This is a genomic window from Streptococcus sp. GS001, from assembly GCF_021595565.1.
GTDB lineage: Bacteria > Bacillota > Bacilli > Lactobacillales > Streptococcaceae > Streptococcus > Streptococcus xiaochunlingii.
Genome location: NZ_JACSYJ010000004.1, coordinates 1 through 57,671, shown reverse-complemented (window position 1 = coordinate 57,671; position 57,671 = coordinate 1). Strand labels below are relative to the sequence as shown.

The following is a 57,671-nucleotide window of genomic DNA, read 5'->3' as shown; positions in this document are numbered from 1 at the left end:
AACCTCTTTTTTGCAAGATAAAGTCATCTAGCTATTTTTTATAAAAAATAGTTTGTCTATATTCTAAAAGGACTGAAACAGCTGTTTCAGTCCTTTTTGTGATTAATGCGCAAAGGTATCTAGTCCAAAGAGGAGCGAGAGAGAGCCCATGATGAGACCTGCTAGGACAACTCCCAGCATAACAGCAAGGACGCTCCGTTTGAAGTCCCAGTCTAGAATAGAGGCGGCGAGGGTTCCAGTCCAGGCTCCAGTTCCTGGTAAGGGAATACCGACGAATAGGAGTAGGGCCCAAAAGATTCCCTTATCCCCTGCAGCTTCTTCTAGTTTTTGTCCTCCACGATGGCCTTTGTTGAGACACCAGGTAAAGAAATTCCCGATAACAGGCTTATCTTTCCCCCATTCCAGGATATGGCGAGCGAAAAAGAAGATAATAGGGACAGGAAGCATGTTGCCAATGACCCCAATCAGGAGAGCTTGCCAAAGAGGAATTCCACTAGATATGGCGTAGGGAACGGCTCCACGAAGTTCTACCAGAGGAATCATGGCGATTAAAAAAGTAATAATGTAGTTCATGTGTTATCCTTTCAATTCATCCTTTCCATTCTACCTTATCTTATATAAATTCACAACTATTCAAGTTAAAAATCTAGTATTTCAGAATTAAAAAACGAAGAATATTATCTATTCTCTACAAATTATAGTTCTTTTTGATCAAACTAAAGACTGTCCATTACATCCCTTGTTTAACCTTTATTATTTGGTATAGTTATAATGTGAGATTCGGTACAATTTTCAAAAGTATTGAAAGCGCTTACTATATTAATTGTTTAAATGGAGGTTAAATATGGGAAAGTCTTTTTTTGAAAAGCGCAGTGTATTTAGTATTCGCAAGCTCGCGGTTGGAGCTTGTTCTGTATTAATCGGTGTATCTTTTTTTGGAGCTCCATCTGTCTTAGCTGAAGAAGAAGGAAGAGCTGTAACAGAAGAGGAGATGACAGCCACAAGGGAAGCGTCAGAGGTGACGAATGGAGAAGTTGGGACAAGTGATAAAGCTTCAACAACCTTAGAGGCACCTGCTGTGATTACTACTGAAAGAAATGAGAGCGAAATCGAAAAGCCACAGGTGGAACCTCAAACAAGTGAACGTTCTGCTGGGGCTACTGAAGAGGCTGCGAAGGATCAAAAACAAGTAGCGGAGGACATGGTGCAAGATCGCGAACGAGATTTTAACAAGGACTGGTATTTCAAGTTAAATGCAGCTCCTGGTGCAGAAGGTCGCCAGGTGGATGTCAAAAACTGGAAAAAATTAGATTTGCCACATGATTGGTCAATCTTCTTTGACTTCGATCACAATTCTCCGGCTCAAAATGAAGGGGGACAATTAAACGGTGGGGATGCTTGGTATCGCAAGACCTTCCGTTTGGATGACAAAGATCTAGATAAGAAAGTCCGCTTGGAATTTGGTGGAGTTTACATGGATTCGAAAGTCTATGTAAACGGACAATTCGTGGGTCATTATCCAAATGGCTACAATGCCTTTTCTTATGATATTACCCCTTATTTGAATGCGGATGGAAGTGAAAACACCATCGCGGTTCATGTGGTCAACCAACAGCCAAGTAGTCGTTGGTATTCTGGAAGTGGGATTTATCGTGATGTCAAACTCAGTGTGACGGATAAGGTCCATGTAGCTAAGTATGGGACCACCATCACGAGTCCAAAATTAGAAGAACAACAGAATGGGGCAGTCGATACTCTTGTGAAGAGTCGTATTGTCAACCAAGATGATCAAGCCCACAGTATTTATGCGGAATACGAAATCGTCGATCAAAATGGTCAAGTGGTCAGTGAAAAGGTGCGCAGTGAAGTGCAATCCGTTTTGGCTGGTCAAGAGATCAACCTTTCTCATACCCTTCATGTTGAAAAACCGACCCTCTGGGATGTCAAAACCAATAACCCAGCCCTTTATACTCTGTATACACGGGTCTATCGGGATTCGCAATTGGTCGATGTGCAAAAGGAACGCTTTGGTTATCGCTATCTCAACTGGACACCGGAAGGTGGCTTCTTCCTTAACGGAGTGGCTACGAAATTCCACGGTGTTTCCCTTCACCATGACCATGGGGCCCTCGGAGCTGAGGAAAATTACAAGGCTGAATACCGCCGTCTCAAACAGATGAAGGACATGGGGGTCAATGCCATCCGGACGACCCACAACCCAGCGAGTGAACAAACCCTGCAAATTGCGGCTGAGTTGGGCTTGATGGTCCAAGAAGAAGCCTTTGATACCTGGTATGGTGGCAAGAAGCAATACGATTACGGTCGATTCTTTGAAAAGGATGCAACGCATCCAGAAGCTCGAAAAGGGGATAAGTGGTCTGACTATGACCTTCGGACCATGGTAGAGCGAGGCAAGAACAATCCTTCTATTGTGATGTGGTCAATCGGTAATGAAGTCGGTGAAGCAGATGGATCTGATAAGTCTGTCGCAACCGTTCGTCGTCTGGTCAAGACCATCAAGGAAGTGGATGCAACTCGCTATGTCACCATGGGAGCTGATAAATTCCGCTTTGGTGATGGATCAGGAGGGCATGAAAAGGTAGCGGCAGAGCTCGATGCGGTTGGATTTAACTATTCAGAGGCCAACTATGAAAGTCTACGAGCTAAACATCCAAACTGGCTCATTTATGGTTCTGAAACCTCTTCTGCAACGCGGACACGGGGCTCTTACTATCATCCTGAAAGAGAATGGGTCGGAAGCAACCAAGAAGACCGCCACTATGAACAATCAGACTACGGCAATGACCGGGTTGGTTGGGGTCGGACAGCGACAGCCTCTTGGACCTTTGACCGCGATCATGCCGGCTATGCAGGTCAATTTATCTGGACAGGTACCGACTATATCGGTGAGCCAACACCATGGCACAACCAAAATGACACACCTGTGAAAAGTTCTTATTTCGGTATCGTGGATACTGCCGGCCTTCCAAAGAATGATTTTTACCTTTACCAAAGTCAATGGTTGTCAGCTGAGAAACATCCAATGGTCCATCTCTTACCACATTGGAACTGGGAAAATCCAGAATTGGCCAATCGTGTCATGGATGAAGAAGGTCGGATCCCTGTTCGTTCCTTCTCTAATGCCCACAGTGTGGAATTGATTGTCAATGGGGAATCACAAGGGGTCAAGACCTTTACCAAGAAGACCACAGCAGATGGCCGGACCTACCAAGAAGGGGCAAATCCGAATGAACTCTATCTAGAGTGGTTGGTTCCTTATGTACCAGGTAAAGTAGAAGCTATTGCGCGCAACGAAGCAGGCGAAGTAATCGCACGTGATCAGATCGAGACAGCTGGGAAGCCAGCCGGTGTTCGCCTGCTGAAAGAAGAACACGCCATTGCGGCAGACGGTAAAGATTTGACCTATATTACCTATGAAATCGTCGATGAAGCAGGTCGTGTCGTACCAACTGCCAATAATTTGGTGCATTTCCATTTGCATGGCCAAGGCCAAATTGTCGGTGTCGACAACGGGGAACAAGCTAGCCGGGAACGCTACAAAGCGCAGGAAGATGGCTCATGGCAACGTCGGGCCTTTAACGGCAAAGGGGTTGTCATTGTCAAATCGACTGAGCAAGCAGGTGCCTTTACCCTGTACGCAGACTCAGACCGCTTGCAGTCAGACCAAGTCAGCCTCTTTACAGGTAAGAAGGACCAAGCAGAACGCACTGTATTAGGTGTGGAACCTGTTCGACAAAGTGCTTATCTAGGAGAAAATCCAACCTTGCCAAGTAAGGTCAATGTAGTCTATAGTGATGGCAAGGCCCAAGAAGAAGCCGTTGAATGGGATGCAGCAGACTATAGTCGTGCTGGCCAAGTCCGTGTGACAGGTCATGTTCAAGGACGGACGGTCGAAGCTCTGGTCGATGTGATCGGTGTGGAGCAAGTCCTTCCAGTTATCAAACAAATCCCACAGGGAGCAGACCTAGCGATAGTGGATAAGACTGTGCAATTGGTCTTCACAGATGGCCGGACAGTTAGCTATGAAGTTGATCAATGGACCTTGGAAGCTGGTCAAGAAGATCAGTTGTCCACACCAGGTGCTCGCTTGAAAGCGACAGGACACCTAGGCAATGGGGAAACCGTCCAAGCGACTCTAGTGGTTGCAGGTGGAACAGTCAGCAAGGCTAAGAAACCAACCGTGCAACTAGATGGAGTAGCCCTTCCAAAATTTGGTAGTGGCAACCATACTATTTTCCGTTCCCTCGCTTATGGGCAAGAGCCAGGTCAAGTCACAGCAAGTGCAGAAAATGCTCAAGTGACGGTCCTACAAGCTAATCGTGAAAATGGTTTGAAGGCTCAAATCTATGTGACTGCTAAGGATACGGGAGCTGTACAGACCTATGTGGTCCAATTCCAAGAAGAAAGTCCACAGATCCAGCGCCTAGAATTGCGTCTGCCAGAAGGACAGGAACTCAAGGAAGACCAAACGGTACCACTTGAAGTCATTGCCCATTACCAAGATGGTAGCCAGGCAAGTCTCCAAGCAGATCAAATCGATGTGAAGACAAGAGCTGGTAGTCAAGGAAAAGCGGTCGCAAGCAAGAAAGGTTTGGAACTACGAGAAGCAGGATTGGTTCATTTACAAGCTAGCTTCCAAGGAAAAACAGGGGAATTAACCTTTACCATCACGCCAAATCCAGAAGAAAAGACAGTTGTCAAGGTGCGTCCTGTACGGATCAGCACCGATCGAAACGTTTTGCCAGCTCTTCCAGAGACCGTCTTGGTCGAGTATGACAAGGGATTCCCGAAAGAAAAACGTGTGACCTGGGATGCCGTGACAGCGGATCAAGTCAAGGATTATCATAGCTTTACAGTCACAGGTCATGTAGAGGGTGTGGAAAAAGAAGCCCAAGCTCAAGTCACCGTTGAAGGCATTATCGCTGTAGAAGAAGTCAGCACGACAACGCCAGTCGGTGAAAAACCAGCCCTTCCAGAAAGCGTACGGACCTATCACTCCAATGGCAAGACCTATGCTGCGAAAGTGGCCTGGGATGCGGTCGATCCGCAACTCTTGGCCCAAGAAGGAGAAGTTGTCCTCTCCGGTCGTGTAGAAGGAACAGATCTTCCAACCCGTCTTCATATTCGTGTTTCCGCAAACACAGTCAAGGGAGCCAATGTAGCAGAGCAATGGACAGGATCTGTCTTGCCACTCGCTTTTGCAAGTGACTCTAACGATGCGGATCCAGTTGCTAAGGTCAATGACAAGGTCATCTCCTTTACCGATGCTCCAGCTAACCGTTGGACCAACTGGGGCCGTGACAATGCGGAAGATTCGGTTGGAATCTTGTTTGGGGACTCTGGTATCTTGACCAAGCGTGCAGTGGACAACCTCCATGTTGGTTTCCATGAAGACCACGGCGTTGGGGCTCCAAGTGAATACGTGATTGAGTACTATACAGGGGAGCAAATCCCAACAGTTCCAAGCAATCCAAATCGCGTCAAAGACGAAACAGACCATCCATTTAACAATCCAGCCAACTGGAAAGAAGTCAGCAACCTAACCGTTGAAGAACCGGTAGCAGCTGGCAAGATGAATCATTTCAGTTTTGATAAAGTCGACACCTATGCTGTTCGTATCCGCATGAAGACACCAGAAGGCAAACGTGGAAGCTCTATTTCAGAGATTCAGGTATTTGCCAATAAGGTTGCGGCAGAAGAAAAGAGCCAGGTGACCATTCGTGTCAACGGTGAGGTTTTACCAGGAGTTAATCCAAGTGTGACCGATTACTACATCGATGCGCGTGATCGGGCTTATCCACAAGTGGAAGCGACAGCTAGCCATCACGGTCTTGCAACGGTTGTGCCAAGCGTCCATGAAGGTGAGCCAATCCGTGTCGTCCATAAAGCGGAAGATGGTACTATCTTACAAGAATACCGCCTCCATCTCACAAGTGATGCAGAAAAACTGAAACAAGCTACCCCAGTAGCAGTAGAAGCAGGCAGACGTTTTGTGAAAGTCGGTCAAGATCTGGTTCTAGCATCTACAGTAGGTGTCTACTTCAAAGGGGACACAGGTTACGAACGCAAGGAACTTACGGTGGACTGGCAGGCTATCCCAGCTGATGCACTTTCTCATGAAGGCATCTTTACGTTAGAAGGAAAGGTCCTCGGTTATGATCTGACAGCTCAGCTGACCGTCCGGGTGTCCGAAAAGACAGGAGAAATCCTGTCTGTGAACCGTGACTACAATGCAGAGGATACCAGAGCATTTGCTAGTGAAACCAACGATCTCGATCCAAATCAAATCGACTATATCGATTACATCAATGATGGTGGCTACAACGAGTACTACCGTTGGACCAACTGGAAGAGAGAGCCGGATCAAACCGAAGTGTTTGCTGGTCTCATCTTCAAGAAAAATGGTCAAGTAACAGAGCGCTTAGTCAATAAAGTAGCGGTCGACTTCTTTGCAGATCAGGAAACAGGTCTGCCAACGAAAACGGTTCTTGAACGCTATATTGGTCCAGACTTTGATGTTCCGGATGATTATGGCAATCTGAAGAATCTTCCAGATCATCCATTTAACCAAGCCTCAAACTGGGAAGAAATCCCGTATAGCTTGGATTATGCCTTTGAGCCTGGTTATATCTCTAACCTCAGCTTCAACGAAACCAGAACCAAAGCCATCCGTTTAAGAATGGTCCGTGATGAAAGTCTTAAAGGAATCGGAATCATTGAATTGAGCGCCTATGCTCCAACAGAAGATGCTCAGGCAACAACAGACGTCACCATCCAAGTGAATGGCAAAGACCTAGAAGGTTTTAAACCAGATGTGACAGATTATCATCTAGAGTATGAGGGAGAACGTCCAATCGTTTCAGCACAAGGCAAGAATGGAACAGCCGTTACGGTCGTGGATGCTAAAAGTGCCAATGCCCCGGTTCTTGTCAAGGTTGTCTCAGAAGATGGCAAGCTCGAAAAAGTATATCAACTTTCTCTATCCGCAAAAACACCTACAGGAACCGCTATTCCTGAAGATGGTGTGAAGAATTTGGTCCATATCAAACCAGAGTTGGTGATTGAGCCAGAAGAGATGGACTTTGAACGCTTAGAACGTCCAAATGCGGATCTTCCAAAAGGTGAGAAACGTGTGGTTCAAGAAGGTCAAAAAGGCCGCAAATTGAGCTTGGTGGAAGTCTCTCAAGAAAATGGTGTGGAAAGCCGGAAGCAACTAGATGCCTTTGTAGAGCTAGATCCAGTGGCAGAAATCACAGAGGTGGGCACGAAAGAAGTGCTTCCAGACACTCCACAACCAGAGCCACAGCCAGAACCGCTTCCGAACCCAGAACGTCCTCATGGCTCAGAAGGACCAGTAGCTACCCCAACTCCTCAAGCATCTCTTGAGGTCAAAGCAGTGCGTCAGGAAGGGACAGATGCAGCAGGGAAGGAAGTCGAGAAAACAGCTCAAACACCAGCAGTTTCAGTTGCTCCAGTTTCCGAAGGTACATTACCAAATACAGGAACGGAAGAAAGCGTCACAAGCCTCGTTGCTGGAATCCTAGCGGCAGGCCTTGCCGGTGCTGTACTGGATGATAAGAAAAAAAGAGCTGATAAGGCCAAGTAAGATAGCTGGATAGCCAGCAACTATACGGTGAAAAGTTCACAGGTAACAGGAAGAGGATGGGGAAAGTCTCCACCCTCTTTACCTGATGACATAAAGGAATGGAATATGGGAAAAAGATTAGTTGATAAGAGAAATCGATTTGGCATTCGCAAGCTCTCAGTAGGCGTCTGCTCTGTAGTCGTAGCGACTTGTTTTTTAGGAGTGACTACCAGTTACGCAGAGGAACAAGCTGAGAATAGTGGACCACGTGAAGAACGGGTTGAAACGAGCAATGCAGGGGATCAAGGAAAGGAGGAGAAAACTGTGAACGAGCACCAAGAAGAATCAGAACATTCCTCGCCCGTAACGAGTGAGAAAGAAAATCATGCAGTTAGCCAAGGGACAGAAGCAAGCCAACCAGCCCCTTCTCTAGATGAGGAGCCTGAGATTGCGGATTATGGACCACTTCCAAGCAAGGCTCAGATGCAATACCACCGCGAAGAACTAGCAGCTTTCATCCACTTTGGGATGAATACTTACTACGATCGTGAGTGGGGAGATGGGCAAGAAGACCCTTATTATTTCTATCCAGAGCATCTGGATACCGATCAGTGGATCAAAACCCTGAAAGACGCGGGCTTCAAACGAACCATCATGGTCGTCAAGCACCACGATGGCTTCCTCTTGTACCCATCCAAATACACGGACCATACCATTGCTAAAAGCGGTTGGAAGGAAGGTAAAGGCGATATCCTAGCCGAGGTTTCTGCTTCTGCTAGCAAGTATGACATGGATATGGGGGTCTACCTCTCGCCTTGGGATGCTCACAGCCCGCTCTACCATGTGGATACAGAGGACCAATACAACGAATACTATCTCAACCAGCTCAAAGAAATCCTTGAAGATCCAAAATATGGAAACAAGGGCAAGTTCGTAGAAGTCTGGATGGATGGAGCGCGTGGCGATGGGGCTCAAAAAGTCACCTATACCTTCGACAAGTGGTTTGATGCCATTCGTAAGGCCCAAGGGGATATTGCCATCTTCTCAGCTGAGCCCACCAATGTTCGTTGGATCGGAAATGAAAAGGGAATTGCTGGAGATCCAGTTTGGCATAAGGTCAATCCAGATAAGATCCGCAACAATCCATCCAATAGTTACCTCAATCACGGGGATCCAGAAGGGAAGCAATACTCAGTGGGAGAGGCGGATGTTTCCATTCGCTCCGGCTGGTTCTACCATGACAACCAAGAGCCTAAGTCCTTGCGTGAATTGATGGACATTTACTTCAAATCGGTCGGCCGTGGAACCCCGCTTTTGCTCAATATTCCACCCAATCAAGATGGAAAATTTGCGGATGCCGATGTAGCCCGCTTGAAAGAATTCCGCCAGACTTTGGACCAACTCTACAGTGTGGACTATGCAGCAGGAGCTTTGGTCGAAGCTGACTCGACACGGCGCAATGCTCATTATTCAGCCAACCATTTGACAGATGGGGATGAAAAGACCAGTTGGGCTCCTGCAGATGATGCCAAAACCGGCTCTTTTGTTCTCGATCTTGGAAAAGAGCAACACTTTGATGTAGTCGAGCTCAAAGAAACCATCGAGAAAGGCCAACGGATTTCTGGCTTCACCATTGATGTGGCAGTGAATGGGCAATGGGTTCCTTATGGAGCTGGCTCAACTGTGGGATACCGCCGATTAATCAAAGGGCAACCAGTTGATAGTCGCTATATCCGGGTGTCCATCACTGATGCCCAAGCCACTCCAATCTTGAACGGTGTCTCTGTCTATAAGACACCAGCCAGCATTGAAGAAACCGATGGCTATCCGCTTGGTTTGACTTATCATTCCGACCGGACAGCAGAGCGGGCCAATGGCCAGTGGAATGAAGAGGGAGAAGGCGTTCGAGGCACCTCTATGTGGACCAAAGAAAAGGGAGCTTCGGTGACCTATCAATTTGAAGGCACCAAGGCCTATGTGGTCGCAACTGTCGACCCTGGTCATGGGGAAATGGATGTCTATGTCGATGGCCAAAAGCTAGCGACCGTCAATACCCAAAGTCCAAGCCGCAAACGGAGCCAAAAGGTCTATGAAACACCGGACTTGGCAGCAGGATCTCATACCTTGACCTTGGTCAATAGCAAGGGAGATGCGATCGCAACGGAAGGGATTTATGCCCTCAATAACCAAGAAAAGGGGCTCTTTGAGTTTGCTCAGCCAACCCTAGCTGTTAAGAAAGGCGACCCAGCGCAAGTCGTCGTCAAGAGAAAAGGTGGCTCTAAAGGAAGTGCCAGTCTTAAATTAATCACAGAACCAGGAACAGGGGTTCATGGCAAGGTCTACAAAGATACCAACGTCACCCTTGAGTTCGCAGATGGCGAGACAGAAAAAACAGTCCAAGTTCCAACCCTTGATTTTGCAGGGAAAGCGACCGACGTCTATGACTTTAAGGTCAAATTGCTCCATCCGGATCAAGGAAGCTTGGTCGGCTTTATTCCGGAACTGACAGTCCAAGTGATGAACGAGGATCTGCTTCCAGAAAATCGCAAAGAAGTGGATGACCAAGATCCAAAACTGCATTACAGTGAGAGTTGGCACCATGAGACGGACAACAAAGACTTTTCAAATGGCACAGAATCTTGGTCGAGCTTTAACCAAGTGACCGATGAGGAAGGCAAGAAACACATTGAAGTGACCATTACCTTTAAGGGCACCGGCGTGGAGGTCCGAGGAGTGGTCGATCCAAGCCATGGTCTCTACAGCGTCACTCTAGACGGAAAAGAAATAGCCTTCGAAGAAGGTCGTGGCCATGATTATGAGATCGAAGGCGATCATTATTTCAGTGGCTACGGAGATCAACGCAAGCTCGACCAGAGTTTGGTCAATCTGCAAGGCCTAGCCAAAGGTTATCACCAGCTACGTCTGCATCTGGATCCGTCTCTCAATGACCCTCAATCATCCAGAGCCATCCAGGTAGACCGATTTATCCTATCAGGGAAAGATAGCCAGTTGCTCAGTCAAGAAGAGCTGCAACAGATCATCAGAGAAGGAGTAGAAAAGATCAAGGCTACTTCTCTCGATCGTTTGAAAGCAGACCTCAAACCGACGGTTCAAGGACAATTGACGGACTTGACTCAGTTGTTGGATCAAGAGCAACCAGATTTGGTTGCTGCAGCCAATCAAGTCGAAGCCCTTGAAACCATCTTAGGAGATGTTCACAATTATGAACCGCTGACGCAGACACGACCAGAAGAAGGTGTTCGGGATTTGATTCTTGAAAAACCAGAACTACTCATCGAAGCGGAGGAGATTCCATTTGAGAGTCAAACGCGTGAGAACAAGGACTTGGCCAAGGGCGAAAGCCGGATCCTTCAATCTGGGAAGGTCGGACGCCGATTGAAATTGATCGAGGTTCGACAAGAAGAAGGCAAAGAAACTCGGACAGAAGTCGATGCCTTTGTCGAAGTGGATGCCCAGGACCAGATTACGGAAGTCGGGACGAAGGAAGTAGAAGAAGCTCCTATGATTCCGGATGTGGCGCTACCAACAAAACAAAGTGAAGACTCACAAGAAACGAAACCGCTCCTTCCTCCAGAAGACAAAAAAGAAAGTGGAATTGCTCCAATTTTGAAACCAACGGCTTCGAAAGAGACTCCTCTTTCTCCTGTGGTAGAAGCCGTAACTCCGGACCCTGTGCAGTCCCAAGAAAAACTGCCGCAGACAGGATCAGAGAAGGCAAGTTTCTTAGCTTGGATCGGACTACTCGGCTTAGGCTTCCTAGGCGGAAGAGTGAAATACGCTCGTCGGAAATCCTAAAGTCCCTTCTACAAGAGGTTAGCAATAGCTAGCCTCTTTTTTGGCCTCCTTCTGGCTACCAACAAGGGCCCTCCGATTCCATCTCGACGTAGTCTTTGCTTTATTTACAGGCGTAAAAATTGTATAATAGTCAGATAAGGTCAAGAATAACATCATGGATGGTGAGACCATTTTTGATTCTCTGAAAAGCAGAGAGCTTATCTAGAATGAAAACGTCAGAAAGGAGCATCATGGCAAGTAAAAATACATCAGATAGCATTGAGGCCTATATCAAGTCGCTACTGGCCCAAGCAGGCATCGCAGAGCTCAAGAGAAGCGAATTAGCGGATGTCTTCCAAGTTGTTCCTAGTCAAATCAATTATGTGATCAAGACCCGCTTTACCGAAAGTCGAGGCTATATCGTAGAGAGCAAGCGTGGAGGTGGTGGTTACATCCGGATTGGCAAGGTCCAATTTTCAGATCAACACCAGATGCTAGAAGAGCTTGGCGCAAGCATCGGGGAACAAATCAGTCAGACTGTTTTTGGCGATATCCTTCAAATGCTATTTGAAGAAAAACTCCTTACAAAGAGAGAGGCAGAGCTCTTGTCAGTGACGACGACAGACGAGGTTCTGGGAAGTGAAGCCCATCGCTTACGAGCCAATATCCTACGAAAAATTATCCAACAAGTCGATAGAAAGGGAATGTAATCTCCTTATGAACTATTCAAAAGCCCTATTAGAAACGATTGAAGCCGCTCAAATCTTGGCGGGTCATTTTGAGTCCCAAACGCTAGATACCTGGCATATCCTAGTAGCCCTAGCCAATAATCCTTATAGTGTAGCTGGTTCCGTCTTAAGTGACTATCCTATGCAGATTGATGATTTTCAAGATGCGGCTGAGCACATTACGGGTCAAGTCTACCAACGGGATGGCCGCTATGAGGTATTTCCTTTTTCTTTCCGTGTCGAAGAAATCATGAAACGTTCCCAAGAGATTGCCCAGGCAGTCCATGCCAAAAGTCTTGGAACAGAGCATGTCCTCTTGGCGCTTCTTTTAGAACGGGGAACCTTGGCTTCTCAAGTATTGGAGTATGTCGGCTTCCGCTATGATGATCAGGAAGAGGGCATTAAAATCGTCGAGCTTCGTAAGAGCTTGGAACAACGAGCAGGTTGGGACAAGGAAGCTGTGAAAGCTATCCGTTCGCTCTATCGGGCCCAGCAACCCAATCGTCAAACCATGGGAAATATGATGGGCATGCCAGCCTCTACCAGCGGTGGTTTGGAAGACTACACCCGAGATCTGACAGAAATGGCTCGCAATGGCAGTTTGGAACCGGTGATTGGCCGGGGTCAAGAAATCTCGCGGATGATTCAGATTTTGAGCCGCAAAACGAAAAATAACCCAGTCCTGGTCGGGGATGCCGGTGTCGGAAAGACCGCTCTAGCCTTGGGCTTGGCTCAACGGATTGCCAGCGGAGATGTCCCGACGGAACTGGCTAAAATGCGGGTCCTAGAATTGGACTTGATGAATGTTGTCGCAGGGACGCGGTTCCGTGGAGATTTTGAAGAGCGGATGAACAACATCATCAATGATATCGAAGAAGATGGCCATGTCATCCTCTTCATTGATGAGCTCCATACCATTATGGGATCTGGCTCTGGGATTGACTCCACCTTGGATGCGGCCAATATCTTGAAGCCAGCCTTGGCTCGCGGGACCCTACGGACCGTAGGAGCCACTACGCAAGAAGAATACCAAAAACACATTGAAAAAGACGCTGCTCTGTCACGCCGCTTTGCTAAGGTCTTGATTGAGCAACCCTCTGTTGCAGATAGCATTGCGATTTTGCAAGGGCTCAAGAAGACCTATGAACGTCACCACCGTGTTCATATTACGGATGCGGCTATTGAGACAGCTGTTGTCTATGCCAATCGTTATTTGACCAGTCGCCTCTTGCCTGACTCCGCCATTGACCTCTTAGATGAGGCAGCAGCGACCGTGCAAAACAAGGGGCCTCAAGCCGGTCTTCAGTCCGACTTGACAGCTGCCGATCAAGCCTTACTCAAGGGGCAGTGGAAAAAAGTTGCTCAGTTGCTAAAAGAAGATGCCAGTCCAAAAGGCTACCAGTTGGAAGTCAAAGAAGAGGATATCCTGAAGATGCTCAGTCAATTGTCAGGCATTCCTGTGGAGAAACTAACCCAAACAGCAGCTAAGAAATACCTTGAATTAGAAGCAGAACTTCATAAGCGCGTGATCGGTCAGGATCAGGCTGTCTCAAGTATCAGCCGAGCGATTCGTCGCAATCAGTCGGGAATTCGGTCTCACAAACGGCCAATTGGCTCCTTCCTCTTCCTCGGTCCGACTGGGGTCGGAAAAACCGAGCTCGCGAAGGCGCTGGCTGAAGTCCTCTTTGATGATGAGTCTGCTTTGATCCGCTTTGACATGAGTGAATATATGGAGAAATTTGCGGCCAGTCGTCTCAACGGTGCCCCTCCAGGTTATGTCGGTTATGAAGAAGGGGGCGAGTTGACGGAAAAAGTCCGCAACAAACCTTATTCAGTCCTCTTGTTTGATGAGGTGGAAAAAGCCCATCCAGATATCTTTAACGTTCTCTTGCAAGTCTTGGATGACGGTGTCTTGACCGACAGCAAGGGACGCAAGGTAGATTTCTCCAATACCATTATTATCATGACCTCAAACTTGGGAGCTACCGCTTTACGAGATGATAAGACGGTTGGCTTTGGAGCTAAGGATATTCGCTTTGACCAAGCCAATATGGAGAAACGCATCTTTGAAGAGTTGAAGAAGACCTATCGACCAGAGTTTATCAACCGGATTGATGAAAAGGTTGTCTTCCATAGCTTGACCAGTGATCAAATGCATGAGATTGTCAAGATTATGGTGAAACCGCTGGTTCAATCTCTAGCAGAGAAAGGCATTACTCTGAAATTCCAAGCGTCTGCTCTTAAATGGCTGGCGACTCACGGATATGATCCAGAGATGGGAGCACGTCCTTTGCGCCGAACCATCCAGACCCAGGTGGAAGACTACTTGGCAGAGATCCTCTTGAGAGGAGAAGTGGCTGAAGGGCAAACCCTCAAGGTAGGTGTTAAGTCTGGTCGGCTTAACTTCACGATTGACTAGGAGGATATGCAGTGCCTCTCAAACGCTTGACCCGAATCACCCTCTTAGCAGCCCTCTGTGTGGTGCTGAGACAAGCCTTTGCCTTCTTGCCCAATGTCCAACCCATTAGTGCCATTTTCTTTTTACTGGTGCTATTTGAAGACTGGCAATTTGCCTGTTTGGTGATGGCGGTCACCATGTTTACCTCGGCTTTTCTCTTGGGGATGAGTCCAGTGGTGCTCGCTCAGATACTGGCCTTTGGCCTCCTCTTGACTCTTTGGCGGGGGCTTTACCGCCACTTGTCTTTGCAAGTCCAAACCCTGGTGGTCGGCATCTTATCCTTTCTCTACGGGGTGCTGATTGACAGTCTTTATGCGGTCCTCTACCACATGCCCTGGTGGACCTATGCCCTGGTGAATGGCTTTAGCTTTAACCTAGCTCACGCCCTTTCCACCGCCTGTTTTTACCCTCTACTTTATGTAGTATTTAGGAGATTGTATCATGAAAAAAACACTTTATAGTTTCTTTGCTGTCCTAGCAGCTCTTGTATTGGTCAGTTGCGGACAAAGCAAATCATCGACTACGGAAAGCTCAGCTTCTAGCTCACAAGTAGCGAAAGAAAAACAAATTACCATTACGGTCAGTATCGCCCCTGAAGGGCAAGAAGCTCAAAGCAAGACCTTGAAGGTTGCTGAAAATGCCAACCTGATGGAAGTCCTGAAAGCTAACTACAAGATTGAGGAAAAGAGTGGCCTCATCACCTCGATCGATGGCGTAGCCCAGGACGAAAGCAAGGGACTTTATTGGATGTACAAGATCAATGGAGAGATGGCACCAAAAGGGGCAGCAGAAACAACTGTCCAAGATGGAGATACTATCGAATTTTATCAAGAAGTTTATCAATAAGAAAGAGAGTGAATGATTGGAGTAGAGCTCCAGTCATTCACTCTTTATTTGAAACTAGTTTCTATTTTTTATAAGACTTGCAAATCCTCTTGACTTCCCTATAGATAAATGTTACAATTATATTACAAAATGTAACAAATGTTACAAAAGAGAGGTGTTGCCATGAAAACGAAAGGAACCTTCTTTAGTCTATCTACCCTTGCTCTAACACCTGCTCTTCTCTTAAGCGGATGTGGATCAGAAAAGAAAAAGGAAACCAGTCCATCTTCAACTAGTAAAATTGCGCAAGTGAAACAAAGCTCTACTAGTAAAAAAGAAGAGAAAAAGACCGCAAGCAAAACCACACAAAGCACAGAAGTTGCACAATCACCTGCCATCGCTTCGAGCGAAACACAAGCGAGCCAAGAAAATCCATCAACTCCAGTGACACCAAGAGTTCCAGAAGCCAGTCAAGGCCTGGTTCCAACTCCTTCCAAAGAAACAAAACCAGCAGTGAACTCAGCACCAGAAAAACAAAAACGTCCTAGCTTGGAAGAAGGTCGCACGACTGCCAAAGAACAAGCCTCTAAGACAGAGAATCCACGCTATAAAGGTGTCTTGAGTTATGCCTCAGGGGATTATTCAGGAGCAGCAGGTAGTTGGACCGACGGTCGCGATACAGGCGTAACGATCGGACAAGGTGGACAAGTAACCATTCAAACTCCTGGTGGCGATGCAGTGGGCTATACAATTGGAAGCTATGAATACAACTTGGATCAAGGCCATTACCATGCTAGCTTGATTTCCACCCAAGATGGATCTGCAGCTAGCCTGGATATAGTTGTCGGTCAAGATGGTCAAGTGGCAAGTGTTCAAGTGATAGAAAATGGCCATGTGCATGCCTTGGTTCGGGAATAATGGCTCGCCACTGAGAAAATTAAAAAATGATTGAAATCAGAGATTCAATTCTGTATAATAACATACAGAATTGAATCTTTTTAATTTTTGTTTTACAAAATTATATTTTTTTATAAAAAGGTATTGACAGATTGAAATTATAGTTTATAATAAAATCATAAGCAAAACATGTTTTGACATTATGATAAAGGAGCCAGTTAGATGAAAGAAAGAGTGGCAGTGGTATTTGGAACGTTTGCCCCCCTTCATCAAGGGCATATTGATTTAATTCAACGGGCAAAACGCCAATGTGACCGCGTTTGTGTGATTGTCTCTGGTTACAAAGGTGACCGAGGAGAAGAAGTTGGCCTTCCTTTGCAAAAACGTTTTCGCTATATTCGAGAAGGTTTTTCAAATGATGAACTCACTCAGATTTATAAACTCGATGAGACAGAACTTCCTCGCTATCCCTTGGGATGGGAACCTTGGTTGAAAACCGCCTTAGAAACGATTCAATATGATTCTAAGAGAGAAGATTTAGTCTTCTTTGTTGGAGAGAAGACTTACCAAGAAGAACTTGAAGCGCGAGGTTTTGAAGCTCGCCTGCAGGAACGTCAATTTGGCATTTCAGGGACCCTCATCAGAGAGAACCCGAGCAAGTATTGGAAATACATTGCCCAACCCTTCCGCCGTCAGTTCACCAAGAAAGTCCTCATTATGGGGAGTGCTAGCAACGGGAAGACGACCTTGGCAAAAGATTTGGCCCGCTTCTATGATGCACCAGTGAGCTTAGAATATGCTCGCGAGTACCAGATTAGAAACAATGTACGGGATGATGAGTTGACCCCCAAGGACTATTATTATCTCCTACTCGGACAATACGATCAAACCTCAAAATTAATCGATAGTAGTGCCAATCGAGGGCTAGTGATTGCGGATACGAATTCTCTGGTGACGAAGGGCTATTACGACTACTATATGGAAGTAGAAGGCCCAGAGACCAGTATGACGGATACTTTTGACAACCTCTTCGTCAGTATCCTAGCTAAGGAAAAATGGGATCTGATTTTATTTGTTCAACCCATTGGATCCTATGTCAATGATGGCTTCCGTGATATGACCATGGCAGATGATGAAATTCGCAACAGTTTTTCAAATCACCTGGATCACCTCCGCCACCAATACCTCTCGGATATCCCTACAGCTTATCTCGGGCAAGACTACTTGGGGAATTACGAAGAAGCGAAGCGTGTCATCGATACGATTTATCAAGCTGATTAAAGGAGAAGCAGCATGAAACGACTACAAGAAAAAATTCAAACATTTGGGGAGCATTTAAAAAATGTCCATCGAGAAGCTGGCAAACTTGGCTTCGTAGGGATTATGAAACTCCTTTGGAAAGACCTATTCGCTGGTCGCACTTTGACACAATGGCTCTATTTGCTTGCTTTATCTAGCGTGCCCTTTGTCCTAGAGTTTACCAATCAGGAAGCAAGTCACGATTGGTTAGGGCTCTTTGCCTCCTGGACAGGAATCGTTTGTGTTATACTAGTAGCAGAAGGTCGGGCTAGTAACTATCTCTTTGGAGCAGTAAACTCAGCAATTTACCTCATCCTAGCCTTGAACAAAAACTTTTATGGAGAAGTTTTGACGACCCTGTACTTCTTCGTGATGCAACCAATTGGTCTCTATGTCTGGTTGTCGAATCGGATCAATGATCAGGGGGATGCAGAAGAATCTCACTTTGAGGCCAAGAAATTAACGCTAATGGAATGGATCAAGTATTTGGTCCTAACAGCTCTGATTTGGATCGGGATGGGCTACGCCTATAAAAGCATCCACAGTGCTCGGCCTTTCCGTGATAGTGTGACAGATGCGACCAATGGAGTCGGTCAACTTCTCATGACTGGTCTTTATCGCGAACAGTGGATTTTCTGGATTGCGACCAACCTCTTCAGTATCTACCTCTGGTGGGGAGAAAGCATCCATATTCAGGGAATGTATTGGGTCTACACCCTCAATAGCTTGGTTGGTTGGTACCAATGGAGCAAAGCTGTGAAAAAGGAGGCTATTTAGATGGCAACAAGCAGCATTCCGGAAGGGATGAACGAAAAGGAATACTACGAGACGGTCGTCAGCGAGGAAGAATTCCTCCGTTGGTATAAGGAGCAAGATCATCCCACCTATGAAAATCCAAGTGTAACTACCGATATGGTGGCCTACTGCTTTGTGGAGGGGCGTTTGAAGCTCTTGGTGATTCGCCGAAAAACCCACCCTTGTCAGCATCGGGTTGCCTTGGTTGGAGGATTCTTGCAAAAGCACGAGGATGCTATCCAGGCTTGTATCCGCGAAGTTCAAGAAGAAGTTGGACTAGAGTTGACCCATCAAAAGGTCGAGCAGTTAATGACAGTTTCGACTCCTGGTCGGGACCCACGGGGCTGGGTCATCACCATCGCCCACCTGGTCTATTTGCCTGCGGAGGCCGTCAATCTGGTCCGAGCTGGAGATGATGCCAAAGAAGTTCTCTTCCTCGATGTGGACTTCAAACAAGGGGAATGTTCCCTAGATGGTCGTGTCTTGGCAGCTGAAGATTTTGCCTTTGACCACTATGAGATTGTGCAAGAATCCATCAAGCGGATCCAAGGGCGCTTAACTTGGAATCCGACTTTCCTCCATCTCTTAGAAGAGCCTTTTACTGTATACGAAGCAACCGAATTGGTGAACCTAATCCATCCAGATAAGGAAATTTTGACCAACAACTTCCTCGTGACCTATGGCTCTTACGTTGAAGAAGTAGGGGTTAAGCGGGTGCCTAAGAAAAAACCGCGCAAGACCTATCGCTGGAAAGAAAGTGAATCTCAAGCGGATCAATAAGATACAAAAGAGGCTGGGACAAAAGTCCTAGCCTCTCAATTGTTTTTGGATTGTCGAGCAAGACGCAGTGGTTGAGTGGGCTCTACTACGCTGATTTCATCAGCTTTTACAGCCCTACTCAACTGTGCGGAGGTGGGACGACGAAATCGAATTCTAACGAATGACCGATTTCTGTCCCACTCTCTTTTTGTCATTAAGCTTTTTCTAATTGTAAAAGTTCTTCAATCTCAGCTAGAGTGCTAGCTTGCGAGATGGCTCCGCGGAGTTTGGCTGCGCCAGATGTTCCACGAAGGTAGTGAGGGGCTAAGCCGCGGAATTCGCGAACGGCAATGTGCTCACCCTTGAGATTGATCAAGCGCTTCAAGTGCTCATAAGCAATCTTCATCTTGTCTTCGAAGGTCAAATCAGGCAGAATTTCTCCTGTTTCAAAGTAGTGATTGATTTGATTGAAGAGGTAAGGATTCCCCATAGCAGCACGGCCGATCATGACTGCATCTGCACCAACTTCTTCGATCCGTTGTTTGGCGTCTTGCACCGTCCGGATATCTCCGTTGGCGATGAATGGGATCTTGGTCAGAGCTTGTGCAACCTTATGAAGGGTCTCAAGGTCTGCATGACCAGTGTACATTTGCTCCCGGGTCCGTCCGTGCATAGCAAGGGCAGAAACACCTGCAGCTTCTGCAGCAAGGGCATTCTCAACTGCTAGAGAAGGGTCCGACCAACCTGTCCGCATTTTGACAGTGAGGGGGATATCAAGGACAGATTGGACCTTGTTGATAATAGAGTAGATCTTGTCTGGGTCCTTGAGCCACATCGCACCCGCTTCGTTTTTCACGATTTTATTGACGGGGCAGCCCATGTTGATATCCACGATATCAGTCTTGGTGTTTTCTTGGATGAATTCTGCCGCGCGTGCGAGGCTATCTTCGTCGCTCCCAAAGAGCTGGATTGATACTGGATTTTCTCCCTCATCGATATGGAGCATATGCAGGGTCTTTTCGTTGTTGTATTGGATCCCTTTATCAGAGACCATTTCCATGACCACAAGGCCAGCTCCGAGTTCTTTCGCAATGGTCCGGAAAGCTGAGTTGGTCACACCGGCCATGGGGGCTAGGACCGTCCGGTTTGGGATCTCGACGTTCCCAATCATAAAAGGTGTATTAAGATTTGTCACGAATGAGTTCCTCCAAGTCGTTTTCATCAAAGTGGTAAGTTGTCTGACAGAATTGGCAAGCGATTTCCGCGCCATGGTCTTCGTCCTTCATTTCTTGAAGGTCTTTGGCTGGTAAGCTTGCCAAGGCATTCATGAAGCGTTCCTTGCTACAGTCACACTGGAAGCGGATCTCTTCTTCTGAGAGACGCTTGTATGGTTCGTCACCATAGATGGCAGTAAGAAGGGCTTCAATATGGTCGTCAGAGGCTAAAAGGGTAGAAATGGCCGGCATTTCTTGGATCCGTTTTTCAAAGCTGGCAATTTCTTCTTCCTTGGCATTTGGCAAGACCTGCACCAAGAAACCACCGGCAATCTTGACCTTGTCTTCTTCATCAAGGAGGACATTGAGCCCAACCGCAGATGGCGTTTGTTGGCTTTCAGTCAAGTAATAAGCTAGGTCTTCACCGATTTCTCCAGTGACGAGAGGTGTCATGGAATGATAAGGATTGCCTGTGCCGTAGTCGGTAATCACTAGGAATTCCCCGTTTCCGACAAATGGTCCGACCACGACTTCACCGGTCGCTGTTTTCTTGATATCCACACCAGGATTTTGCACGTAGCCTTTGACGTTTCCTTGAGTATCTGCCACAGTGATGATAGCACCAAGTGAGCTAGTGCCCAGGATTTTCACTGTTATCTTGGTGTTTCCCTTTTCATTGGCTGCGAGAATTTGACTTGCGATCAGGGTCCGACCGAGGGCCACAGTTGAGCTTGCTTGTGTCTGATGGTATTCTTGGGCTGCTCGCACGGTCTCTGTACTGTCTAGTACAAAGGCACGGAAGGAGCCACTTTCTGAGATAGTTTTAATAATTTTGTCCATAGCTTCTATTTTAGCATAAAATAGAAAAACAAGCGCGGGCCTGCGCTTGTTTTTGGGGATTAGGAAGAATTTTAAGACCAAAAATAGTATAATAAAACAAAGGAGGCTAGCATGAACCAATCTTTGAAAACGGCAGTCTATGGTTTGGCGGTAGCTGATGCATTAGGGGTTCCGTATGAATTTTTAACCCGAGGCAGTTTTAAAGCGGTTGAGATGGTGGGCTATGGAAGCCAACAGTAACTGGCTGGAACTTGTTCAGATGATACTAGCCTTGTATTCGCGACCTATGATTCTTTTTAGGAAAAAGGGAAGATTTCCTCTGCTATATGCAGGAGAGGTTTGAAATTTGCTTGTTAGAGGATGATTTTACAGCAAATGACTTGCTATTTTAAACTTGTAGGAGGACCATGCTTAATCTTTTTAGGTTATCATCTAAAACTCTACCTCGGTTACAAAACAAAAACGCAGAGACATCTTCTGCGTTTTCTTACTTTATAGGTCCATTTCTGGGAAAAGTTTAGCTAGTATTTTCGGAGTAATGCTTTGTCCCGGCCCCTCAGCACAATAGGTGTGCATATACATAGAAGGATTGAAGTTGAGCTCGATGCAGGTACAGTTGGGATTTTCCTTTGTGGAAATAGCAGAGCTGTCAGGGATGATGAGATCAACGCCACAGGCCCAGGCTCCCATAGCCTTTGCCATGTCCGCAGCGAGTTCCCTATAAGATGGGTGCATGCTGTCTGTGACATCAATCGAGTCTCCGCCAGTAGAAATGTTGGAATTGCGCCGCAAGTCAACCTTGACTCCAGCAGGCAGGATATCATCTGCTCCATAGCCTTGCTGGTCCAGCATGAGCAGTTCAATGTCCCCCAGTTCAATGATTTCAAGCGGTGAACGATGATCTCGGCCCCGCAGAGGATTGTCATTTTTGATGGCAATCAATTCTCTCACGGTATGCTGACCGTCTCCGACGACATTGGCCGCCACTCGCAAGAGGACTGCTTGGCATTGTCCGTCTAAGACAAAGAAACGGTACTCCGTTCCAGCGATAAATTCCTCCACTAAGACGGCGACATCTTCTGAAAAAGCAATCTCCAGAGCCTTGTGATAAGCTTCCAGGCTAGCTGGCTCTTGGAAGATAGAGATGCCCAGTCCGAAGTTAGTTGACTTGGGTTTGACAACAATTTCTCGGTTCTTAATCAAAGGGTAGTAGGCCAGTCCCTCTTCTAGAGAAGAAAATTCTGCTCCAGCCGGAACGGGAAAGTCAGCTGCTGCCAAAATCTTTTTGGTGACTGTTTTATTGGCCATGGCCAAAGGGATGACATAGTTATCCTTGGAGGTCATATTGCCGTTCTTGACATATTCTACATGACTACCATGCCAAAGCTTGAGAAATTGGTCCTTTTCATCTAAAATTTCGACATTTAGCCCCTTTTGAATAGCATCAAAGAGTAGCATCTGGGTGGACAGTTCCATATTTTCGTAGCCTTTGAGGGCATAAGGAGCAGTCCAGGCATAGCGGTGGTATTCTTCTGCTTTTTCTAGACCAAAAGCTGTTAAGGAATCTTGCTGGATATGGGGCAGGAGCTGTCCTGACAGTGTCAGCTGAGGATGTAAGAGAGCCTCTCTCATCTGGTCCAGCAAAGTTTGATAGTAAGTTGGCAGTTCAAAATGCTGGATGAGCTCTTCCATGGCTTGGAGAAGGGCTGAGCTGTCTGCCTCATCTGGCAGGGCAGTCAGCGGGTGGCTACAAGCAATTTTCTGGTTCAAATCATGGGCAGCTTTTAATACTGCATCAACATTTTCTACATCATCTAGCCAGAGCAGGCCCAGTAAAAAGAGATGGACAGTATCTAAGGTCTCTTGGCTAATGCCCAAATGGTCAAAAGGATTGAGATCGAAGCAGCGGAATTCCAGATAGGTGATACCCTGCTCCAGATAGGCGCGATTGTGCTTCTGTCCACGGAAGCGAACGGCTGAGTAAAATTCTTTTTCAGCACTGAGCTCGCCAGACTGAACGTAGTTTTCAATATCGGTTACATATTGCTCCAAAGAAGTGTAGGACACCTGAATATTCTCGTCATTGACATAGCCATAGTCGCTGTTGCGAAAAGAGCGGATAGGCTGCGGGTATTCCTGACTGTAGAAGCCGGCTTCTGCCAGAGGAGCAGCACCGTAGAGATAGGTTAAGAGCCATCGGAAACGCAGAAAGTTTCGAGCCAGTTTGAGATAGAGGTCATTTTTAAAGTCCTTGAGTAAATGATAGGAGCTGACTTGAAAGAGAGCAGCGACCAGATCTTTCCCTAGCTCCATGTTGTAGTGGATGCCAGAGATGGCCTGTAGTTTTTTGCCATATTTTTTCGCTAAACCCTCTCGGTAGTGGCGTTCGTATTCGTTTTCCAGACGGGCGATGATAATATCTTCTTCAGTCAGCTGCGGTGGCATGGACAGAGGCCACAGGCATTCACTCTGGTCAATTGAGCGGCCTGCCACATCGCTGATAGCTCCCAGTAAGCGCCGCGCTTCCTTAGTAGAGTGAGCAATAGGTGTAATTAGTTCCAGTTGTTGTTCGCTGAAGTCTGTTTGGATGGTCGGGTGGAAATTGCGGGAACCAAGCTGACTCGGATGAGCAGTTTGAGCTAAGTGTCCATCAGTTGTCACTCGCAGATTTTCCCTCTCCAGACCAAAGGTCGCTTGGAGAATAGGGCTTGATGTATCCAGTTTCTGCAGTAATTGATTAATCGTCATCGTTTCACCGTCCTATGGTAGTTATTTTAGTCTATTACAAACGGAAAAAGAAAGCAAATTTCCGCTACGATTTTACAAAAATTCCGAACTTTTATTTTAAATTAAGTACTAAAATTCAGAAAATACATATTTTGTAAAAATGTAATTCGTCTACATAAGAGAAAAAACAAATGAAATGATGAACCCTCCTTGAAAAATTGTCAAATTTTTCATATAATGAGGTATAAAACATAATCGCAGGTGAGATTCCTGCCTGCTTTTCAAGAAAGGACGAGCTATATAGCTCAGACAAAGATATGACATCAGTAGTTGTTGTAGGAACCCAGTGGGGAGATGAAGGAAAAGGGAAGATTACAGACTTCCTATCAGCCAATGCAGAAGTCATTGCTCGCTACCAAGGTGGGGACAATGCCGGTCACACCATCGTGATTGATGGCAAAAAGTTCAAGTTGCACTTGATTCCTTCTGGTATCTTCTTCCCTGAAAAGATCTCTGTGATTGGAAATGGGGTGGTTGTCAACCCGAAATCATTGGTCAAAGAGTTGGCTTATCTCCATGAAGAAGGGGTATCAACAGACAGCCTTCGCATTTCTGACCGTGCCCATGTCATCCTTCCTTACCACATCGAATTGGACCGTCTCCAAGAAGAGTCAAAAGGGGACAACAAAATCGGAACGACCATCAAAGGGATTGGACCAGCTTACATGGACAAGGCTGCGCGTGTGGGAATCCGGATCGCGGATCTTTTGGACCGCGACGTCTTTGCAGAACGCCTGCGCATCAACTTGGAAGAAAAGAACCGTCAATTTACCAAACTCTATGAAGCAGAGGCTCTTTCCTTTGACGATATCTTCGAAGAATACTATGAATATGGTCAACAAATCAAACAATATGTAACCGATACTTCCGTCATCTTGAACGATGCTTTGGACAACGGCAAGCGCGTGCTCTTTGAAGGAGCCCAAGGGGTTATGTTGGATATCGACCAAGGGACCTATCCATTTGTAACCTCTTCAAACCCAGTCGCAGGTGGGGTGACCATCGGATCAGGTGTCGGCCCAAGCAAGATTGATAAGGTGGTCGGTGTATGTAAAGCCTATACCAGCCGTGTTGGTGATGGCCCATTCCCTACGGAGCTCTTCGATGAAGTAGGGGACCGGATCCGTGAAGTCGGCCATGAGTATGGTACAACAACAGGTCGGCCTCGTCGTGTTGGTTGGTTTGACTCAGTTGTCATGCGCCATAGCCGTCGTGTGTCAGGAATTACCAACCTTAGCTTGAACTCGATCGACGTATTGTCAGGCTTGGATACGGTGAAAATCTGTGTAGCCTACGACTTAGATGGGGAACGCATCGACTACTACCCAGCAAGCTTGGAGCAACTCAAACGTTGCAAACCGATCTATGAAGAGTTGCCAGGTTGGTCAGAAGACATCACAGGTGTCCGCCACTTGGATGAGCTTCCAGAAAATGCCCGCAACTATGTGCGCCGGATCGGTGAATTGGTTGGTGTGCGTATTTCAACCTTCTCGGTTGGACCAGATCGTGACCAAACCAATATCCTTGAAAGTGTCTGGTCAAGTAAATAATCAAATAAAAGTTGGGAGATTTCTCTCAACTTTTTTACTTCTTAAGATTACTTTAAGTCCTGTGGTTTATACTAAGAGCATAAACAAAGACCTCCCAACTTTGTTTAGCACTCTTAACTTTTTTTCATAATATCTCCCTATAAGAAGTCACCCATTGGTGGCTTTTTTTGTAGCTTCATCATATAATAGAACAAGAACATAAAAAGTAAGTGAGTGTACAAGTGAGAGACTATACCCTAGAAGAGAAAGAAGCTTTTATGCGAGAGGCTTTAAAAGAGGCAGAGATCGCCTTGGCCCATGAGGAAATTCCTATTGGCTGTGTCATTGTCAAAGACGGTGAGATCATTGGACGTGGGCACAACGCGCGAGAAGAATTGCAGCGAGCGGTCATGCATGCGGAGGTAATGGCGATCGAAGAAGCCAATCAGCAGGAAGAGAGCTGGCGTTTGCTGGATACCACCCTATTTGTGACCATTGAACCCTGTGTCATGTGCAGTGGCGCCATCGGGCTGGCCCGGATCCCTCAGGTAGTCTACGGTGCGACCAATCAGAAGTTTGGTGGAGCAGGGAGTCTCTACGACATTTTGACAGATGAACGTCTCAATCACCGGGTGGAAGTAGAAACAGGAATCTTGGAAGCAGAATGTGCAGCCATCATGCAGACCTTTTTCCGCCAAGGTCGGGAACGAAAAAAACAAGCCAAGCTCGCAGCCAAGGCCGAAACACAAGAATAAAACCCAGACCTTTGCAAAATCCACAAATTATGATATAATACCTATCGGAGCAACAGTTCTGCGTGAAGCGGGTCAGGGGAGGAATCCAGCAGCCCTAAGCGAAGTGAACTGTGTGCTCTTTTTCTATGTACCTTAGTGAATCAAGTCCAAGGGACGAAGATGAACTTAGGTGCATTGACGCAGTTCGAGCAAAGCGAGAACTACGTTCCGAAATATATAGAGTCAACTCCAAGGCGTAGATGAATCCTAGAGCAATGGATGCAGTTTTTCCCGTTAGGGAAAAAGCTGTAAACCGATGAAGTTTTTAGTGAATCAAGTCCAAGGGACGCAGATGAATTCTAGAGTAGTGGATGGGAGTGGAACAGAACGTTTGTTCGTAGTTCCACCCCCGCAAAGCTGATTATGTTTTCTTTTGAGCTTAAAAAGCGAAAGAAGAAACAAATCAGCTACTGCGTTAAATTGCTTAACTAAAATTTATTTGGGGATGAACGATTAGTCGCCGATAAAATACCCTAACGAAACAAGACTGCAAGTCTTATCCGCCACCTCAAAGCAGTGCTTTGAGAAAACAGCTGTTGCGTTAAACTGCTTAACTAAAATTCATTAGCGGATTCAAAGAATAATTGCGTGAAAATGGAGCTTCATCAGTAGCTTCTTTTTTTGTATATTCTGATCAAAATAAGGCGCCATATGCAAACGATTGCTATTGCGTCGTTGCTTGATTTGTGAAAATAAAAAAATTAGCAAATGAAAACGTTTTACAGGGTGGTTTCCCTTGATTAAATCCCGGTAAAGCGATATCATAGAGAAGAAGAAATTTTGGAGGAATACTATGTCACATATTAAATTTGATTATTCAAAAGTATTAGACAAATTTGTTGCACCACATGAAGTGGAATACATGCAAGCACAAGTTACAGCAGCAGACGAATTGATCCGCAAAGGAACTGGTGCTGGTAGCGACTTCTTGGGTTGGTTGGACCTTCCTGAAAACTATGACCGCGAAGAATTTGACCGCATCTTGAAAGCTGCTGAACAAATCAAAGCAGACAGCGATGTTTTGGTCGTTATCGGTATCGGTGGATCTTACCTTGGTGCTAAAGCTGCCATTGACTTCTTGAACCACCACTTTGCAAACTTGCAAACAAAAGAAGAACGTAAAGCACCACAAATCCTTTACGCTGGGAACTCAATCTCATCAACATACCTTGCTGACTTGGTAGAGTACGTAGCAGACAAAGACTTCTCAGTCAATGTGATTTCTAAATCAGGTACAACAACTGAGCCAGCCATCGCTTTCCGTGTCTTCAAAGAACTTTTGGTTAAGAAATACGGACAAGAAGAAGCCAACAAACGTATCTACGCAACAACTGATCGCCAAAAAGGTGCTGTTAAGGTTGAAGCAGACGCTAATGGTTGGGAAACATTTGTTGTTCCAGATGATATCGGTGGACGCTTCTCAGTATTGACAGCCGTTGGTTTGCTTCCAATCGCAGCATCAGGAGCTGACATCAAAGCTCTTATGGAAGGTGCGAATGCAGCTCGCAAAGACTACACTTCAGATAAAATCTCTGAAAACGAAGCTTACCAATATGCAGCTGTTCGTAACATCCTTTACCGTAAAGGCTATGCAACTGAAATCTTGGTAAACTACGAGCCATCTCTTCAATACTTCTCAGAATGGTGGAAACAATTGGCTGGTGAGTCAGAAGGTAAAGACCAAAAAGGTATTTACCCAACTTCAGCTAACTTCTCAACAGACTTGCACTCATTGGGTCAATTTATCCAAGAAGGAACTCGTATCATGTTTGAAACAGTTGTTCGTGTTGACAAACCACGTAAGAACGTGATTATCCCTACATTGGAAGAAGACCTTGACGGACTTGGATACCTCCAAGGAAAAGACGTTGACTTCGTTAACAAAAAAGCGACTGACGGTGTTCTTCTTGCCCACACTGACGGTGACGTGCCAAACATGTACGTGACTCTTCCTGAGCAAGATGCCTTCACTCTTGGATACACTATCTACTTCTTCGAATTGGCCATCGCCCTTTCAGGTTACTTGAACGCTATCAACCCATTTGACCAACCAGGTGTTGAAGCTTACAAACGTAACATGTTTGCCCTTCTTGGTAAACCAGGATTTGAAGAATTGAGCAAAGAACTCAACGCTCGTCTATAATAGACAGACAAAACGATCTCGAAAGAGGTCGTTTTTTAATCGCTTTCCATATCTCAGAATGAGGTGGAAAAATAGACTGTTTTATGATATAGTAGAACTACTATATTTATACTTTGCACGTCAAACTATGATCACAAAAAAGTAGAAAGAACGATAAGCGAAGGTTGTTAGTAAAGGAGAGATTATGACAACAGAAGACAAGACATCTTTTGGAACACAAGAGGGACAAACTGTTCAAGAGCCTTTTGGAACACAAGAGGGACAAACTGTTCAAGAGCCTTTTGGAGCACAAAACGAACAAACTGTTCAACCACCTCTTGAAGCCCAAACGGGTCAAACCGTCCAAGACCCTTTTGGAGCACAAGGGGGGCAGGCTGCTCAAGAACCTCTTGAAGATTCAATGGGCCAAAACTTCCAAGACCCTTTTGGAGTACAAAATGGCCAAACAGCTTATGAGCCATTTGGTGCACCAGGAGCGCAAGGCTTCCAACAGTCTTCTCCAGTAGAAGGACCACAAACTGGAGGACAGGAACAATTTTTCCAAAATCAAGCGCCACAGGTAGAAAACAATCCTTTCTACCAACAAGGGAACCCTCAAGCCTTTCAATCACAATGGAATGTTCAGCCAAAACCGAAGAGTGGACGGACTAACTTTATCGTCTTTTCTATTCTTGCCCTCTTTCTTGGTGGCTTGATCGGTGGTGGAGCTGGCTATTTCTGGGGACATTCATCTAAGCCTCAAGCAGATGCCAAACGTACCAAACGATTAGACCGTGCTAGTGAAGAAGCTAAGAAAACAAAGACAGGCTTTATTACAGAAAAGGATGAGGTTATCTTTACTTGGACCCTAAAAGACCTTGCTGCATTAAGTTATAGCAACAAGGACGGTTATGGCTTGACTGCTGATCAGATTGTTGAAACTTATGGATTGGCTACCAGTGTCGATTATGAAAAGAAAGGCATGACTCTTACTTGGGATCGTGCAAAGAACGCCTCTCACCAGAATGTTTATTTCAAATTTGAAAAAGTGGATGGCAACTATTATTTGAAATCTGTAGAAGCCTTTAACTTGGAAGAAGTCTATGCGAGTGAAGACGACGAAGATGAAGATACTTCTACAGATCGTGAGATGAGCACGAAAGAATTCAAAGATCTGAAAAAAGGAGATAAGAAAACTGGTAAAGGTGGAACCTCCTTATTGGAAGTTTTGAAGAAACATAAACAAAATGTTCAAATAGGTACAGAGACAAAAATCACTGCTGATGGAGAAGAGTATGACTCTACTCGAGTGGTTGCAAAGATCAACCTTAAAGTGGGAGACGATTATAAGACATTACGCTTCTTAGCACAACCAGATGGGGACTTCTTATACATTGGTCCAGAACGTTTTTAATATAGAGGAGATAGATGAAAGATGAATACGAATCAATCACAGGCACCATTTGGTGTGCCAGAAACTGGTGATCAAAAGAAGCCAGGGAAAGGTCTGTTAATTGCTTGTATTAGTGGCTTTGCGGTCTTAGGAGTCATTATCGGTCTCTTCGTCGGCCATTCTATGGGTGCAGCAAATAGTGCTAAAAGTTCCTATCCTGCCCTTCATCCGAAAGCTGATGCAGGGGAATCAAAACGCGATCAGTCTGGAAAGTATATTGATCCAGAAGATACTGATTTTACATGGAACATTACTGATTTGGCTGACCTCGAGCTTGGTACTTACTCAACTTCAAATTTGGGAACATCCATTGAAGATGTTGTGGATAAGCACGGAAAAGCTTTACAAGGTTCATTTAGAAGAGATCTCATTGATTTAGAGTGGGGCGAGTTAAAAGAAGATCAGGATGATACCTATTCTCAATACCATACCGTTCGTGATATGAGATTGACCTTTAAGAAAGAGGGGGATACCTATTATTTACAGGACCTCTATTATTCAGGGGATTATAACGAAGCTGAGGACAATTTCATGACCTCTTCTTACTATGACAAGCTTAAAGTCGGGGATTCCAAAACTGGTAAGGATGGCGTTTCTTACAAGGAAGTGTTGAAAGATAATACCATTTATTCTCTCTCCTTGTCTGCAGATGAAGACTACAAAACTAATGATATTGTGACTACCATGACAATCCGTTTTAAATCTTCAACTTCAGACCAATATAAGTTAACGTTTGTGAAACAATCAGACGGCGATTTCCTTCTTGCTAAAAAAGGTGACGACTAAGATTGGTCACTTTCCTGCCTCACAATGGTAGGGAAAAGAAAGGAAGAAACTCAACTTTCCTAAAGCTAGAAAAAGAGGCTGGGACAAAAGTCCTAGCCTCTCAATTATTTTTGGATTGTCGAGCAAGACGCAGTGGTTGAATGGGCTCTACTACGCTGATTTCATCAGCTTTTACAGCCCTACTCAACTGTGCGGAGGTGGGACGACGAAATCGAATTCTAACGAATTACCGATTTCTGTCCCACTCTCTTCTCTATTCTAGCTAGGACTGGCTATTTATGGTATAGTAGGATATGTTGCTAAAGGAAATAGGCGTGAACAGTTGGACGGAAAGGGATACAGATTCGATCACAGAATGGATAATGTAAAGGAAACAATAAGAAAACATCTGAAGGCCCTCCTGGTTTTCATCCAAAAAAGAGGGATTGTTTTAGGAATCCTCGCAATGCTGGGAGTAGGCTATGAGCTTGCTGCTTCTGGGAGGCCACAAGAACAGCTGAATACAGACCAGCAAGTGACCTTTCATCAGGAAGAAGCTTATCTGCAGGACTTCCTGGCGAAATCAGATCACCCAGAAGTTGGGGTGAATTTGGAGGAGTTGCTGGAGTTTAAAATAGGAGATGCGACTGGTGGTCCAAGCACCAAGGGGACGACACCAGAGGCTCTGGTTAAAAAATTAGGGGGAGCCAAGCAAGCTCGACTCGAGTCAAAAGCTACAACGCAGCTCCTTCGTCTAAGCTATGGAACGACACAAGATGGACGAGATAGATACCAATTTGAATTTACCCATATGAAGGATGGCTACTATCTAACGGCTATTCAGGGCTATCAGCCAACTTCTAAGGATCATCTGGAAAGTAAACAGCTGAAAAAGGTAGCCTTTACCAATCTTGCTAGTGGGAAAGAGAAAACCGGCATGAAGCTTGAAGACATTTTACAAAAGATAGGCTTGCCACAATCATTGCTTTTGAATCATAAGGATGGCAAAACGGCTTTAGTCCTGACCTACCGTGCACAAGAGGGGCTCGTCTTTCTCACTTTGCAAGCCCAAAATGATGCTCGCTATCATCTAGTCAAGGTCGAATAAGGAGGAGTAAATGGATACAGTCATCAAGAAGTTAACAATTCCTAGTCTCCTGCTGCTAGCGCTCCTCCTAGGGATGGGGTTAGAGGTCCTTAGTCATCCACCGAAAAGTTCTACAGCGATAAGCGAAATAAGGAACTTGTCAACTTTTAAAGCGAAAGAATTTCAAGGGGAGCGACTCTTAAAAGAAACGAATGAAAAAAAGGATTCGTCATGGACCTTGGAACAGATCGAGCACATTCCTCTATCGATAAAGAACCAAAACGGTAGCCTGAAGCAGACTGGAAGTCGCCTGGAGACCCTTCTGAAGGAGATGGGCCACCCCCAAGAGAAAGTCCTCTTTCAATCTACAGCAAGCAAGCAACCCAGTCTCTCTCTTCTCTATCGATGGGACGACAGAGGAAAGGGAGCCTCCATCCGTTTGCTTTTTAGCAAGGGGGCAGATGGGAGCTATCTGCTAGAAGAGATTGACGCGAGTCTGGCCAATCTAAATCGGGAGGGGAAAAAAGCTTTTTCAGAAAAGGTTTATCAAGGTTTGGAGCCTGGGGAAAAGATAGATCTTAAGGCATTGTTAGCCAACTATCAGGGCCTACAATCCTTCGTCCGACGCCAGATCGGGCCTGAACAGGAAGGTTTTCAATTATCCTATCAGGATGAGAAGGGAAAAACTTATTTATTGGAGCTGGAACATGTAGACGGTTCCTATTCCTTGTTGCGCAAGAGTCAACTAGATCCTAAGAAACAAAGTTAAGTAAAAAGAAGGGAAAATGGAATGGAAAAAGGTAGACAGATTCAAAGAGAATGGACTAGGTTCCCAAGTAGGAATCGGGAAGTGTCTGAGGTCTTTTCGGATCGTGGGCCTGAAGGAGAAGCTTTTGAAAGTCCCAGTCTTCGGAGCTATCAAAAAGGGGTAAAGAGAAGTGTCCGTGAGGATGCTTTTCGAGGAGCGGGCTTGCCCCGTTTTGGTTCTCTTTTTGCAGTTGCTGTGGGGATGGTTATCGTCTTTAGTCTCTCCATTATAGCGCTTGGTTATGTAAGCAGTTTTCTCAATAAGACAGAGCAGGATAGCCCAGTAAGTAAAAAACAGGACCGTCATTCTTTCAGTTCAACATCCTCTAAACAATCATCTGCCTCCTCTAGCCAACCATCAGAATCTTCTAGCCAAACAAAGGAAGAGAAGAGTGAGTCAGAAAAGAAATCGAAGCAGCTGACATCCGAAAATTCTCCCTATGTGGATGAAAACAATGGCGTTCACTCTTTTAGTTTGGACGAGTTGCTGAACTTGATCCATCATAAGAAATTAGAGTTTGTAACGCCGGAGGAAACGGTTGAACACTTTGGGAAAGCTTGGAATGGTAATTATTCCTATTTTAGCCCAGAACAACAAGGCACACATTTAACCTATAAACAGCCAGATCAATTTGGTTTTGTTTATATTAGTTTTAAGAAGATTGATGATACAGAAAAGATAACTAGTTTAAGTGTAGGTAACAATAAAAGTAAGCTAGGTGAACCTACCAAAACCACAGATGAATTTCAAGCTCTGATGCCTCAGGATGGGCAAGAAGGGATGGAGATCCGAGAAGCAGCTTCTCAATTGGGAAATCCAGATTCCATGATTTTTATTATTCTCAATCCTGGAGAAGTGGATACCATCGCTCTAGTCTATTCAACTACAGATAGCAAACGAGTCTATTTGTATTTTAACGAAAATTCGGATCAATACCGATTGAAAAAAATAGTGGTCCAATAGGAACCAAAATGACAGGAACTAACTGTAACCATTTGACTAGGTCGCGATTTAGTGTGTCCATTAAATTATGCTATAATAGTAAAATCAAAGAGTTCAAAAGGAGCCTATCTTCCTAGAGGACTGACTACATAGAACAAGAGGTATCGCCATGACTGCACAAAAAATGACTGCACAAGAAATTATCGCCTTTATCGGCAATGCAGAAAAGAAAACCAACGTAAAAGTGACCTTTGAAGGGGAATTGGCAGGAGAGCTTCCAGCATCCGTTGTAAAGCTAGGCAATGTCCTATTTGGAGACTGGAAAGAGATAGAGCCCCTTCTTGCCAACTTAACAGAAAACAAAGACTATATCGTAGAGCAAGATGGTCGCAATTCAGCGGTACCTTTGCTGGACAAGCGTTATTTGAATGCCCGGATTGAACCGGGTGCGATCATTCGAGATCAGGTGACCATTGAAGACAATGCGGTAATCATGATGGGAGCCGTCATCAATATCGGGGCTGAAATTGGTGCGGGGACCATGATCGATATGGGGGCTATTCTTGGTGGCCGTGCAACGGTTGGTAAAAATAGCCATATCGGAGCAGGAGCAGTCCTTGCAGGTGTCATTGAGCCAGCCTCTGCAGAACCAGTTCGTATCGGGGACAACGTTTTGGTGGGAGCCAACGCCGTCGTCATAGAAGGGGTTCAAGTTGGTAATGGCTCCGTCGTAGCTGCGGGTGCGATTGTTACCCAAGATGTGCCTGAAAATGTAGTAGTAGCAGGTGTGCCTGCGCGCGTGATCAAGACGATTGACGAACAGACGCAACAAAAAACAGCACTTGAGGATGCCTTGCGTAACCTTTAATAGAGGAATAAGAAAAGGAAGCTGGGGGATACCTCGGCTTCTTCTCAAAAGAGGAAGATGGATATGACACTTGATTTAGTAAAAATTCGACGGGATCTGCATCAAATCCCAGAAATTGGACTAGAAGAATTCAAAACACAAGCCTATCTCTTGGAGCGTATCGCTGAAATTACCGAAGGAAAAGAGTTCGTCGAGCAGCGGACCTGGCGGACAGGAATCTTAGTCTTTTTGAAGGGCTCCAATCCAGAAAAGACCATTGGCTGGCGGACCGATATCGATGGCCTGCCCATTATCGAGCAAACTGGCCTTGACTTTGCCTCCCGCCACGAAGGTCGGATGCATGCCTGTGGCCATGATGTTCACATGACCCTAGCCTTGGGCTTGTTGGAGCAACTGGTCCAAGTACAACCGAAGAACAATCTCTTGTTTCTCTTTCAACCAGCCGAGGAAAATGAAGCTGGAGGCATGCTCATGTATGAGGATGGGGCCTTTGGAGACTGGTTGCCCGATCAATTCTACGGCCTCCATGTCCGTCCAGACTTAAAGGTAGGCGAGATCGCGACCAATCGGGGGACGCTCTTTGCGGGGACCTGTGAAGTGAAGCTGACCTTTAAAGGAAAAGGAGGACACGCCGCCTTTCCCCATGAAGCCAAGGATGCCCTGGTCGCTGCCAGCTATTTTGTCACCCAGGTCCAAACCATTGTTAGCCGGAATGTTGATCCTATCGAGGGGGCAGTTGTGACCTTCGGTTCCATGCATGCGGGGACGACCAATAACGTCATTGCAGAGACGGCCTTTCTGCATGGGACCATCCGGACCCTGACCATGGAAATGAACCTCTTGACCCAGAAACGACTCGAGACGATTGCGAGAGGGATTGCAGATGCTTTTGATATGGACCTAGAGTTGGAACTCAAGCAAGGGGGCTATTTGCCGGTGGAAAACAATCCAGACTTGGCAGATGAACTGATGACCTTCTTTGATCAAGCAGAAGATGTGACCTTGATTGATATCCTACCCGCCATGACTGGAGAGGATTTTGGATATCTCTTGTCAAAAGTGGATGGAGTCATGTTCTGGTTGGGAGTGGACAGTCCTTATGCCCTTCATCACCCTCAGATGAGTCCTAAGGAAGAAGCCCTGCACTTTGGTGTCAAGGCTATTAGTCCTTTCTTAAAAATGAAAGCCAACCAATAAAGAGAGATGTAAATGAAAGCAAGTATTCGAAAAAGTGTATTGAAGAAGATGAAAGGCTTGGAGCCGGAGAACAAGCGAAAGGCTGATCAAGCCTTGATCCAGCGGTTACGCTCTTTGTCAGCTTACCAAGAAGCAAGCGTGATTGCGACCTATTTGTCCTTCCCGCATGAGGTGGATACAAGTTTTCTCATTGATGCAGCTCAAGAAGATGGCAAACAGGTCGTCATCCCAAAGACCTATCCCAAAGGGCGCATGGAATTTGCAACCTACGATCCGCAGAAATTGAAACCAACCGCCTTTGGCCTCTTGGAACCAGAGGATGGGGCTCAAGCGGTAGATCAGTCGAAGATTGACCTGATCCATGTTCCTGGAGTGGCCTTTCAAAAGGATGGCTACCGTCTGGGCTATGGAGGAGGCTATTACGATCGCTATTTGGCAGATTTCGACGGAGCGACTGTCAGCACCATCTATGCCTGCCAGGAAGTAGACTTTGCACCTGCCCCTCATGATATTCCAGTACAGGAGGTTCTTGTGGATGAATCAACTATTTGATAAGAAATACCCAGTGACCAGTAGCTTGCTTCTGTTAACAACCGGCGTTTTTCTATCCATGTTATTGCTTCGTGGCTTTGATTATGAATCGGTCCAAGCTGTCTATGATTTTGGAGGTGTATTAGGAGATGAAATCCAGGTGGATCCGAGCCAGAGCTGGCGTTTGCTTGCTGCCATGTTTGTTCATGTTGGCTTGCAGCACTTTGTTTTGAACATGGTTACCCTTTATTTTATCGGTAGAATCGCAGAAGATCTATTTGGCTCGAAGGCCTTCTTAGCCCTTTACCTCTTATCTGGCTTGATGGGCAATCTTTTTGTCTTGGTCTTTTCTCCAGAAGTCGTCGCAGCAGGTGCTTCTACAGCCCTAGCTGGACTCTTTGCTGCCATTGTCAGTTTACGCTTCATCGCTCGAAGTCCCTATATTCGCTATCTGGGCCAACGTTACACTGCCTTGATTTTGATCAATATCCTCTTTAGTTTCATGCCGGGGATCAGTCTAGCCGGTCATCTAGGAGGCCTGGTGGGAGGAGGGATTCTAGCTTTTGTCTTTCCCATCTATGGTGAGCGAGATAGCGTGAAGAAAAGCTGGCGCTGGGGAGCCCTGATCCTTTATACAGTTGGGGCTATCCTTCTTTGTGCTTGGCCTTTTATCTTTCATCCCTTTTTTTGATTTGTAGCACATTTGTAAATTATCTGAAAACTGAGTGAAGTCTCAGTTTTTTTGTATATATTTCTCAAAAACGGTAGAGAAAGCAAAAAATATTACCAATAAATGAATAAAAACGTAAAAAGAAAGCGCTTGCAATGTTGATTCAAAAGGAGTAGACTGGTGGTATATAAAACCTTCTTGTGTCCAAAAACCGTTTGAGGACATAAAATAAGCAAAAAGGAGATTTGCAATGAAGAAATGGTTGTTTAAACTAGCTTTGGTAGCGATGACGTTCTTACTCCTACCAATTCAAGCCGTTCAGGCCTGTTGTGGATTTATCATTGGCCGCCAGTTGACCAAGGATGGTACCACCCTTTTTGGTCGGACTGAGGACTATCCTTATTATCCAAATGGTGGAAAACACAACAAAAACTATGTTGTTGTCGATGCCAAGACCTATAATGAGGGAGATCAAATCGAGGATGAATCCAATGGATTTACCTACCCGCATGCTGCCAACGAAATGAAATACACAGCTACTTATGATTCTGCTCGTGGTGACGGTAGTAATGGTGCTTTCGGGGAACACGGTTTTAATGAGGCCGGTGTATCCATGACTGCGACAGTAACAGCTATTCCAAATAAGAAGGTCTTGACAACGGATCCTTTGAAAGCGGATGGACTTCCAGAAGCTGCTATGCTGGATGTCATCTTGCCACGTGTTAAAACTGCCCGCGAAGGGGTTGAATTACTGGCTAAAGTCATTGAAGAAAAAGGTTCAGCTGAAGGGAACGTGGTCGTTTTTGCAGACCAAAATGAAACTTGGTATATGGAAATTCTATCTGGTCACCAATATGTAGCGGTGAAGGTGCCAGAAGATAAATACGCAGTCTTTGCAAATACCTACTACCTAGGTCATGTTGATTTGAATGACACTGAAAATGTCATTGCCTCTAAAGATGTAGAAAAAGTAGCCAAGGAATCTGGCAACTACAAGACCGATAAAGATGGAAACTTCCATATTGCTAAATCTTATGGACCAGAAAAATATGCTGAAGGAGACCGCTCACGGACCTATGCAGGTATTACCTTGCTAGATCCAGACTCTAAAGTCACCTATGAGGATGATGAGTATGAGCTCTTCCGTTCACCAACCGATCCAAACAAAAAATACACTTTAGAAGATGCTTTTGCCTTGCAACGGAACCGTTTTGAACACTTGAATGGACGCTTTGTACCAGATGATCAAATTGGCGTGAAGAAACAAGGTGACGATGGTAGCAACGATACTGTTCGTAAAGACCAATACAAATATGCTTTAGGAAACGAAAATGTAATCGATGCCCATGTCTATCAAATCAATCCAAATCTTCCAAAATCATTTGGTGGAACTGTATGGATAGGTATGGGACCTTCACGGAATACCCCTTATGTTCCATTCTATGGAAATGTAAAGGATACTTACGAAGCTTTTAAACCTCAAACAGCTACTTATGATCCAAATTCATGGTATTGGACAGTTTGGCACATTGACCAAATGGCCATCAATAACCAAGATCTCTTTGGAAAATCTATCCAAAATCATTGGAAAGCACTAGAAGAACAGCTCATTATTGAACAAAAAGTGAGTGATGCAAAATACGCTGCCTTGAAAGCTGATGAAGCAGCTGCAAAAGGGGCGGAGGATCAAGTAACTGCTGAAGCAATTGCGCGTTCTGAACGTCTTTTCAAACAATTTAAACAATATGAAGCTGAGCTTTCAGCAACCTTGAAAGAAGCGGGTAGAACAGATGATCCGTATCGGGCATCTCTCCCAGATGATTACAAGGAACCAACGGACGCGACCACAACAACAGCTCCAAGTACTGAGCCAAGCACGGATGCAACCACGACGACTGAGCCAAGTGTCGAGCCAAGCACTGACGCAACCACAACAACTGAGCCAAGTGTCGAGCCAAGCACTGACGCAACTACAACAACTGAGCCAAGTGTCGAGCCAAGCACGGATGCAACCACAACAACTGAGCCAAGTGTCGATCCAAGTACGGACGTAACTACGACGACAGATGCAAGTGTCGAGCCAAGTACGGACGTAACTACGACAACAGAGGCAAGTGCCGAGCCAAGCACTGACGCAACTACGACAACAGAGGCAAGTGTCGAGTCAAGCACGGATGCTACCACGACAAATGAGCCAAGTACGGACGCAACCACAACAACAGTTCCAAGTACTGAGCCAAGCAAGAACGAAACCAAGCCAACTCAACCAAGTACTGAGCCAAACAAGGATGTAAACACATCAACTAAGATTGTCCCTGCTCCAACTACAAACAATCGTCCAGTTCTTCCGACGAATTCTTACATTTTAGTAGATCCTCTTACTGGAATCACCCTACAAAACCCAGATTTTGCCCAAGGTGGCTTTAATTTGGCAGTTTCTGTTTTGAAGGACGTCCAAGCTTTGAAAGGTAAAGATTATAAGATTTATGACATTCAGTTGTCAAATCAAAATGGAGCCGTTCATCAATTCAGCCCAACTGTGGTGACTATGCCAGTTGATCCTACGAAAGAAGTAGAATCTGTTGTAGGCATTGGAGAAGATGGCAAGGTTGAAACCTACCAGTTCAGTTTGAATGAAGACAAGAGCAAGGTAACCTTCACAACCAATCACTTCTCATCTTATGGAGTTGTCTACAAAACAGCAGCTAAGGTAGAAGAAAAAACAGAAAGCAAGAAATTGCCATCTACTGGACAAACCATTTCAATGGTTGGTATCATCGGCGGTGTCTTGATTAGTGCCCTTGGATTTGCCTTCTATGTAGAAAAACGCAAACAGAACAAAGCTTAAAATATAATTTTTTAAGAAACGAAAAGAGGCCGGACATTTAGTCCGGTCTCTTTGCTTTATAATCGAAAGTCGGGGTGAGGATCTTTTACTCCTCGGTACCTTTTCCTGTTTCTTCTAATTGTTTTCCAAGGTTGATGATGTATTGTTTGAGATCATCTTTAACCTGTGGGTGTTTCAAGGCATAATCAATAGATGTTTTCATGAAACCAAACTTGTCCCCTACATCGTAGCGTCTGCCCTTAAATTCGCGGGCAAATACTCGTTGGGTCTTGTTCAAGGTATCAATGGCATCAGTCAATTGGATTTCATTTCCAGCGCCTGGTTTTTGGTTTTCCAAGATTTGGAAGATCTCTGGAGTCAGCAAGTAACGACCGATAATGGCAAGGTCACTCGGTGCCTCTTCAGGTGCCGGTTTTTCGACAAAGGTTTCGACGCTATACAGTCCGTTGATGCCTTCCCCTTGAGGAGCAATGACTCCGTAGGCAGAAACCTCTTCATGGGGAACTTTCATGACGGCAATGGTTGAAGCATGTGTCTCGTCATAGTCATTCATCAATTGCTTGGTGAGAGTAGTAGCTGTATCATCTGTGATATCCATGAGGTCATCACCCAGCATTACAACGAAAGGCTCATTCCCAACGAAGGCCTTGGCCTGAAGGACAGCATCTCCAAGGCCACGCGGATGTTTTTGACGAATGAAGTGGAGGCGCATCCTGGTAGTTTCATCGACCAGTTTCAACAGATCATTTTTTCCTTTTTCCTTGAGGTTATACTCAAGTTCAAAGTTTGAGTCGAAGTGGTCTTCGATCGAACGTTTGGACTTACCAGTGACAACGAGAATGTCCTCGATGCCAGCCTTAAGGGCTTCCTCAACGATGAATTGGATGGTTGGCTTATCCACGATTGGCAACATTTCTTTGGCCAAGGCTTTGGTTGCAGGTAGGAAACGCGTTCCAAGTCCGGCCGCAGGAATGACTGCTTTTCTAACTTTTGTCATAATAATTCCTTTCTAACTAAAGAATAATTGGTTGTTAATCTAATTGGTAAGGAACGATCCCTTAGTTCCACTCATTTTCTTCTTTAAATTCATTGTTCATCATGAAGTTAATAGCTTCACGAATGTCTTGCCCTTCATAAATCACTTGGTAGATGGCTTGTGTGATCGGCATATAGACGTCAAGCTCTTGGGCCAGTTCGTAGGCAGCCTTAGTGGTGGAAATCCCCTCGATGATCATGCCCATGTTGGCTTCGATATCTTCTAGTTTTTCACCGCGACCAAGGGCATCCCCAGCTCGCCAGTTCCGAGAGTGGATCGAAGTTCCTGTCACGATCAGGTCTCCAACTCCCGATAGTCCACTATAGGTCAATGGGCTAGCCCCAAGTTTCACTCCTAGACGGGTAATTTCAGCTAGTCCGCGCGTGATGATGGCAGCCTTGGCATTGTCTCCGAATCCGAGTCCGTGGAGGGCTCCAGCTCCGACTGCGATAATGTTTTTCAAGGCTCCAGCCGTTTCTACCCCAATTACATCTGTATTGGTATAGAGGCGGAAGTAATGGTTGCTGAAGAGCTCTTGAACGTAACGAGCTGTTTCTAAATCCTTAGAAGCTGCTGTGATCAGAGTGATATCGCGAACAATTGTTTCTTCAGCGTGACTTGGACCAGACACGACCACAATCTCGCTACGTAGAGAAGCAGGAATTTCCTCTTCTAAGATTTGAGAAATCCGTTTGTGACTGTTTGGTTCTAATCCTTTGGATGCGTGCATGACCTTAACAGGATGGTCCAAGAGTTCAGCTACTTGCTTGGCAACGAGTCGGGTCACCTTGGTTGGGACGACAAAGAGGACAGCATCTGCTCCAGAAAGGGCTTCATCCAAGTTGTGGTAAGCCTTGATCCCTGGATCTAGCAGGACATCCTTAAAGTAGCGTTTGTTGGTATGTTCTTGATTGATTTCGTCGATTTGTTCTGAGACGTTTCCCCAGATCCGCACTTCATGGCCATTATCGTGGAGGACTTGAGAAAGGGCAGTTCCCCAAGAACCAGGACCGATGACCGCAACGGTTTGTTTATCCATAGTATTCTCCTTCGTGAAGATTTCATTTCTATTTTACCATACTAAAAGGAAAAAAACTCACTTGACATAGGAAGATTTTAAGGGAAAACAATTATGATTTCGGTGATAAAAAAATTTTATCAGGCCCTTAAAAAATACATATTAGACGCTCTAAGGGCGGGATGATAAAATAGGGAATAGAAATATCAAAGGAGGGAAGGCCATGTGTAGAACGATTGTTGGAGTCTCTGCCAATCTATGCGCAGTGGATCCAGATGGGAAAAATATCCATTCGTCTGTATCTTGTAAGTTTGCGGAAACCATTAAGCAAGTAGGTGGCCTTCCTATGGTCATTCCTGTGGGAGACCCGTCTTTTGCCAAAGATTATATCGAGACAGTGGACAAGCTTATCCTCAGTGGGGGGCAAAATGTCCATCCTAGCTTTTATGGAGAAGAGATCGCCATCGAGAGTGATGACTACAATCTCGAGCGCGATCAGTTTGAGTTGGCCTTGTTGAAAGAAGCAGTCCGTCAAAACAAGCCGGTCCTAGCTATCTGCCGAGGAGTTCAGCTCGTCAATGTTGCCTTCGGTGGGACTCTCCATCAAGAAGTGGAAGGACACTGGCAAGGGCTTCCTTTTGGTACTTCTCATTCCATTGAGACCAAAAAAGGCAGCGTGGTGGAGCGTCTCTTTGGACAAGCTAGCCAGATCAATTCTGTGCATCGCCAAAGCATCAAGGACTTGGCGCCTAACTTTCGAGTGACAGCCATTGACCCACGCGACCAGACCATTGAAGCTATCGAAGCAGTGGATGGTCATCGCATCATCGGTTTGCAGTGGCATCCAGAGTTCCTAGTCAAAGAAGAAAAAGGCAATCTCGAACTCTTTCGTTATCTTTTACAAGAATTGTAAACTCTTTAGGATTTTTTAAGGAGAAAGAGGTAAACTAGTCTCATCAACAAAGACCTCCTAACTTTGTTTGATACAGTTTACTTTTTTCATATAATCTCCTGCAAAAGTCTCCTCGTTTGAGGGGGCTTTTGTGTGTTTGTCAGAAAAAATACGAATAGTAGTAGAGGGGAGACGCTAGGGCGAAGTGATGGTATAATAGAAGAGATGGAAACTATTTAGAATGAAAGAGGAATCATGATGACAAAAATTCGTGGATTTGAACTTGTATCAAGCTATACCAATCAGGACTTGTTGCCAAAACGGGAGACAGCACACGCAGCTGGTTACGACTTAAAGGTGGCAGAGCGCACAGTGATTGCACCAGGAGAGATCGTCCTCGTCCCAACTGGGGTCAAGGCCTATATGCAACCGACTGAGGTGCTCTATCTCTATGACCGCTCGTCTAATCCTCGCAAGAAGGGATTGGTCTTGATCAACTCTGTTGGGGTTATCGATGGAGACTACTACGGCAATCCAGGAAATGAAGGCCATATCTTTGCTCAGATGAAAAATATTACGGACCAAGAAGTCATCCTTGAAGTCGGTGAACGTGTGGTTCAGGCTGTCTTTGCTCCATTCTTGATTGCAGATGGGGATGAAGCAGACGGCGTGCGGACCGGTGGATTTGGGTCAACAGGGAAATAGAGGAATAAAATGGCAGACTATTTATTAGTTGTAGACATGCAGTCAGATTATGTTGCTGTAGGAAAAGCATATCATGAAGAACTGACTGCAGCTGTAAATGACAAAATTGCTACCTATCCTAGCGACCGAGTTATCTATATTCTCAATCGTTTTTTCTGGGAGAGAAAAGATAGAAAGAAGAAATTTGCGACCGGCTTGCTGGTTGTATCTTCTCGTATTTTTGAGAAGCGTCGGGCTTCTTGCTTTACTAATCCAGATTTAAAAGATTTTTTAGAGGGAAACGGTGCTAAAAGCATAGAGTTTATAGGGGTAGATGGCAATGGATGTGTCAAGGCTTCCATTTTGGCAGCTGTTAAGGAGAATTATCAGGTTTCTGTCGATTTGTCTGCTGTCGGAGTTGCCAACCAGAAGAAATTCTCTAAAACACTGAAGCAGTGGCAAGATTGCGGAATCAAGATTGGATAGTTTTATGGGGATCTTAATATGAAAATTATTTTTATCCGTCACGGGGAGCCAAATTACCGTGAGTTAGAGGAGCGTTCCTATACTGGATTCGGGATAGATTTGGCACCCTTATCTGAGAAAGGAAGACAACAAGCTCAGGAACTTTGCAAAAATCCTTTGTTTGGCTCAGCTGATATCCTGGTGTCTTCTGCAGTGACGCGAGCTTTAGAAACGGCTTTTTATGTATCCTGTGCTACTGGCCTTCCTTTGAGGGTAGAGCCATTATTGCATGAATGGCAGGTTTATGAAACAGGTATAGAGAACTTTGAAACAGCTAGATGTCTGTTTTTAGAAAACAAGGGGGAGTTGCTCCCAAATTCTCCTGTTCAATATGAGACAGCTGTAAAGATGAAGTCTCGTTTTCTAGAATGCATGGCTAAGTATCGGGAATATCAAACGGTGGTAGTTGTAACCCATCGCATGCTCATGCGCCAGTTTGTACCAAATGAGAAGATTGATTTTTGCCAAGTGATTGAGTGTGAGCTAGAGATTTAGAAAGAGGTTTATCATAGCTAAGAAAAAAACGACTTTTATTTGTCAAAATTGTGCCTACAATTCACCCAAGTATCTAGGGCGCTGTCCTAACTGTGGGTCTTGGTCTTCTTTTGTCGAGGAAGTTGAGGTCACCGAGATTAAGAATGCGCGTGTGTCCTTAACGGGTGAAAAGACCAAACCCATGAAACTGGCGGATGTGACCTCCATCAATGTCCATCGGACCAAGACGGAGATGGAGGAATTCAACCGCGTCCTTGGAGGCGGTGTCGTCCCAGGAAGTCTGGTCCTCATCGGGGGAGATCCAGGGATTGGGAAATCGACCCTGCTCCTTCAAGTATCGACCCAGCTGTCTCAAGTGGGAACGGTTCTCTACGTCAGTGGCGAGGAATCGGCCCAGCAGATCAAACTTCGGGCAGAGCGCTTGGGGGATATCGACAGTGAGTTTTACCTCTATGCTGAGACCAATATGCAGAGCGTGCGAGCAGAAGTGGAACGCATCCAGCCTAACTTCCTTATCATCGACTCTATCCAGACCATTATGTCTCCTGAAATTTCAGGGGTGCAGGGATCGGTTTCTCAGGTGCGGGAAGTAACAGCTGAGCTCATGCAACTGGCCAAAACCAATAACATCGCTATCTTCATCGTCGGCCATGTGACCAAGGAAGGGACTTTGGCAGGGCCTCGGATGTTGGAGCACATGGTGGATACGGTGCTCTATTTTGAGGGCGAGCGCCACCACACCTTCCGGATCCTGAGAGCGGTCAAGAACCGCTTTGGCTCCACCAATGAGATTGGGATTTTCGAGATGCAGTCAGGCGGGCTGGTTGAGGTCCTCAACCCGAGTCAGGTCTTTCTAGAAGAACGTTTGGATGGGGCAACTGGCTCTGCCATTGTCGTCACCATGGAAGGAAGCAGACCAATCTTGGCGGAAGTTCAGGCCTTGGTGACACCGACTGTATTTGGAAATGCCAAGCGGACAACAACGGGTCTTGATTTTAACCGGGTTAGCCTCATTATGGCTGTTTTAGAGAAACGTTGTGGACTTCTTCTCCAAAATCAGGATGCCTATCTCAAGTCAGCTGGTGGTGTCAAACTGGACGAACCAGCCATTGACTTAGCCGTAGCGGTGGCCATTGCTTCTAGCTACAAGGAGCTTCCAACCAATCCTCAAGAGGCCTTTATCGGTGAGATTGGCTTGACTGGTGAGATTCGTCGCGTGACTCGGATTGAGCAGCGGATTAACGAAGCGGCCAAACTTGGTTTCACTAAGATTTACGCGCCAAAAAATTCTCTCCAAGGGATCGCGATACCAGATGGTATTCAAGTGATAGCGGTCTCCACTGTAGGAGAGGTTCTTAAAAGAGTCTTTTCTTAACAGAATTTGGAATCGTTTGCGAAAAGGTTTTTCCTGTGCTATACTTTGTCTATACTTACTTAAAGATAGGGGTTAATTATCATGCAATTTTTTACAGATAACAATGTGCAGTTCCCTTTGGTCGAGCTATCTCTCAATCAAGGTGAGACTGTCTATATTCAGCGGGGGAGTATGGTCTACCATACACCTAATGTAACCCTTAACACCAAATTAAACGCGAGTGGCTCTGGTGTGGGACGATTTGTGAAAGCAGTTGGACGGTCAATGGTTTCTGGTGAAAGCACCTTTATTACTCAGGTATTTGCCCAGTCTAATAATGCTTATCTAGCATTGGCACCCGACTCACCAGGTCAGGTTGTACCTCTCTACTTGGGCGAAAAGCAGTATCGATTGAACGATGGTGCCTTCCTTGCACTTGATGGTACAGCTTACTATACAATGGAAACCCAATCGATCGGTAAGGCTCTCTTTGGTGGTCAGGGCGGCTTCTTTGTCATGACGACCCAAGGGCAAGGGACCCTCTTGGTGAATGCCTACGGCTCTATTAAAAAAATCGAGTTAAACAATCAAGAAATCACCATCGATAACGCCCATGTCGTTGCTTGGAGCCAGTCTTTGGATTATAATATTCATTTGGAGAATGGTTTCTGGCAGTCCATCGGAACGGGTGAAGGAGTCGTCAATACCTTTAGAGGGACTGGTGAGATCTATGTTCAAAGTCTCAACCTTCAAACTTTTGCTGGCTTGTTGAATCGCTATTTACCAAAACGGTCTTAATGCATAAAAGAGAGTGGGACAGAAATCGGTAATTCGTTAGAATTCGATTTCGTCGTCCCACCTCCGCACAGTTGAGTAGGGCTGTAAAAGCTGATCAAATCAGCGTAGTAGAGCCCACTCAACCACTGCGTCTTGCTCGACAATCCAAAGACAATTGAGAGACTAGGACTTTTGTCCCAGCCTCTTTTTCATGTAGGCTGACAACTGACAATCTGGGAAAAAGATGGTAAGATAGAGTGTAAATAATTTGGTGTTCAAACTATTTATTGACCAGAAAGGAAGTTCCTAATGTCCTATTTTGAGAATTTTTTAAAAGCCAATCAAGCCTATGTTGAATTGCACGGAGACCTTCATCTCCCCATCAAACCGAAAACGCAAGTAGCCATTGTGACCTGTATGGACTCTCGCCTTCACGTCGCACCAGCACTAGGGCTTGCTCTGGGGGATGCCCATATTTTGCGGAATGCAGGAGGGCGCGTGACAGAGGACATGATTCGTTCCTTGGTCATTTCCCAGCAACAGATGGGGACTCGAGAAATCGTGGTCTTGCACCACACAGACTGTGGAGCACAAACCTTTGAGAATGAAGGCTTCCGTCAGCATCTGAAGAAGGAACTGGGAGTTGATGTTGGAGACCAAGACTTCCTACCCTTTCAAGATATCTACGAGAGCGTCCGGGAGGATGTCGCTCTCTTAAAAGCATCGCCGCTGATTCCAGACGATGTCATTATCTCAGGAGCTGTCTATGATGTCGATACAGGATTGATCACTGAGGTGACCTAAGAAATTTTATCTGTTTATGGGAACTTATTTCGTGAGAAATAAGTTTTTTTATTAACCAATTCAAAAGAGAAAGCCGCAGTCAAAAATTATCTCCTTTATTTATCTTTAAATAGGCAAGCTCTTCAGTTTATGGTAAAATATTTTATAATTACGGGAGGTTTAAATGAAAAAAATTAAGAATCTAGCCAACATGAACTATTTATGGTTACTGTTAGGATCCTACTTTATTGTCGTTTTGTTTAATTTGCTTAGATTTTCGACTGAAGCGCTCTTTCTAAAATTAGGAGAAGTAGGAATTGTTGGGACAATTATCGGGGTTGTCATCATTTACCCATTTCTTTGGTTTATTGGTGAGTATAAGAAACTCATTGATATTGGTGTTCTCAATACTTTTTTGATAGCTTTGATTCTATTTGTAGCAATTCTTAAAAGTCCAACCTTATTCTTATCTCTGGGCTTGATTATGATTTCAGTTGCTCTATTCTTATTTTTCTATCTAGACAATATAAGGTTTGCAATTGTCTTTCCAGTATTAGTGGTGCTATCTTTTCCCAAGCTTCTCCTTCAAGCAAGTGGGAAATTTCAAGATGAAGCCCTAAAAATTCACTCTTTTAATATCGCTGAATCAAAATTTACTTCTTTAATTTGGCCAATTTTGACTTCAGTTGTTATTGCATTATTAATCGGACTAATTATTAGTAGGTTGGCTGTAGACAAAATCAGTAAAGTATGGGTTAAACGACTTACCTTGATGACTTTAATTATTGGAGTTTGTTATGTCCTTTACTTATCTGTTGTAGTGTATTATAAAGTCAAGGCAAATTCAGGTTCGACATTTGATATTGGGATTTTCTCTCAAATGTTTGAGAGGATGAAGACAGACTTCACACAGATAACAACGCTTGAGAGAGATAAGGCTTTATCGCACTTTGCTGTCCATATTTCTCCAATCTTTTATGCGATTCTTCCATTCTACATGTTGTTTCCTTATGTAGAAACATTAGAAATTTTACAAATTCTTATTGTATTTTCTGCTATAATCCCCCTCGGGCTGGTATTGAAGAAATTACAATTGCCAAAACTGTTAAATCCTCTAGTCATTGCACTATTTTTTGCTACTCCAGCAATGACAACCAGTGGCAGTTACCACATTCATGAGAACTGTTTTTTACCCCCTCTAATTCTATGGCTCTTTTACGCCATCATCTCTCAATGGCGTTTGCGAACTATCTTGTTTGCTCTCCTCATCCTTTTTGTAAAAGAGGATTCCTTTATTTACGTACTATCGCTAGGACTCTATTTTGTCTTTCAGAATCGTTTTTCTATATCTCCGAGATTCAAAAAGTGGTTATATGCTAGTACATTTGTCTTGCCGGTAATTTACTTTGGATTTGCTATGTTTCTATTGACAAAATATGGTGAAGGTGCAATGGTTTCTCGATATAGTCATTTGTTAATGTCTGGGGAGAATGGATTGTTAATGGTGATGAAAAACACTATCTTAAATCCGCTTTATGTTCTGGGTAGTCTGTTTACGGCTAAGAAACTTGGCTATATCTTTTTAGTTCTGTTTCCTCTAGGCTTTTTGCCACTTGTCCAACGACGCCTATCAACTTATTTCCTTATGCTTCCTCTGCTAGCGATTAATTTACTAACAGATTGGCTTTATCAATATGATATTAATTTCCAATATAGCTATGGATCAGTTACTCTTTTATTCATTATGGGAATATTGGCATTGGATCAATTGAGTAATTATAAAGTAGTAGGGGAGAAGGCCCTTGTTGCTCTCGTTGCTTCGTCTTTAGTGATTTCAGGAGGGATCCTCTATAGCTACACTCATAAATGGAACTTTGAAATTAAATATTACCACAATCGAAAGGATTATTTTGAAGGGATACAATCAGTATTAAAAGATTTGCCAATTGAGTCTTCAGTAGTAACGACGGGGAGTTATACTCCAAGCCTTCGACAGCATGAAAAACTATATGATATCTACTATCATAATGATAAAAAAGTTGACTTAAATATTGATTATGTTGTTGTACCGAGAGAAACAAGGCAAGAAGGCAAAGGATTTTTTGAGGCGGATATCTTGAAGGCATATGAAGCTTCTGGCTATAAAGAAAGCTTTTTCTCTACAGAAGACGTTCTTGTGTTAGAGAAGTAATCTGAAGAATCTTTTCTTAACTTTAGAGCAAAATACAAGTGTCTTGAATGCTGTTACATCACTAATGACATTTGAATAAAGCTGTCGGTTATATACGGCAGCTTTTTATTATTTAATAGTGGGTTGATACAAGGTAAATAGTGAACTTTCTTCCATTTTATAGAGGATAAAAGGAAAATAGAAAGGGAATTCTTTTGGGTAAAAATTTATAGAATAAAATAGTTGACTTTCTATCAAACAATAAGTATCATTAAAGTAAAATCCATTTCTATCCACCTTATAAAATAAATAATTGAATCTTTGTTAAAAGGTTGGTTTAGTTGAAACGTATAGACTGAGAAAAGTGGGAAGAATTAAATGAAAGAGGAGGATTCATGAATATTAAAAAAACAACCAAGTACTCTTTGTTAGCAATTGGGGTGTTAACAACATTTCAATTAGGCCAGGTAAAAGCCAGTGCGGATTCTTTTGAAAATTCAAATGAAAGTCTTATTAAGAATCAGGATGAAAACCAGCCTGCATTGAATACGCCAGTTTCTATTCCAGAATCTGAAACTAGAGCAGTTACAGAGCCAAATTCAGAAGAAAAGCCGGCAGTTGATCAGGGAGATAAGAAATATCCAGCTCCAGCTTTAACGGAAAAGGAAACAAAAGGCTCTGAGGAGGATGCTAAGAATACTTCGACGGAAGCCTCTTCTTCTGATAAAGATAGTAAAGCCGAAACTTCTCTTAATAAAGACAGTGAAGCCGAAGCAAGTCTTAATAAAGATAGTAAAACTGATCCAACTCTTAATAGTGCAGAAAAGAAGGAAGATCCAACTCCTGCTCCTGCTACACTTTCCGATACAAGTACAAATGAAGCTGAAACGGCTACAACTCCAATTCCTAAAGTTCGTCGTAGAAGAGCTGCAGCTAGCAATACAAAAGTATACGATGATGCGGATTACGGTAAATATGTAAAAGCAACGGATTTTGGTCTTGATACGACAGGAAAAGTTGAAGCGAGTGAAGCAATCAAAAAGGCGCTCTCTGCGGCCAACGAGGTTGAGGGTGGCGCTTCTGTTATGCTATCAGGGACAGTCCTGCTGAAGAATACCTTGGTTATTGATGAAAACTATGCCAATGTAAAAGGTTTGATTGGTAGTGGTCCAAGTCGTAACAACACAAAAATCTTATTTAATAAGAAGCAAGACGGAGAACATGATCCTGAAACAAACTTGACGGATAACCGTTACGAGTCTGCGGTCCTCATTCAAAATCAGAATAACTTTACTGTGGGTCGCTTAACTGTTGAGCATGCCTATGATTCATCAGACTACACTAAGGATAATGAATTTTACCGTAAAGGGAAATCTTACTTTGGACGTTCAAATGGTATCTATGTAAACGATTCTTCAAATGTTACGATCAATGATGTTCGTGCTATGAAATTCAACAGAGCCGGTGTCTTCTTTAGTTCAAGTAAGGCAACGGCTCAAGAGTATGATAGCAATGGAAGACCAATCCGTTATAGCAGTATTTCTGAAAAGGTTTCAAACGAAGTCAAGTCTATCGGAGATCCAGATGTTCCAATCATGGACGGTAACAAGGTAACCAATTCTTTCCTTCATAACAACCGTGTTGCGGGTGTTATGTTTGGTTACCAACGTAATTTTGTTGTAGACAACAATATCTTGTCATATAACGGTCATGTATTGGATGGTGGTACTGGATATGGTGCGGCCTCAATGGCAGGGTCTTATAACGATGGCATTACCTATACTGGTAACTACACCAACTACAACTACCGTAAAGGCTTGGATATTCACGACGGGAATAAGATCCTCATCGAAAACAACGTTTCGCTCGGAGACCGTTTGAATGGTATCGAGGTTTATAACCGTGCTAACCCTATGACAGATGTCATTATTCGTAACAACAAGGTAACACAAGATCCAAACTCTAAGTTGGAAAACGATGATGATGATCCAGCTCGTTACCGTGGTTACACAGCCATCTCTATCCTGACAAATGAGAAAAACCATAAATGGACCAAACCTCTTGATAAAGGTCGTTACGTCATTTCAAATAACACCATTGAAGGTTTGACAAAACCATTTGAAAATGGACAACTAGGAACCTTTGGTATTCTCTTTAGAAATAATGAAAGTTCAAATGATTATAGCCTGAATATCGAAGGTAATACCATCACTGGTGATTCAACAGACTATATCATCTCTGTTAACAACAACACAGCCCAAGCATCTAGAGGTGTTGAGGGTGGTGGTTCAGGTGACATCACTATTTCAAGAAACAAGATTGAAGTAGATGACATCAAGCAGTTACCGATTTACATCAACGATGATACGACTTATGTAGCAAGTGTTATTGACCGTACAACTGGTAAACGTGTCAACAAGGTTACAAAAGTACCATTTACCAAGACTAGAGGAAGCATCAACATTGACAACAATGAGTTGACCGTTTCTAAGATTAAGTCTAGATGGAAAAATGCAGTTGCTATTGAAAGTACTAACGCATCTACTATTGATGTTAATAGCAATACCTTCAAGTATAAAGACAATGAGCCATGGCAACGTTACGATGTCACTCGTAGATCAGATGGAGCAGTTATCAAAGACATAATGCAAGCTTTCTTTGGTATCAACCGTCTCAACGATACTGTTAAAGTAACAGCTACAGATAACAAATTCATCGCAGACACACCAAACAAAAATGGTTTCTTTAGACTATACAATGGTGAGTGGGTGAACTTGAATGCCAAGAGTAATAATGTCTTCCTCGGACGTAACACTCTAGATGGCAAGCCATTAGCTCCAGTAGATATCGTTGGTGATAAAACGGTTGAAACACTTCGTACAACAACAACGACAGAGTACATCATCGAAACTCGTGAGACAGATGAACTTCCTATCGGATTTAAAGAAACCGTTCAAAAAGGTGTTCCTGGTAAGAAAGTTAATGTTTATAAGATTACCAAAGTTGGTGATACAATTGTAGGTCGTCAGATTGAATCTGAGGAAGTAATTCAAGAGCCTACGAGAGAAATCGTTTTGATTGGTACAGCGACAGAAACATTTGAAACTGTTACTGAGAAAGAAACTGTTGAATACGAAACTGAGATCAGAACGGACCCAACAAAACCTAAGACTTATCAATTTGAAAATCAAGCTGGTAAGAATGGTTCTGTTGAAAAGACTTACCAAATCAGAAAATTGAATGGTAAGGAAGTTGGTAAGACGTTGACGTCTGAAACAGTGATTGACCAACCAGTCAAACGCATTATCACAGTTGGTAGTGCAGTAGAAAAAGTAGAATACACTACTGATGTCAAGGATGTAGACTTTGAAACTGTAATCGAATACGACTACACGAAACCAAAAGGCTACGAAGAAGTCCGTCAGGAAGGTGAAAAAGGTCGTATTGAAAGTCAATACAAACTTACTTACCTCAATGATGAACTCGTTGACCGTACCTTGGTCAATGAAAATGTCCTTAAAGAGAAGAAGGACAAGATCGTTGTTAAAGGTCTAGGGGTGGTTGTGTCAATCAGATCCGTAGTTGTTGTCGAAGAAAAAGACTTCAACAAGGTTATTGAAAAAGATGAAACCCAACCAGAAGGCTACAGCAAGATTACTCAAGTTGGATCTCCTGGTACCATCACAACAACTTATGAAGTTACCTATGAGGACGATGTCGAAGTTGCTCGTAAAGAAATCTCAAAAGTTGAGGATCCAAAAGCTGTAGACGAAATCACAGTAATCGGTACTTCTAAGATGACAGAACGTACAGTGGATGAGCAAGTTGATGTTCCATTCAAGACGGTTTATGTCTCAGACAATACACTTCCAGCAGGAGAAAGTGTCGTCGATGAAGAAGGAACTCCAGGACAAATTATCCGTACTTTCTTGGTAAGCTATCGAAATGGTAAAGAAATCAGCCGTACCATCGTTTCTGAACATAAGATTACAGATGCAGTCAACCGTGTCGTTCGTGTCGGAAATGCGACACCTATCGTGGAAACAACTGAGCTTGTAGATGAGACAGAGTCAATCGATTACAATACTCTCAAAGAGTTTTCAGACCAACTTCCTGCAGGGACAACTAAGGTTATCCAGGCAGGTAAGAAAGGCCAGAAAACAAATCGTTACTCTGTAACGAAAGTGAATGGAGAAGAGACATCTCGTACATTTGTAGAATCTAACATCACTACAGATCCAGTAGATGAGATCATCCAAGTTGGAACTCGTATCAAAGAAATTAGAGAAGCAAGCGAGACAAGTCCAATTCCATTTACCATTAAGGTTCGCAAAGACACTACGAAGCCAATTGGCTACCGAGTGACTGAGGTAGAAGGTCAAGACGGTGAGAAGTCAGACCTCTATAAAGTAACCTACATCAATGGCACTGAAACAAAACGTGAACACCTCAAGACAACAGTCGTTAAAGAAGCTGTTGACAAGGTGATTGTCGAAGGTGCCGGAGTAGAACGTGCCCTCTTTGAAATTCAAGAAGATAAGATTACAAGCACAACTGAGTATCGAAATGATGACACTCTTCCAGAAGGTGAAACGAAGATTTCTCAAGTTGGTGAGGAAGGACTCCTTCGTAAGACGATTGAAAAACGATACTTCAATGACGAATTGCGTTCTACGAAATTAGTAGACAGCAAACTAATCAAAGAAGCAACGCCAACGATCATCTTAGTAGGTACAAAACATGTACCAACTATCAAGGTAGAACAGGATACTCAAACTGAGAAGATTGCTTATAAGACTCAAAATATCGAAGATCCAGATCTACCAAAAGGTGAGACTAAGGTGGTCCAAGTAGGCCGAACTGGTCTTATTGAAAAAATCTACCAACTAACCTACAAAGACGGCGTCTTGATTAAGACAGACTTGATCAGTAGCAAGGAAATTCAGAAAGTCCAAGACGAGATTATCCATATTGGTACTCAAGTCACTGAAACTAAAGAAATCAACACGACAAGTCCAATTCCTTACAATGTCATTATTCGTAAGGACAAGACCAAGCCAGTTGGTTACAGCCTTGTTGAAGTAGAGGGCCAAGAAGGAATTCAAACAGACTACTATCAAGTAACTTACGTCAATGGTAAGGAAACAAAACGTGAACACCTCAGAACGGTCATTACAGTTCAGCCTGTTAATAAAGTCTTAGTTGAAGGTTCTGGAATCGAGCGTATCATGTTTGAAATTCAGGAAGAGCGAATCACAAGTCCAACGGAATTCCGTAATGACGACACTCTTCCAGAAGGTGAAACAAAGATTATCCAAGAAGGTCAGGATGGATTGATCCGTAAGACGATCGAGAAACAATACTTCAATGACGAAGAACGTTCTTCAAAACTGATCGAAAGTAAAACTGTCAGAGAAGCAGTACCGACCATCATTTTAGTAGGGACAAAACATGTTCCAAATATTAAAGTGAAGCAGGAAACGCGAACTGAAGAGACTAACTTTAGAACAGTTACCGTTATTGATGAAAACATTCCAAAGGGTGAACGTAAGCTTGTTCAAGAAGGTCGTGCGGGCTTAGTAGAAAAAATTTATCAGCTAACTTATAAAGATGGTGTCTTAGTCAAGACGGACTTGATTAGCGTCAAAGAGTTGCGTCCAGCAATCGAACAGATTATCCATATCGGTTCTCAAGTTACTGAAACCAAGGAGATCAGCTTCACAAGTGGAATCCCATACAACACCATCGTTCGGGAAGATAAGTCTAAACCTGTGACCTATCGTTTGGTCGAAGTAGAAGGCCAAGAAGGAAGTCAAACTGACTACTACCAAGTAACCTATGTCAATGGTAAAGAAACTCAACGTGAGCATCTAAGAACTGTCATCACGACTCACCCTGTTAACAAAGTCGTTGTAGTGGGTACTGGAGTTGAGCGTACAGTCTTGGTGACTGAGGATGAGGTCATTACTTATCAGACAGAATATCGCAATGACGAAAGCTTAGCAGAAGGTGAAACTAGAGTCTTCCAAGAAGGCCAAGATGGACTGATCCATAAGACTTTTGAAAAATACTACTTCAATGATGAAGAACGCTCTTCTACCTTGGTAGATACCAAGGTTATCAGAAAGGCAGTTACTCGTGTTATTTTGGTAGGGACAAAACGAATTCCTACGATTACAACAGAGGAGCTAATTGAGATAGAAGATGTCGCCTTTGACAAGACTATTGTCGAGAATCCTAATAAAGCAGAAGGGACAGTCGCCCTCTTGCAGGAAGGAAAAACAGGTAAGCGTCAATACAAATACCGCTTGACTATTCAAGAAGGTCGTGTCATCAAGAAAGAATTAATCCAAGTGACATTGATCGAAGAACCTGTTCCTGAAATTACTGAACTTGGTACAAAAGTAGTGAAGAAGAGCGAGAAAAATGACCAACCTCAAAATCAACTTGGTAATAAAGTTGAGGAGCTCAATCATGTTTCAACAAATCCAAAAGTGGAAACCAAAGTTGAGTCTATAATAAATAGCCAAAAAGATAGTGGGGAAATTCAAGAAAATCGCTTGCCAAATACAGGTACAGAAGAGAGCTGGATCCTTTCTATCCTAGGCTTCATCTTATCAATTATCACTTTTCGTTTCTTTAATCGACAAAAAAACGAACGATAAGTGAAAAAAGATAAAAATTACTTTGCAAAGTGAAACAATTATGTTACAATGATAAAAAATTAATAATAAGGAGTTTATTATGCAAACCACAAAAACGAGCATTAAGCGAGTTTTAGCGTTTTTTAGTGTACTAGTTTTGGCTTTGACAGTCGTAACAACGATTTTTGCTGACGAAGTTACAAACTATACCAACAACACGACTATTACCCTCGATGGTAAAGCCATTACTGCTGATACAAAAGTAGGCAGAGGTCAAGCCATGGAAGCTACAAACAATATTACCTTCCCAGATTCTCAAGCTATCAATGCAGGTGATACACTTGTTCTTGACTTGCCAAAAGAATTGAACTGGCCAGTTAAGTCAGAATTCCCAATCAAAAACGGATCTGAAATCGTTGGTAATGCAGTTGCTGACCCAGCTACTGGTAAAACAACAGTAACGTTCACTGACTATTTCTCTAAAAATCCTAACAATAAGAGAATGTCATTGAAATACGATGTGGTTGTAAATGCTAGTACTGTAACTGAGTCTGGTAAAAAGACATTTAAGTATGGTGAGCAAACTTATAATTTGACATATGATCCAGATTCTACTGCAATTGGTCAATACGAGTACAAGTATGGATACCAAGACCCACAAAATCCAAAACGTATCAAGTGGAAAGTTATCTTGAACGCTGGTCAAGATAAATTGAACAAGATGGTTATCACAGATGAGCTTGCAGACGGACAAGTATTGGTAAAAGGAAGCCTTCGTGCTGTACGTTACGCAACTCAACCTAAAGCTATCGAAAGCGAAGAACAACTTACAAAACTTGACCCAACTGACAACTTCACTAAGAAAGCTGAGTATACTACGAACGCTGCAGGTCAAATCACTGGTTTCACTATCAACTTTGGTGACAACTGGAACTGGCCAATGTACTTGGAGTACACTACTGAGTTGACTGAAACTAAGAAAAAAGGTGATGTAGTTAACAATGTCATCAAGTGGAAAGCTGAAAACTTCCCTAACGAACGTAGCTACCCTGCTAAAACACTTATCTACACTGCGTCTGGTGAAGGTGAAGGGGAAACTACAACCACAACTACAACCACAACTACAACCACAACAACTACTACAACAACTACAACAACTACAACTCCGGAACCAACAACTACCACAACTACAACTCCGGAACCAACAACTACCACAACTACAACTCCGGAACCAACAACTACAACAACTACAACTCCGGAACCAACAACTACCACAACTACAACTCCGGAACCAACAACTACAACCACCACAACTCCAGAACCAACTACAACAACGACTACAACTCCAGAACCGACAACTACAACCACCACAACTCCGGAACCAACAACTACCACAACTACAACTCCGGAACCAACAACTACAACGACTACAACTCCGGAACCAACAACTACAACCACCACAACTCCGGAACCAACAACTACAACCACCACAACTCCGGAACCAACAACTACAACCACCACAACTCCGGAACCAACAACTACAACCACCACAACTCCAGAGTCAACAACTCCAGAGTCAACAACTCCAGAGTCAACAACTCCAGAGTCAACAACTCCAGAGTCAACAACTCCAGAGTCAACAACTCCAGAGTCAACAACTCCAGAGTCAACAACTC

Annotated in this window: 40 protein-coding genes and 1 other RNA gene; 35 read left to right on the top strand and 6 right to left on the bottom strand. The window is 44.2% G+C overall.

The window, feature by feature from the left end:
- Window positions 1-102: 102 nt before the first annotated feature.
- Entirely contained in the window at window positions 103-573 is a 471-nt protein-coding gene (locus H8S88_RS08005; protein WP_125335073.1) for a COG2426 family protein, read from the bottom strand.
- Window positions 574-844: 271 nt separating this feature from the next.
- Here H8S88_RS08005 and H8S88_RS08000 point away from each other — a divergent pair, with 271 nt between their 5' ends.
- The 10 genes from H8S88_RS08000 (at window position 845) to H8S88_RS07955 (ending at window position 19,183) form a co-directional block, all read left to right on the top strand.
- Window positions 845-7,627 (top strand): Ig-like domain-containing protein, encoded by a 6,783-nt coding sequence (locus tag H8S88_RS08000; RefSeq protein WP_236128234.1) that lies wholly within the window; start codon window positions 845-847, stop codon window positions 7,625-7,627.
- Window positions 7,628-7,732: 105 nt separating this feature from the next.
- Window positions 7,733-11,422 carry an alpha-L-fucosidase gene (locus tag H8S88_RS07995; protein ID WP_125335069.1) on the top strand — a complete coding sequence of 1,230 codons (3,690 nt, stop codon included), beginning with the start codon at window positions 7,733-7,735 and terminating at the stop codon, window positions 11,420-11,422.
- Between the two features lie 230 nt (window positions 11,423-11,652).
- Complete coding sequence (locus H8S88_RS07990) at window positions 11,653-12,111, top strand: CtsR family transcriptional regulator (protein ID WP_125335067.1); 459 nt, start codon at window positions 11,653-11,655, stop codon at window positions 12,109-12,111.
- 7 nt (window positions 12,112-12,118) lie between these two features.
- Window positions 12,119-14,548 (top strand): ATP-dependent Clp protease ATP-binding subunit, encoded by a 2,430-nt coding sequence (locus H8S88_RS07985; protein ID WP_125335065.1) that lies wholly within the window; start codon window positions 12,119-12,121, stop codon window positions 14,546-14,548.
- Between the two features lie 11 nt (window positions 14,549-14,559).
- Entirely contained in the window at window positions 14,560-15,048 is a 489-nt protein-coding gene (locus H8S88_RS07980) for an ECF transporter S component (protein WP_125335063.1), read from the top strand.
- On the top strand, window positions 15,029-15,433 hold the full coding sequence (locus tag H8S88_RS07975) for a DUF4430 domain-containing protein (protein ID WP_125335061.1): 405 nt from the start codon (window positions 15,029-15,031) through the stop codon (window positions 15,431-15,433). Before H8S88_RS07980 ends, H8S88_RS07975 begins: the two co-directional genes overlap by 20 nt.
- Before the next feature lie 162 nt (window positions 15,434-15,595).
- The gene (locus tag H8S88_RS07970; protein WP_236128233.1) at window positions 15,596-16,330 is read left to right on the top strand and encodes a hypothetical protein; all 735 of its coding nucleotides are present in this window, start codon (window positions 15,596-15,598) and stop codon (window positions 16,328-16,330) included.
- 201 nt (window positions 16,331-16,531) lie between these two features.
- Window positions 16,532-17,590 (top strand): AAA family ATPase, encoded by a 1,059-nt coding sequence (locus tag H8S88_RS07965; RefSeq protein WP_125335057.1) that lies wholly within the window; start codon window positions 16,532-16,534, stop codon window positions 17,588-17,590.
- A gap of 12 nt (window positions 17,591-17,602) precedes the next feature.
- A complete protein-coding gene (gene pnuC / locus H8S88_RS07960; protein ID WP_125335055.1) occupies window positions 17,603-18,385 on the top strand; it encodes a nicotinamide riboside transporter PnuC in 783 nt (260 codons plus the stop codon).
- Window positions 18,386-19,183, top strand: a complete 798-nt coding sequence (locus tag H8S88_RS07955; RefSeq protein WP_125335053.1) for an NUDIX domain-containing protein — start codon at window positions 18,386-18,388, stop codon at window positions 19,181-19,183. It begins immediately after the preceding gene.
- A gap of 193 nt (window positions 19,184-19,376) precedes the next feature.
- On the opposite strand, the gene dusB is transcribed toward H8S88_RS07955, so the two are convergent.
- Window positions 19,377-20,357: a tRNA dihydrouridine synthase DusB gene (gene dusB / locus H8S88_RS07950; RefSeq protein WP_006595451.1), complete on the bottom strand. Its 981-nt coding sequence runs from the start codon at window positions 20,355-20,357 to the stop codon at window positions 19,377-19,379.
- The gene (gene hslO, locus H8S88_RS07945) at window positions 20,344-21,216 is read right to left on the bottom strand and encodes an Hsp33 family molecular chaperone HslO (protein WP_238656822.1); all 873 of its coding nucleotides are present in this window, start codon (window positions 21,214-21,216) and stop codon (window positions 20,344-20,346) included. Before hslO ends, dusB begins: the two co-directional genes overlap by 14 nt.
- 111 nt (window positions 21,217-21,327) lie before the next feature.
- Between hslO and H8S88_RS07940 the strand changes: the two genes are divergently transcribed.
- Window positions 21,328-21,456, top strand: a complete 129-nt coding sequence (locus H8S88_RS07940; protein WP_006595453.1) for a hypothetical protein — start codon at window positions 21,328-21,330, stop codon at window positions 21,454-21,456.
- Window positions 21,457-21,708: 252 nt separating this feature from the next.
- On the opposite strand, the gene gshAB is transcribed toward H8S88_RS07940, so the two are convergent.
- Window positions 21,709-23,964, bottom strand: coding sequence for a bifunctional glutamate--cysteine ligase GshA/glutathione synthetase GshB (gene gshAB, locus H8S88_RS07935; RefSeq protein WP_006595454.1), 2,256 nt, complete (start codon window positions 23,962-23,964; stop codon window positions 21,709-21,711).
- Window positions 23,965-24,260: 296 nt separating this feature from the next.
- On the opposite strand from gshAB, the gene H8S88_RS07930 reads away from it, so the two are divergent.
- From H8S88_RS07930 to H8S88_RS09905, 14 genes are all read left to right on the top strand, one after another.
- Window positions 24,261-25,553, top strand: a complete 1,293-nt coding sequence (locus H8S88_RS07930) for an adenylosuccinate synthase (RefSeq protein WP_048690732.1) — start codon at window positions 24,261-24,263, stop codon at window positions 25,551-25,553.
- A 221-nt stretch (window positions 25,554-25,774) separates the two neighbouring features.
- A complete protein-coding gene (gene tadA, locus H8S88_RS07925) occupies window positions 25,775-26,287 on the top strand; it encodes a tRNA adenosine(34) deaminase TadA (protein ID WP_125335043.1) in 513 nt (170 codons plus the stop codon).
- A gap of 41 nt (window positions 26,288-26,328) precedes the next feature.
- An RNA gene (gene ffs / locus H8S88_RS07920) (signal recognition particle sRNA small type) lies at window positions 26,329-26,414 on the top strand.
- Window positions 26,415-27,119: 705 nt separating this feature from the next.
- On the top strand, window positions 27,120-28,469 hold the full coding sequence (locus H8S88_RS07915; RefSeq protein ID WP_006155372.1) for a glucose-6-phosphate isomerase: 1,350 nt from the start codon (window positions 27,120-27,122) through the stop codon (window positions 28,467-28,469).
- Between the two features lie 184 nt (window positions 28,470-28,653).
- Complete coding sequence (locus H8S88_RS07910; protein WP_125335041.1) at window positions 28,654-29,862, top strand: hypothetical protein; 1,209 nt, start codon at window positions 28,654-28,656, stop codon at window positions 29,860-29,862.
- Window positions 29,863-29,883: 21 nt separating this feature from the next.
- A complete protein-coding gene (locus H8S88_RS07905; protein ID WP_125335039.1) occupies window positions 29,884-30,687 on the top strand; it encodes a hypothetical protein in 804 nt (267 codons plus the stop codon).
- Between the two features lie 445 nt (window positions 30,688-31,132).
- Window positions 31,133-31,774 (top strand): hypothetical protein, encoded by a 642-nt coding sequence (locus H8S88_RS07900; protein WP_236128231.1) that lies wholly within the window; start codon window positions 31,133-31,135, stop codon window positions 31,772-31,774.
- A 10-nt stretch (window positions 31,775-31,784) separates the two neighbouring features.
- Complete coding sequence (locus H8S88_RS07895; RefSeq protein ID WP_125335037.1) at window positions 31,785-32,522, top strand: hypothetical protein; 738 nt, start codon at window positions 31,785-31,787, stop codon at window positions 32,520-32,522.
- Between the two features lie 21 nt (window positions 32,523-32,543).
- On the top strand, window positions 32,544-33,524 hold the full coding sequence (locus H8S88_RS07890; RefSeq protein ID WP_125335035.1) for a hypothetical protein: 981 nt from the start codon (window positions 32,544-32,546) through the stop codon (window positions 33,522-33,524).
- Between the two features lie 148 nt (window positions 33,525-33,672).
- Window positions 33,673-34,371, top strand: coding sequence for a 2,3,4,5-tetrahydropyridine-2,6-dicarboxylate N-acetyltransferase (gene dapD, locus H8S88_RS07885; protein WP_006595464.1), 699 nt, complete (start codon window positions 33,673-33,675; stop codon window positions 34,369-34,371).
- 63 nt (window positions 34,372-34,434) lie between these two features.
- Window positions 34,435-35,568 carry an N-acetyldiaminopimelate deacetylase gene (locus H8S88_RS07880; protein ID WP_061564815.1) on the top strand — a complete coding sequence of 378 codons (1,134 nt, stop codon included), beginning with the start codon at window positions 34,435-34,437 and terminating at the stop codon, window positions 35,566-35,568.
- Window positions 35,569-35,580: 12 nt separating this feature from the next.
- Complete coding sequence (locus H8S88_RS07875; protein WP_061564452.1) at window positions 35,581-36,120, top strand: 5-formyltetrahydrofolate cyclo-ligase; 540 nt, start codon at window positions 35,581-35,583, stop codon at window positions 36,118-36,120.
- On the top strand, window positions 36,104-36,790 hold the full coding sequence (locus H8S88_RS07870; protein WP_061564451.1) for a rhomboid family intramembrane serine protease: 687 nt from the start codon (window positions 36,104-36,106) through the stop codon (window positions 36,788-36,790). Before H8S88_RS07875 ends, H8S88_RS07870 begins: the two co-directional genes overlap by 17 nt.
- A gap of 229 nt (window positions 36,791-37,019) precedes the next feature.
- A complete protein-coding gene (locus H8S88_RS09905) occupies window positions 37,020-39,617 on the top strand; it encodes a C69 family dipeptidase (RefSeq protein ID WP_329605527.1) in 2,598 nt (865 codons plus the stop codon).
- Window positions 39,618-39,702: 85 nt separating this feature from the next.
- Here H8S88_RS09905 and galU read toward each other — a convergent pair whose 3' ends face one another.
- Window positions 39,703-40,614, bottom strand: a complete 912-nt coding sequence (gene galU / locus H8S88_RS07855; protein ID WP_048691427.1) for a UTP--glucose-1-phosphate uridylyltransferase GalU — start codon at window positions 40,612-40,614, stop codon at window positions 39,703-39,705.
- A 61-nt stretch (window positions 40,615-40,675) separates the two neighbouring features.
- On the bottom strand, window positions 40,676-41,692 hold the full coding sequence (locus H8S88_RS07850; RefSeq protein WP_048691428.1) for an NAD(P)H-dependent glycerol-3-phosphate dehydrogenase: 1,017 nt from the start codon (window positions 41,690-41,692) through the stop codon (window positions 40,676-40,678).
- A gap of 202 nt (window positions 41,693-41,894) precedes the next feature.
- Here H8S88_RS07850 and H8S88_RS07845 point away from each other — a divergent pair, with 202 nt between their 5' ends.
- The 10 genes from H8S88_RS07845 to H8S88_RS07800 all read left to right on the top strand — a co-directional run.
- Entirely contained in the window at window positions 41,895-42,584 is a 690-nt protein-coding gene (locus H8S88_RS07845) for a gamma-glutamyl-gamma-aminobutyrate hydrolase family protein (protein ID WP_048716619.1), read from the top strand.
- Window positions 42,585-42,821: 237 nt separating this feature from the next.
- Complete coding sequence (locus H8S88_RS07840; RefSeq protein ID WP_048716720.1) at window positions 42,822-43,268, top strand: dUTP diphosphatase; 447 nt, start codon at window positions 42,822-42,824, stop codon at window positions 43,266-43,268.
- 9 nt (window positions 43,269-43,277) lie between these two features.
- Window positions 43,278-43,733 (top strand): isochorismatase family protein, encoded by a 456-nt coding sequence (locus tag H8S88_RS07835; RefSeq protein WP_048716617.1) that lies wholly within the window; start codon window positions 43,278-43,280, stop codon window positions 43,731-43,733.
- Between the two features lie 18 nt (window positions 43,734-43,751).
- Window positions 43,752-44,267, top strand: coding sequence for a histidine phosphatase family protein (locus tag H8S88_RS07830; protein ID WP_048789245.1), 516 nt, complete (start codon window positions 43,752-43,754; stop codon window positions 44,265-44,267).
- A gap of 13 nt (window positions 44,268-44,280) precedes the next feature.
- Window positions 44,281-45,642 (top strand): DNA repair protein RadA, encoded by a 1,362-nt coding sequence (gene radA, locus H8S88_RS07825; RefSeq protein WP_082162652.1) that lies wholly within the window; start codon window positions 44,281-44,283, stop codon window positions 45,640-45,642.
- Between the two features lie 81 nt (window positions 45,643-45,723).
- The gene (locus H8S88_RS07820; RefSeq protein ID WP_006595479.1) at window positions 45,724-46,419 is read left to right on the top strand and encodes a TIGR00266 family protein; all 696 of its coding nucleotides are present in this window, start codon (window positions 45,724-45,726) and stop codon (window positions 46,417-46,419) included.
- A gap of 288 nt (window positions 46,420-46,707) precedes the next feature.
- Window positions 46,708-47,202: a beta-class carbonic anhydrase gene (locus H8S88_RS07815; protein WP_048789247.1), complete on the top strand. Its 495-nt coding sequence runs from the start codon at window positions 46,708-46,710 to the stop codon at window positions 47,200-47,202.
- 163 nt (window positions 47,203-47,365) lie between these two features.
- The gene (locus H8S88_RS07810) at window positions 47,366-49,372 is read left to right on the top strand and encodes a DUF2079 domain-containing protein (protein WP_048691447.1); all 2,007 of its coding nucleotides are present in this window, start codon (window positions 47,366-47,368) and stop codon (window positions 49,370-49,372) included.
- 374 nt (window positions 49,373-49,746) lie between these two features.
- Complete coding sequence (locus tag H8S88_RS07805) at window positions 49,747-56,016, top strand: G5 domain-containing protein (RefSeq protein WP_236128230.1); 6,270 nt, start codon at window positions 49,747-49,749, stop codon at window positions 56,014-56,016.
- Between the two features lie 79 nt (window positions 56,017-56,095).
- Window positions 56,096-57,671, top strand: a 1,576-nt coding sequence (locus H8S88_RS07800; RefSeq protein WP_236128229.1) for an Ig-like domain-containing protein, incomplete at its 3' end; no start/stop codon positions are given.

Bases quoted from the DNA above. Each gene is read 5' to 3' on its own strand.
- H8S88_RS07815 (WP_048789247.1), top strand. From the start codon at position 46,708: ATGTCCTATTTTGAGAATTTTTTAAAAGCCAATCAAGCCTATGTTGAA.
- H8S88_RS07930 (WP_048690732.1), top strand. From the start codon at position 24,261: ATGACATCAGTAGTTGTTGTAGGAACCCAGTGGGGAGATGAAGGAAAA.
- H8S88_RS07870 (WP_061564451.1), top strand. From the start codon at position 36,104: ATGAATCAACTATTTGATAAGAAATACCCAGTGACCAGTAGCTTGCTT.
- pnuC (WP_125335055.1), top strand. From the start codon at position 17,603: ATGAAACGACTACAAGAAAAAATTCAAACATTTGGGGAGCATTTAAAA.
- H8S88_RS07895 (WP_125335037.1), top strand. From the start codon at position 31,785: ATGGATACAGTCATCAAGAAGTTAACAATTCCTAGTCTCCTGCTGCTA.
- gshAB (WP_006595454.1), bottom strand. From the start codon at position 23,964: ATGACGATTAATCAATTACTGCAGAAACTGGATACATCAAGCCCTATT.
- H8S88_RS07810 (WP_048691447.1), top strand. From the start codon at position 47,366: ATGAAAAAAATTAAGAATCTAGCCAACATGAACTATTTATGGTTACTG.
- H8S88_RS07955 (WP_125335053.1), top strand. From the start codon at position 18,386: ATGGCAACAAGCAGCATTCCGGAAGGGATGAACGAAAAGGAATACTAC.
- H8S88_RS08005 (WP_125335073.1), bottom strand. From the start codon at position 573: ATGAACTACATTATTACTTTTTTAATCGCCATGATTCCTCTGGTAGAA.
- H8S88_RS09905 (WP_329605527.1), top strand. From the start codon at position 37,020: ATGAAGAAATGGTTGTTTAAACTAGCTTTGGTAGCGATGACGTTCTTA.
- H8S88_RS07840 (WP_048716720.1), top strand. From the start codon at position 42,822: ATGACAAAAATTCGTGGATTTGAACTTGTATCAAGCTATACCAATCAG.
- H8S88_RS07890 (WP_125335035.1), top strand. From the start codon at position 32,544: ATGGAAAAAGGTAGACAGATTCAAAGAGAATGGACTAGGTTCCCAAGT.
- H8S88_RS07820 (WP_006595479.1), top strand. From the start codon at position 45,724: ATGCAATTTTTTACAGATAACAATGTGCAGTTCCCTTTGGTCGAGCTA.
- H8S88_RS07985 (WP_125335065.1), top strand. From the start codon at position 12,119: ATGAACTATTCAAAAGCCCTATTAGAAACGATTGAAGCCGCTCAAATC.
- H8S88_RS07915 (WP_006155372.1), top strand. From the start codon at position 27,120: ATGTCACATATTAAATTTGATTATTCAAAAGTATTAGACAAATTTGTT.
- H8S88_RS07805 (WP_236128230.1), top strand. From the start codon at position 49,747: ATGAATATTAAAAAAACAACCAAGTACTCTTTGTTAGCAATTGGGGTG.
- H8S88_RS07880 (WP_061564815.1), top strand. From the start codon at position 34,435: ATGACACTTGATTTAGTAAAAATTCGACGGGATCTGCATCAAATCCCA.
- H8S88_RS08000 (WP_236128234.1), top strand. From the start codon at position 845: ATGGGAAAGTCTTTTTTTGAAAAGCGCAGTGTATTTAGTATTCGCAAG.
- H8S88_RS07975 (WP_125335061.1), top strand. From the start codon at position 15,029: ATGAAAAAAACACTTTATAGTTTCTTTGCTGTCCTAGCAGCTCTTGTA.
- H8S88_RS07835 (WP_048716617.1), top strand. From the start codon at position 43,278: ATGGCAGACTATTTATTAGTTGTAGACATGCAGTCAGATTATGTTGCT.
- dapD (WP_006595464.1), top strand. From the start codon at position 33,673: ATGACTGCACAAAAAATGACTGCACAAGAAATTATCGCCTTTATCGGC.
- H8S88_RS07940 (WP_006595453.1), top strand. From the start codon at position 21,328: ATGAACCAATCTTTGAAAACGGCAGTCTATGGTTTGGCGGTAGCTGAT.
- galU (WP_048691427.1), bottom strand. From the start codon at position 40,614: ATGACAAAAGTTAGAAAAGCAGTCATTCCTGCGGCCGGACTTGGAACG.
- H8S88_RS07905 (WP_125335039.1), top strand. From the start codon at position 29,884: ATGAATACGAATCAATCACAGGCACCATTTGGTGTGCCAGAAACTGGT.
- H8S88_RS07965 (WP_125335057.1), top strand. From the start codon at position 16,532: ATGAAAGAAAGAGTGGCAGTGGTATTTGGAACGTTTGCCCCCCTTCAT.
- H8S88_RS07995 (WP_125335069.1), top strand. From the start codon at position 7,733: ATGGGAAAAAGATTAGTTGATAAGAGAAATCGATTTGGCATTCGCAAG.
- H8S88_RS07910 (WP_125335041.1), top strand. From the start codon at position 28,654: ATGACAACAGAAGACAAGACATCTTTTGGAACACAAGAGGGACAAACT.
- H8S88_RS07900 (WP_236128231.1), top strand. From the start codon at position 31,133: ATGCTGGGAGTAGGCTATGAGCTTGCTGCTTCTGGGAGGCCACAAGAA.
- hslO (WP_238656822.1), bottom strand. From the start codon at position 21,216: ATGGACAAAATTATTAAAACTATCTCAGAAAGTGGCTCCTTCCGTGCC.
- H8S88_RS07830 (WP_048789245.1), top strand. From the start codon at position 43,752: ATGAAAATTATTTTTATCCGTCACGGGGAGCCAAATTACCGTGAGTTA.
- H8S88_RS07875 (WP_061564452.1), top strand. From the start codon at position 35,581: ATGAAAGCAAGTATTCGAAAAAGTGTATTGAAGAAGATGAAAGGCTTG.
- H8S88_RS07970 (WP_236128233.1), top strand. From the start codon at position 15,596: ATGAAAACGAAAGGAACCTTCTTTAGTCTATCTACCCTTGCTCTAACA.
- H8S88_RS07850 (WP_048691428.1), bottom strand. From the start codon at position 41,692: ATGGATAAACAAACCGTTGCGGTCATCGGTCCTGGTTCTTGGGGAACT.
- H8S88_RS07845 (WP_048716619.1), top strand. From the start codon at position 41,895: ATGTGTAGAACGATTGTTGGAGTCTCTGCCAATCTATGCGCAGTGGAT.
- H8S88_RS07990 (WP_125335067.1), top strand. From the start codon at position 11,653: ATGGCAAGTAAAAATACATCAGATAGCATTGAGGCCTATATCAAGTCG.